The organism is Geomicrobium sp. JCM 19055 (assembly GCF_000698185.1).
Taxonomy (GTDB): domain Bacteria; phylum Bacillota; class Bacilli; order Bacillales; family Marinococcaceae; genus Geomicrobium_A; species Geomicrobium_A sediminis.
In genome coordinates this window covers 1-53339 of the sequence record NZ_BAXL01000021.1, presented here as the reverse complement: position 1 = coordinate 53339, position 53339 = coordinate 1, and the positions used below count along the sequence as shown (strand labels likewise).

The 53339-nt window shown below is 37.8% G+C and carries 86 protein-coding genes, 3 tRNA genes and 2 pseudogenes (1 of these 91 running past the window's edge); 83 read left to right on the top strand and 8 right to left on the bottom strand.

All coding sequences use genetic code 11. The features are described from left to right. Window positions 1-308 carry the 5' portion of a hypothetical protein gene (locus tag JCM19055_RS17675; RefSeq protein WP_042360686.1) on the bottom strand. It extends 121 nt beyond the left edge of the window, so the window shows 308 of its 429 coding nt (coding positions 1-308); its start codon is at window positions 306-308; its stop codon lies beyond the left edge, outside the window. 800 nt (window positions 309-1108) lie between these two features. On the opposite strand from JCM19055_RS17675, the gene JCM19055_RS17670 reads away from it, so the two are divergent. The 7 genes from JCM19055_RS17670 (at window position 1109) to JCM19055_RS17645 (ending at window position 4731) form a co-directional block, all read left to right on the top strand. Continuing rightward, complete coding sequence (locus JCM19055_RS17670; RefSeq protein WP_042360685.1) at window positions 1109-1747, top strand: hypothetical protein; 639 nt, start codon at window positions 1109-1111, stop codon at window positions 1745-1747. A gap of 269 nt (window positions 1748-2016) precedes the next feature. Continuing rightward, window positions 2017-2388: a phBC6A51 family helix-turn-helix protein gene (locus JCM19055_RS17665; protein ID WP_042360684.1), complete on the top strand. Its 372-nt coding sequence runs from the start codon at window positions 2017-2019 to the stop codon at window positions 2386-2388. Between the two features lie 985 nt (window positions 2389-3373). Further along, the gene (locus tag JCM19055_RS27610) at window positions 3374-3541 is read left to right on the top strand and encodes a hypothetical protein (protein WP_193745494.1); all 168 of its coding nucleotides are present in this window, start codon (window positions 3374-3376) and stop codon (window positions 3539-3541) included. After that, a complete protein-coding gene (locus JCM19055_RS17655) occupies window positions 3538-3951 on the top strand; it encodes a hypothetical protein (RefSeq protein WP_042360682.1) in 414 nt (137 codons plus the stop codon). The genes JCM19055_RS27610 and JCM19055_RS17655 overlap by 4 nt, the downstream gene beginning before the upstream one ends. Window position 3952: 1 nt before the next feature. After that, a complete protein-coding gene (locus tag JCM19055_RS27605; RefSeq protein WP_193745493.1) occupies window positions 3953-4114 on the top strand; it encodes a hypothetical protein in 162 nt (53 codons plus the stop codon). Window positions 4115-4289: 175 nt separating this feature from the next. Then, window positions 4290-4508 carry a hypothetical protein gene (locus JCM19055_RS17650; RefSeq protein ID WP_042360681.1) on the top strand — a complete coding sequence of 73 codons (219 nt, stop codon included), beginning with the start codon at window positions 4290-4292 and terminating at the stop codon, window positions 4506-4508. Beyond that, window positions 4501-4731, top strand: a complete 231-nt coding sequence (locus tag JCM19055_RS17645) for a hypothetical protein (protein WP_042360680.1) — start codon at window positions 4501-4503, stop codon at window positions 4729-4731. The genes JCM19055_RS17650 and JCM19055_RS17645 overlap by 8 nt, the downstream gene beginning before the upstream one ends. A 1-nt stretch (window position 4732) precedes the next feature. Here JCM19055_RS17645 and JCM19055_RS17640 read toward each other — a convergent pair whose 3' ends face one another. Next, window positions 4733-5050: a hypothetical protein gene (locus tag JCM19055_RS17640; protein WP_265182322.1), complete on the bottom strand. Its 318-nt coding sequence runs from the start codon at window positions 5048-5050 to the stop codon at window positions 4733-4735. Window positions 5051-5400: 350 nt separating this feature from the next. On the opposite strand from JCM19055_RS17640, the gene JCM19055_RS17635 reads away from it, so the two are divergent. The 64 genes and pseudogenes from JCM19055_RS17635 (at window position 5401) to JCM19055_RS17370 (ending at window position 44123) form a co-directional block, all read left to right on the top strand. Next, on the top strand, window positions 5401-5994 hold the full coding sequence (locus JCM19055_RS17635; protein WP_042360678.1) for a recombinase family protein: 594 nt from the start codon (window positions 5401-5403) through the stop codon (window positions 5992-5994). A 52-nt stretch (window positions 5995-6046) separates the two neighbouring features. Next, window positions 6047-6598, top strand: a complete 552-nt coding sequence (locus tag JCM19055_RS17630) for a hypothetical protein (protein ID WP_042360677.1) — start codon at window positions 6047-6049, stop codon at window positions 6596-6598. 94 nt (window positions 6599-6692) lie between these two features. Next, window positions 6693-7190, top strand: coding sequence for a hypothetical protein (locus JCM19055_RS17625; RefSeq protein WP_042360676.1), 498 nt, complete (start codon window positions 6693-6695; stop codon window positions 7188-7190). Window positions 7191-7369: 179 nt separating this feature from the next. Then, entirely contained in the window at window positions 7370-7552 is a 183-nt protein-coding gene (locus JCM19055_RS26670) for a hypothetical protein (protein ID WP_152549960.1), read from the top strand. A gap of 93 nt (window positions 7553-7645) precedes the next feature. Then, a complete protein-coding gene (gene terL, locus JCM19055_RS17620; RefSeq protein ID WP_052366494.1) occupies window positions 7646-9361 on the top strand; it encodes a phage terminase large subunit in 1716 nt (571 codons plus the stop codon). 111 nt (window positions 9362-9472) lie between these two features. Continuing rightward, window positions 9473-9790, top strand: coding sequence for a phage portal protein (locus JCM19055_RS32175; protein WP_370543210.1), 318 nt, complete (start codon window positions 9473-9475; stop codon window positions 9788-9790). Continuing rightward, complete coding sequence (locus JCM19055_RS17615; RefSeq protein WP_265182321.1) at window positions 9691-10701, top strand: phage portal protein; 1011 nt, start codon at window positions 9691-9693, stop codon at window positions 10699-10701. The genes JCM19055_RS32175 and JCM19055_RS17615 overlap by 100 nt, the downstream gene beginning before the upstream one ends. After that, window positions 10701-10841, top strand: coding sequence for a hypothetical protein (locus tag JCM19055_RS30235; RefSeq protein ID WP_265182320.1), 141 nt, complete (start codon window positions 10701-10703; stop codon window positions 10839-10841). Before JCM19055_RS17615 ends, JCM19055_RS30235 begins: the two co-directional genes overlap by 1 nt. A gap of 11 nt (window positions 10842-10852) precedes the next feature. Continuing rightward, complete coding sequence (locus tag JCM19055_RS17610; RefSeq protein WP_042360674.1) at window positions 10853-11782, top strand: phage minor capsid protein; 930 nt, start codon at window positions 10853-10855, stop codon at window positions 11780-11782. A 370-nt stretch (window positions 11783-12152) separates the two neighbouring features. Then, window positions 12153-12228 (top strand) — tRNA-Ile (locus tag JCM19055_RS17605). Between the two features lie 2 nt (window positions 12229-12230). Then, window positions 12231-12306 (top strand) — tRNA-Pro (locus JCM19055_RS26665). Between the two features lie 3 nt (window positions 12307-12309). Next, a tRNA-OTHER gene (locus JCM19055_RS26660) sits at window positions 12310-12421 on the top strand. A gap of 62 nt (window positions 12422-12483) precedes the next feature. Next, window positions 12484-13089 (top strand): hypothetical protein, encoded by a 606-nt coding sequence (locus tag JCM19055_RS17600; protein ID WP_042360673.1) that lies wholly within the window; start codon window positions 12484-12486, stop codon window positions 13087-13089. Window positions 13090-13140: 51 nt separating this feature from the next. Then, entirely contained in the window at window positions 13141-14031 is an 891-nt protein-coding gene (locus JCM19055_RS17595; RefSeq protein ID WP_042360672.1) for a major capsid protein, read from the top strand. A gap of 168 nt (window positions 14032-14199) precedes the next feature. Further along, complete coding sequence (locus tag JCM19055_RS17590) at window positions 14200-14385, top strand: hypothetical protein (protein ID WP_042360671.1); 186 nt, start codon at window positions 14200-14202, stop codon at window positions 14383-14385. Window positions 14386-14818: 433 nt separating this feature from the next. Next, window positions 14819-15148: a hypothetical protein gene (locus tag JCM19055_RS17580; RefSeq protein ID WP_052366493.1), complete on the top strand. Its 330-nt coding sequence runs from the start codon at window positions 14819-14821 to the stop codon at window positions 15146-15148. After that, the gene (locus tag JCM19055_RS17575; RefSeq protein ID WP_042360669.1) at window positions 15148-15603 is read left to right on the top strand and encodes a hypothetical protein; all 456 of its coding nucleotides are present in this window, start codon (window positions 15148-15150) and stop codon (window positions 15601-15603) included. Before JCM19055_RS17580 ends, JCM19055_RS17575 begins: the two co-directional genes overlap by 1 nt. A gap of 11 nt (window positions 15604-15614) precedes the next feature. Then, window positions 15615-16001 (top strand): minor capsid protein, encoded by a 387-nt coding sequence (locus tag JCM19055_RS17570; RefSeq protein ID WP_042360668.1) that lies wholly within the window; start codon window positions 15615-15617, stop codon window positions 15999-16001. Continuing rightward, on the top strand, window positions 15991-16401 hold the full coding sequence (locus tag JCM19055_RS17565; RefSeq protein WP_042360667.1) for a phage tail tube protein: 411 nt from the start codon (window positions 15991-15993) through the stop codon (window positions 16399-16401). Before JCM19055_RS17570 ends, JCM19055_RS17565 begins: the two co-directional genes overlap by 11 nt. A 10-nt stretch (window positions 16402-16411) precedes the next feature. Continuing rightward, window positions 16412-16684 carry a hypothetical protein gene (locus tag JCM19055_RS17560; RefSeq protein ID WP_042360666.1) on the top strand — a complete coding sequence of 91 codons (273 nt, stop codon included), beginning with the start codon at window positions 16412-16414 and terminating at the stop codon, window positions 16682-16684. Further along, a complete protein-coding gene (locus tag JCM19055_RS17555) occupies window positions 16684-17304 on the top strand; it encodes a poly-gamma-glutamate hydrolase family protein (RefSeq protein WP_052366492.1) in 621 nt (206 codons plus the stop codon). Before JCM19055_RS17560 ends, JCM19055_RS17555 begins: the two co-directional genes overlap by 1 nt. 49 nt (window positions 17305-17353) lie before the next feature. Continuing rightward, window positions 17354-18007, top strand: a complete 654-nt coding sequence (locus JCM19055_RS17550; protein ID WP_042360664.1) for a hypothetical protein — start codon at window positions 17354-17356, stop codon at window positions 18005-18007. Window positions 18008-18068: 61 nt separating this feature from the next. Beyond that, window positions 18069-18461 carry a phage tail tape measure protein gene (locus JCM19055_RS17545; protein ID WP_042360663.1) on the top strand — a complete coding sequence of 131 codons (393 nt, stop codon included), beginning with the start codon at window positions 18069-18071 and terminating at the stop codon, window positions 18459-18461. A 14-nt stretch (window positions 18462-18475) separates the two neighbouring features. Next, window positions 18476-20455, top strand: coding sequence for a phage tail tape measure protein (locus JCM19055_RS17540; protein ID WP_265182319.1), 1980 nt, complete (start codon window positions 18476-18478; stop codon window positions 20453-20455). Window positions 20456-20493: 38 nt separating this feature from the next. Continuing rightward, a complete protein-coding gene (locus tag JCM19055_RS17535; protein WP_042360661.1) occupies window positions 20494-21984 on the top strand; it encodes a distal tail protein Dit in 1491 nt (496 codons plus the stop codon). A gap of 2 nt (window positions 21985-21986) precedes the next feature. Then, entirely contained in the window at window positions 21987-22316 is a 330-nt protein-coding gene (locus JCM19055_RS17530) for a hypothetical protein (RefSeq protein ID WP_042360660.1), read from the top strand. A gap of 11 nt (window positions 22317-22327) precedes the next feature. Next, on the top strand, window positions 22328-23680 hold the full coding sequence (locus JCM19055_RS17525; RefSeq protein ID WP_081833812.1) for a phage tail spike protein: 1353 nt from the start codon (window positions 22328-22330) through the stop codon (window positions 23678-23680). Window positions 23681-23844: 164 nt separating this feature from the next. Beyond that, entirely contained in the window at window positions 23845-24327 is a 483-nt protein-coding gene (locus JCM19055_RS17520; RefSeq protein ID WP_042360658.1) for a tail fiber domain-containing protein, read from the top strand. Next, window positions 24320-24463 (top strand): hypothetical protein, encoded by a 144-nt coding sequence (locus JCM19055_RS27600; protein ID WP_193745492.1) that lies wholly within the window; start codon window positions 24320-24322, stop codon window positions 24461-24463. Before JCM19055_RS17520 ends, JCM19055_RS27600 begins: the two co-directional genes overlap by 8 nt. Before the next feature lie 32 nt (window positions 24464-24495). Continuing rightward, window positions 24496-25521, top strand: coding sequence for an N-acetylmuramoyl-L-alanine amidase (locus JCM19055_RS17515; RefSeq protein ID WP_042360657.1), 1026 nt, complete (start codon window positions 24496-24498; stop codon window positions 25519-25521). 210 nt (window positions 25522-25731) lie between these two features. Beyond that, entirely contained in the window at window positions 25732-25887 is a 156-nt protein-coding gene (locus JCM19055_RS30230) for a hypothetical protein (RefSeq protein WP_265182318.1), read from the top strand. Continuing rightward, complete coding sequence (locus JCM19055_RS17510; RefSeq protein ID WP_052366491.1) at window positions 25884-26108, top strand: holin; 225 nt, start codon at window positions 25884-25886, stop codon at window positions 26106-26108. The genes JCM19055_RS30230 and JCM19055_RS17510 overlap by 4 nt, the downstream gene beginning before the upstream one ends. A gap of 416 nt (window positions 26109-26524) precedes the next feature. After that, on the top strand, window positions 26525-26974 hold the full coding sequence (locus JCM19055_RS17505) for a transcriptional regulator (protein ID WP_052366490.1): 450 nt from the start codon (window positions 26525-26527) through the stop codon (window positions 26972-26974). A 122-nt stretch (window positions 26975-27096) separates the two neighbouring features. Continuing rightward, on the top strand, window positions 27097-27375 hold the full coding sequence (locus tag JCM19055_RS17500; RefSeq protein ID WP_042360656.1) for a hypothetical protein: 279 nt from the start codon (window positions 27097-27099) through the stop codon (window positions 27373-27375). Window positions 27376-27628: 253 nt separating this feature from the next. Next, window positions 27629-27925: a hypothetical protein gene (locus tag JCM19055_RS17495; protein ID WP_042360655.1), complete on the top strand. Its 297-nt coding sequence runs from the start codon at window positions 27629-27631 to the stop codon at window positions 27923-27925. Between the two features lie 144 nt (window positions 27926-28069). Continuing rightward, the gene (locus JCM19055_RS17490) at window positions 28070-28408 is read left to right on the top strand and encodes a hypothetical protein (RefSeq protein ID WP_042360654.1); all 339 of its coding nucleotides are present in this window, start codon (window positions 28070-28072) and stop codon (window positions 28406-28408) included. A gap of 172 nt (window positions 28409-28580) precedes the next feature. Next, entirely contained in the window at window positions 28581-28943 is a 363-nt protein-coding gene (locus JCM19055_RS17485) for a hypothetical protein (RefSeq protein WP_042360653.1), read from the top strand. After that, on the top strand, window positions 28909-29688 hold the full coding sequence (locus tag JCM19055_RS17480; protein WP_042360652.1) for an ATP-binding protein: 780 nt from the start codon (window positions 28909-28911) through the stop codon (window positions 29686-29688). The genes JCM19055_RS17485 and JCM19055_RS17480 overlap by 35 nt, the downstream gene beginning before the upstream one ends. After that, window positions 29685-30734: a DnaB-like helicase C-terminal domain-containing protein gene (locus tag JCM19055_RS17475; RefSeq protein ID WP_265182317.1), complete on the top strand. Its 1050-nt coding sequence runs from the start codon at window positions 29685-29687 to the stop codon at window positions 30732-30734. Before JCM19055_RS17480 ends, JCM19055_RS17475 begins: the two co-directional genes overlap by 4 nt. After that, window positions 30722-30937, top strand: a complete 216-nt coding sequence (locus JCM19055_RS30225) for a hypothetical protein (protein ID WP_265182316.1) — start codon at window positions 30722-30724, stop codon at window positions 30935-30937. Before JCM19055_RS17475 ends, JCM19055_RS30225 begins: the two co-directional genes overlap by 13 nt. 9 nt (window positions 30938-30946) lie before the next feature. Next, on the top strand, window positions 30947-31909 hold the full coding sequence (locus JCM19055_RS17470; RefSeq protein ID WP_042360651.1) for a toprim domain-containing protein: 963 nt from the start codon (window positions 30947-30949) through the stop codon (window positions 31907-31909). 39 nt (window positions 31910-31948) lie between these two features. Further along, a complete protein-coding gene (locus JCM19055_RS30220) occupies window positions 31949-32071 on the top strand; it encodes a hypothetical protein (RefSeq protein WP_265182315.1) in 123 nt (40 codons plus the stop codon). Window positions 32072-32576: 505 nt separating this feature from the next. Further along, window positions 32577-33296, top strand: a complete 720-nt coding sequence (locus JCM19055_RS17465; RefSeq protein WP_042360650.1) for a hypothetical protein — start codon at window positions 32577-32579, stop codon at window positions 33294-33296. Between the two features lie 257 nt (window positions 33297-33553). After that, a complete protein-coding gene (locus JCM19055_RS17460) occupies window positions 33554-34264 on the top strand; it encodes a hypothetical protein (RefSeq protein WP_042360649.1) in 711 nt (236 codons plus the stop codon). 3 nt (window positions 34265-34267) lie between these two features. After that, window positions 34268-35049: pseudogene (locus JCM19055_RS17455) on the top strand (site-specific DNA-methyltransferase). A 66-nt stretch (window positions 35050-35115) separates the two neighbouring features. Next, a complete protein-coding gene (locus JCM19055_RS17450) occupies window positions 35116-35370 on the top strand; it encodes a hypothetical protein (RefSeq protein ID WP_152549958.1) in 255 nt (84 codons plus the stop codon). Window positions 35371-35374: 4 nt separating this feature from the next. Further along, on the top strand, window positions 35375-35602 hold the full coding sequence (locus JCM19055_RS17445) for a hypothetical protein (RefSeq protein WP_042360647.1): 228 nt from the start codon (window positions 35375-35377) through the stop codon (window positions 35600-35602). Window positions 35603-35631: 29 nt separating this feature from the next. Beyond that, the gene (locus JCM19055_RS24530; RefSeq protein ID WP_052366489.1) at window positions 35632-37269 is read left to right on the top strand and encodes a DNA polymerase; all 1638 of its coding nucleotides are present in this window, start codon (window positions 35632-35634) and stop codon (window positions 37267-37269) included. Window positions 37270-37333: 64 nt separating this feature from the next. Next, a complete protein-coding gene (locus tag JCM19055_RS24525; RefSeq protein ID WP_052366488.1) occupies window positions 37334-37810 on the top strand; it encodes a hypothetical protein in 477 nt (158 codons plus the stop codon). A gap of 34 nt (window positions 37811-37844) precedes the next feature. After that, on the top strand, window positions 37845-38240 hold the full coding sequence (locus JCM19055_RS24520; protein WP_052366487.1) for a PD-(D/E)XK nuclease family protein: 396 nt from the start codon (window positions 37845-37847) through the stop codon (window positions 38238-38240). 53 nt (window positions 38241-38293) lie between these two features. Beyond that, a complete protein-coding gene (locus JCM19055_RS24515) occupies window positions 38294-38731 on the top strand; it encodes a crossover junction endodeoxyribonuclease RuvC (RefSeq protein WP_265182313.1) in 438 nt (145 codons plus the stop codon). Window positions 38732-38816: 85 nt separating this feature from the next. After that, complete coding sequence (locus tag JCM19055_RS17425; RefSeq protein WP_042360646.1) at window positions 38817-39005, top strand: hypothetical protein; 189 nt, start codon at window positions 38817-38819, stop codon at window positions 39003-39005. 11 nt (window positions 39006-39016) lie between these two features. After that, window positions 39017-39139, top strand: coding sequence for a hypothetical protein (locus JCM19055_RS30215; RefSeq protein WP_265182312.1), 123 nt, complete (start codon window positions 39017-39019; stop codon window positions 39137-39139). Window positions 39140-39169: 30 nt separating this feature from the next. Further along, window positions 39170-39700, top strand: a complete 531-nt coding sequence (locus tag JCM19055_RS17420; protein ID WP_042360645.1) for a thymidine kinase — start codon at window positions 39170-39172, stop codon at window positions 39698-39700. A gap of 14 nt (window positions 39701-39714) precedes the next feature. Next, window positions 39715-40083: a hypothetical protein gene (locus JCM19055_RS17415; RefSeq protein ID WP_042360644.1), complete on the top strand. Its 369-nt coding sequence runs from the start codon at window positions 39715-39717 to the stop codon at window positions 40081-40083. Then, complete coding sequence (locus JCM19055_RS17410) at window positions 40070-40342, top strand: hypothetical protein (RefSeq protein ID WP_042360643.1); 273 nt, start codon at window positions 40070-40072, stop codon at window positions 40340-40342. The genes JCM19055_RS17415 and JCM19055_RS17410 overlap by 14 nt, the downstream gene beginning before the upstream one ends. Next, window positions 40320-40589: a hypothetical protein gene (locus JCM19055_RS17405; RefSeq protein WP_042360642.1), complete on the top strand. Its 270-nt coding sequence runs from the start codon at window positions 40320-40322 to the stop codon at window positions 40587-40589. The genes JCM19055_RS17410 and JCM19055_RS17405 overlap by 23 nt, the downstream gene beginning before the upstream one ends. 6 nt (window positions 40590-40595) lie before the next feature. Beyond that, window positions 40596-41261, top strand: coding sequence for a deoxynucleoside kinase (locus tag JCM19055_RS17400; protein ID WP_042360641.1), 666 nt, complete (start codon window positions 40596-40598; stop codon window positions 41259-41261). Window positions 41262-41295: 34 nt separating this feature from the next. After that, window positions 41296-41910 carry a Na+ dependent nucleoside transporter N-terminal domain-containing protein gene (locus JCM19055_RS32170; protein ID WP_370543209.1) on the top strand — a complete coding sequence of 205 codons (615 nt, stop codon included), beginning with the start codon at window positions 41296-41298 and terminating at the stop codon, window positions 41908-41910. Next, a complete protein-coding gene (locus tag JCM19055_RS32165; RefSeq protein WP_370543208.1) occupies window positions 41907-42479 on the top strand; it encodes a nucleoside transporter C-terminal domain-containing protein in 573 nt (190 codons plus the stop codon). The genes JCM19055_RS32170 and JCM19055_RS32165 overlap by 4 nt, the downstream gene beginning before the upstream one ends. A gap of 103 nt (window positions 42480-42582) precedes the next feature. Then, entirely contained in the window at window positions 42583-42930 is a 348-nt protein-coding gene (locus JCM19055_RS17390; protein WP_042360640.1) for a hypothetical protein, read from the top strand. Between the two features lie 93 nt (window positions 42931-43023). Further along, window positions 43024-43239, top strand: a complete 216-nt coding sequence (locus tag JCM19055_RS17385) for a hypothetical protein (protein ID WP_042360639.1) — start codon at window positions 43024-43026, stop codon at window positions 43237-43239. After that, window positions 43240-43536: a hypothetical protein gene (locus JCM19055_RS17380; RefSeq protein ID WP_042360638.1), complete on the top strand. Its 297-nt coding sequence runs from the start codon at window positions 43240-43242 to the stop codon at window positions 43534-43536. 263 nt (window positions 43537-43799) lie between these two features. Next, the gene (locus JCM19055_RS17370) at window positions 43800-44123 is read left to right on the top strand and encodes a hypothetical protein (RefSeq protein WP_042360636.1); all 324 of its coding nucleotides are present in this window, start codon (window positions 43800-43802) and stop codon (window positions 44121-44123) included. An 11-nt stretch (window positions 44124-44134) separates the two neighbouring features. On the opposite strand, the gene JCM19055_RS17365 is transcribed toward JCM19055_RS17370, so the two are convergent. Together JCM19055_RS17365 and JCM19055_RS27595 are read right to left on the bottom strand one after the other, a co-directional pair. Then, on the bottom strand, window positions 44135-44320 hold the full coding sequence (locus JCM19055_RS17365; RefSeq protein WP_042360635.1) for a hypothetical protein: 186 nt from the start codon (window positions 44318-44320) through the stop codon (window positions 44135-44137). A 95-nt stretch (window positions 44321-44415) separates the two neighbouring features. Next, on the bottom strand, window positions 44416-44562 hold the full coding sequence (locus tag JCM19055_RS27595; RefSeq protein ID WP_193745491.1) for a hypothetical protein: 147 nt from the start codon (window positions 44560-44562) through the stop codon (window positions 44416-44418). Window positions 44563-44703: 141 nt separating this feature from the next. Here JCM19055_RS27595 and JCM19055_RS17360 point away from each other — a divergent pair, with 141 nt between their 5' ends. From JCM19055_RS17360 to JCM19055_RS32150, 11 genes and pseudogenes are all read left to right on the top strand, one after another. Continuing rightward, a complete protein-coding gene (locus JCM19055_RS17360; protein WP_042360634.1) occupies window positions 44704-45249 on the top strand; it encodes an AAA family ATPase in 546 nt (181 codons plus the stop codon). Then, window positions 45242-45580, top strand: coding sequence for a sigma-70 family RNA polymerase sigma factor (locus tag JCM19055_RS17355; protein WP_042360632.1), 339 nt, complete (start codon window positions 45242-45244; stop codon window positions 45578-45580). The genes JCM19055_RS17360 and JCM19055_RS17355 overlap by 8 nt, the downstream gene beginning before the upstream one ends. After that, complete coding sequence (locus tag JCM19055_RS17350; protein ID WP_042360630.1) at window positions 45573-45803, top strand: hypothetical protein; 231 nt, start codon at window positions 45573-45575, stop codon at window positions 45801-45803. The genes JCM19055_RS17355 and JCM19055_RS17350 overlap by 8 nt, the downstream gene beginning before the upstream one ends. 161 nt (window positions 45804-45964) lie before the next feature. After that, window positions 45965-46621 (top strand): cell wall hydrolase, encoded by a 657-nt coding sequence (locus JCM19055_RS17345; protein ID WP_052366485.1) that lies wholly within the window; start codon window positions 45965-45967, stop codon window positions 46619-46621. 68 nt (window positions 46622-46689) lie between these two features. After that, the gene (locus tag JCM19055_RS17340) at window positions 46690-47118 is read left to right on the top strand and encodes a nucleoside 2-deoxyribosyltransferase (RefSeq protein WP_042360629.1); all 429 of its coding nucleotides are present in this window, start codon (window positions 46690-46692) and stop codon (window positions 47116-47118) included. Window positions 47119-47610: 492 nt separating this feature from the next. After that, entirely contained in the window at window positions 47611-47844 is a 234-nt protein-coding gene (locus JCM19055_RS17330) for a hypothetical protein (protein WP_042360627.1), read from the top strand. 285 nt (window positions 47845-48129) lie between these two features. Further along, window positions 48130-48519: pseudogene (locus tag JCM19055_RS32160) on the top strand (hypothetical protein); the annotation flags it as partial. Between the two features lie 51 nt (window positions 48520-48570). Further along, window positions 48571-49092 (top strand): hypothetical protein, encoded by a 522-nt coding sequence (locus tag JCM19055_RS32155; RefSeq protein ID WP_370543211.1) that lies wholly within the window; start codon window positions 48571-48573, stop codon window positions 49090-49092. A 12-nt stretch (window positions 49093-49104) separates the two neighbouring features. Further along, window positions 49105-49356: a hypothetical protein gene (locus tag JCM19055_RS17320; protein ID WP_042360625.1), complete on the top strand. Its 252-nt coding sequence runs from the start codon at window positions 49105-49107 to the stop codon at window positions 49354-49356. Window positions 49357-49473: 117 nt separating this feature from the next. Next, window positions 49474-49875, top strand: a complete 402-nt coding sequence (locus tag JCM19055_RS17315; RefSeq protein ID WP_042360624.1) for a hypothetical protein — start codon at window positions 49474-49476, stop codon at window positions 49873-49875. Between the two features lie 254 nt (window positions 49876-50129). Then, window positions 50130-50306 (top strand): type II toxin-antitoxin system HicA family toxin, encoded by a 177-nt coding sequence (locus JCM19055_RS32150; protein WP_081833810.1) that lies wholly within the window; start codon window positions 50130-50132, stop codon window positions 50304-50306. A gap of 81 nt (window positions 50307-50387) precedes the next feature. On the opposite strand, the gene JCM19055_RS17310 is transcribed toward JCM19055_RS32150, so the two are convergent. The 4 genes from JCM19055_RS17310 to JCM19055_RS17290 all read right to left on the bottom strand — a co-directional run bounded on the left by JCM19055_RS17310 (window position 50388) and on the right by JCM19055_RS17290 (window position 52505). Further along, window positions 50388-50909 carry a hypothetical protein gene (locus JCM19055_RS17310; protein ID WP_042360623.1) on the bottom strand — a complete coding sequence of 174 codons (522 nt, stop codon included), beginning with the start codon at window positions 50907-50909 and terminating at the stop codon, window positions 50388-50390. Window positions 50910-51119: 210 nt separating this feature from the next. Next, window positions 51120-51302 (bottom strand): hypothetical protein, encoded by a 183-nt coding sequence (locus JCM19055_RS17300; protein WP_042360621.1) that lies wholly within the window; start codon window positions 51300-51302, stop codon window positions 51120-51122. A 314-nt stretch (window positions 51303-51616) separates the two neighbouring features. Next, complete coding sequence (locus JCM19055_RS17295; RefSeq protein WP_042360620.1) at window positions 51617-51949, bottom strand: hypothetical protein; 333 nt, start codon at window positions 51947-51949, stop codon at window positions 51617-51619. 73 nt (window positions 51950-52022) lie between these two features. Continuing rightward, window positions 52023-52505 carry an antirestriction protein ArdA gene (locus JCM19055_RS17290; RefSeq protein ID WP_193745490.1) on the bottom strand — a complete coding sequence of 161 codons (483 nt, stop codon included), beginning with the start codon at window positions 52503-52505 and terminating at the stop codon, window positions 52023-52025. Window positions 52506-52817: 312 nt separating this feature from the next. On the opposite strand from JCM19055_RS17290, the gene JCM19055_RS17285 reads away from it, so the two are divergent. Continuing rightward, the gene (locus JCM19055_RS17285; RefSeq protein WP_042360618.1) at window positions 52818-53162 is read left to right on the top strand and encodes a TM2 domain-containing protein; all 345 of its coding nucleotides are present in this window, start codon (window positions 52818-52820) and stop codon (window positions 53160-53162) included. Window positions 53163-53339: the final 177 nt, after the last annotated feature.

Below are 53339 nucleotides of genomic sequence, written 5' to 3'. Positions count from 1 at the left end.
TCATTCTTAATCGTTGGAAGTTCGTCTACATAATACTGAGTAAGATTTTCCTTAGATATGATTATAGTGGTGCGTTCACTTTTTATATCAGGTGGCTTCTCGTTCCTCTTCAACCACTTCAAAGGTTTGCCTGTACACCATTTCCAAACTCGTTTAATTCCACGACCAACACTACTAAAGAAAGCACCGATTCGTTTAAATCCATTCTCAAAACGATTAGGGTAGAGGTGCGGTAAAGCCAATAAAGGTAAGCTTAAAAGGGCTACTAGAAGTCCTGAAAATACTGTTACTGCAATCTGTTCTAACATATATCCTCTTTTCCGAGGATATAGGCAATACCCTTAACTCTACGTATCTCAATTATACCATAATTTAACAACTTACTATAAAACGAGGACACTTACTGTACTATCGTTATACTCCATTGAAAATTAGTTTATTCATCAGGAAAAGTCTTACCTTTTTACAGAATGATAAACCTTTACAATTCATATTGGGGTATCTCTATTCTTAGTGTGACTTATACTTTCACCGATTGAAAGGGAATACTACTACTAATTTACTTCCTACCTCTATTTTAGCGTTAACAGCCCCTAAAATTCAGCCACAGTGTTTAAATTATCTAACACCCTATTCTAGCCCAACGACCCTCTAAAAGAAAGGCGACCCTGTTAAACAAATTTCTATCCCCTTCTATCCATAATATAACAATTACCCTATACCATTGTAAGAGGAGAAATTATGAAAATATCCGTGATTGGTTACTGTTAAGTAAGGAAGGATATTCCATTCATAGATTAACAGGCTTTACCCCTCTAAATCTATAGCCTTTTAATGGTAAATGTGCCGACAACTTTATCTACTTCCTAAAGAACTAATCACAATTCTTAGGGTGTACACATTTCTTGTGTAACCCTCAACGTCATATATGACAAGGGTATAAAAGGTTACACAAATTTAGTGATAACTAATAACCTTCAAAATGCCTATTCCTGCACCTAATGAGTAGGGGGAAATGAACACTAGGTATAATTAAACATACATAAAATAACTTCCCATGCTATAATATAAGTTAGATAAAATACAGCTAAAGCAGGTGAAGTTACCGATGGCTAATAAAGAATGGAATAGCGTAAGTGTTAGGTTAGACAATGAAAGTTTCGGTAAGTTAAAGGGTATTCAAGAGTATTACGATGGTATGGCCATAACAGATATAATAAGAAAGTTAATTGTAGAAGTACATGACAGACCTTCCATTCTTGCACTAATAGAAGAAGATGAGTACAAGAGGAAGATGAAGAAGTTTCAACAGATTCAAAGTAACCTAAGTGAAGAAACGAATACAGAGGTAGAAACAGTAGATGAACTAAGAAAAGCATTAGGACAAACAGATGAAGATATAGAAGAGGTTAACCCTTTACCAGTAGTTGAGAAGGATAAAGAGAAAGATAATAGTAAGGAAAGTAAGTCTTCTAGTAATAATGAAAATGTTAAGTCTAGACCTCTTCAACCTAAGAATAGTCCTGAATGGTTTTGGAATGGTACTTACTATACAGATGCTTCTTTAGAACAAAGAAGGAAGATTGATGATAGGGTAAAAGAAGTTAGTGACATGAGAGATGATGGAGGTACTAATAAGTACTTTAGCAATATGACTAAGAAAGAGAAGTTAACTTTCTTACAGGTGTTGTTTGGTGAAGATGCTTACCCTAATGATATTCTAGATTATAAGCTGAAGAACAGATAGTAAATAAAGAGAAATAGAATACACGTTATAAATGAGTCCTTGCTAATTAAAGCAGGGGCTTCTTTTTATTTGTAACCTGTAATAGCTATACAAATATGTCTTAAGGAGTAGGGGAAATCACAAGGGAAATAATATGCAACTATATTATAGAAGAAACTAGCATAAGGAGAAAAGGGAAGTTGTGAGAAGTGGGGATTTCCCCTTAGCCCCTTTCTATAGAGACTAGTTCCCACAACTCCTATTCATTATTTAGAAAGGAAGGATAGAACATGGCATTAACAGATCAACAGAAGTATGCAGTCAATCTATTAGTTAGTGATCCTACTAAGACACAGAAGCAAGTAGCAGAAGAGATTGGCGTACACTATAATACTGTTACCAATTGGAATAAGAACAAAGAGTATGTAGCTTATAAGAATGAAGTAAGCAGAACCTTTCATGATTCCTTTAAGGATGAAGCCTTACGTATTCTTAGAGACAAGGCATTAGATCCTAAGAGTCGTTCACACTTTAGGTATCTTGAAATGATGTTGAAGTCTTACGGTGAACTAACAGACAAGCAGGAAGTCAATGCTACTGTTAAAGAAGAGAAGTCAGACGATGAACTCTTAGAAGAATTAAAGGCACTCCGTTCTCAATAGGACGGGGTTCTTTTTTTATTAGGGTGGCTTCTTTTAAAGTAGGGCGTTCTTTTTAAAGGAGGGTGCTTTTTAAAGGGGGACACTATTTTTTTAGGAGGGCGTTGTTTTTAGACGGGCTTTTTAAAGACGGTGTGTTTCTTTGTAGTACCTTTTATTTTATAGTCATTAACTTACATAGCTTTATAGTATAGAGAAGCACACACAAGCACACAGCTTTAATGTGTAGCACCTTACATACAGAGTCTATAAACTAATTACATTAACTACAGTACAGGTATCAATACTAGTCTCATATATCTTGGGTTCTGATACTCCTTAACGCCCTTGATGTATCAGTACCTACAGAGTCTCACATGTTAGTCTCAGAATGTAATTGATTCTTTAATTGATTTTCTTAATCATTTTAGAAATTCTTTTCTTTTGTAAATTGAATTGTATATATTATAGACACAATTAAAGAGAATTCCATGTTTGAATTGTCTGATAACTACCCCACCATAGGGGGTCTGGTGGTGCTATTACTACGGCAGGTATCTGCTACATATACACACCACTTTTCACAACTCGGGGAAGCTTCCCTTTACTTCCCCCTCAACTAATTATTTCGTTTGTAGACTCCATTCATGAATCTGTAAATCTAGCCATTGCGTTGCCCTTACTAGGTCGTCCTGCTTTATCTCAATGTCTAACTTACTACTCGTCAGAATCAGGTTGAAGTAATGAGAGTAAGCCCTATGCATATTATCAGGATACATAAAACCTCCATCCTCAATAGCCTTTGCTTCCCGTCTTACAGAATCATAGATACGATCTTCATTAGGATTCCTCAAAATACTTCCCCCTTTTTAAAGTGAATACCCCTTTATTTTACCACTATTCGAAAACGTCTATACAAATTTTTCGGCACAATTTCCATAACTCGGATGTCCTTTTTACTTAGCCAGTTTCCATTACTTCTATGAAACTAATTTTAGGAGTTGAGAAAATGGAAACTAGAACAATCATTAAACAAATTAAATCAGAACCTTTCGTCAGTATTCCTGACCTCGAGTTATCTGCAAGAGAGTTAGGTCTTGATTATGTAAAGGAATATAAAGATGGAAAGTACAACCTTACGATCTATGCCGACCCAGTGGAGGAAGTAACCCTATGAAATATACCTACACATACTTTGTTGTTTACAACACAATACGTGTTAATAGTAGAGGACACTTTGAAGCAAATATGCAGTCAAGCACTGTTATTGAAAGAGATAAGCCTATCGACAGGGTAGGAGAGATTATAGACGTAGAGGAATTTATTTCTAATGAACTCGGTGATAGGTTTACACATATTTGCTTAATAAACTTTAAGCTACTGGATCAGGAAAGGGTAGAACCACCTGACATTGATACAATCCTATCTAATATCCGTGAAGAGTATGTTAACAACAAAGACGCTTATATATTAAGTGCTATGGGCAGTGAAGAAGAAGTAGAAGCTTGGTCAAGGTTTAAGACAATTGAATTTGTTATAAAAGAGTTCGGCTATACCTTAGATGATTTGAGAAAGGCAGGGCGTTAATATGACTAAGGAACAGTTAGAAGACTTTATTAAAGGATACTTACAGGAGAATTTAAATGCAGAAGTTACTCGAGGTCAATACGGGCATCAAATAAAGTATGCAATTATTGAACTTACTTTAGAAGGTGAATCATTACTAGACATCGAGATTGACAATATCTAAGCATTGACCTTAATAGTAATCGTCTACTTCATTGTAAACGTTGTTGGGATCATCACAGGCTTTAGGGATCAAGACACTTACCTATTATCGGCATCGCTGTTCTTTACAGTTGTGCCGATAATTATTTTTATCTTATGGGCTTTATTGGAAAGAGAGTAAGCAAGGAGAGGTTTATATGAAAGCTGAAGACATTCCAGTAGGCAAGGCACTAAAATTCCTCACAGAGAATGAAGACAGTATTTCAAAGGTTCATCATCAAACAGAGATTGTACCGATTGATAGTGAAGATGCACAATGGCTTAGGTTTAGAGACGGAGATATAAGAATTACATTTACTGTTGATCGTCAGGTGTTAGAAGATTTAAAACAGAAGGAGAGTGTAGATAATGACTAGAGAAGAACTTTTAATTTTCGGCTTTATGGTTGATGCTGAGATTGTAGATAGCTACACGAAAGAGGATGTCAAAATCGTTCAAGATGCTTTGATGAAAGAGTATGAGGTTAAAGAATCTCATTCGGTAGAACACCAAGAAGAGAAGCAAGTTATATTAGATAAAGATTTAGATAACCTTTACCGATCCTATCGTGACAAGGTTAAGCAATTTCTTAGTAAATAAACTACTCAGCAGGGGTAAAGTCAGTGAACAAATACTTCTTTACTTCTGCTTCAACTCTTCGCTGTAACTGCATCCTCACAATCTTTATCTTATCTACTTTATTATTACACCACATTTCATAGTTAATGGTCTGTCCTTCCCTTTCCCCTGACGTTCCCATGAAGCTAACACGAATTCCATAACGCCTCATTTCGCTTTTCACTTCATACATACGCCGATTCATTTTAGCCTTAACACTCATACAGAATTCTGCCCACGATCTACCTGTCTTGTGTGGAGTTTTTTCATGTTCAAAAAGCTGAAAGTCTCTTTCAATCACTTTAATAGCGTTAAGAAGATCAATATATTCGTGTGTAATATCTAATTGCTGATCGAACTAATGTTCTCCATAATGCACCTCGAATAGAATGTATGTTCTTATTGTATATGTAATAATCTCTGATTACAAACGAGTTTTTTACCAAGAGTATAGTATGTGAAATTTAGTTCTAATTTATTTTTAAGAACATAGAATAGAGAAGAATCCGTTAAAGTAGCCGTAGCTTTTTACAGTTGCGGTTACTTTTTTTATCTTAAGGGTTGCACATGTTAGTAACATTTGATACTATGTAAATACAGTTAATTTAATCTAACACAAACTAACACACACAAAGTTAAGGATGATTAAACATGGCAACTACTTACGGATATATACGAGTTTCTACAGTACATCAAGATTACTCACTACAAAAAGAAAACGTAATGCAAGCAGGTGTAGAAGAAGAGAATATCTTTTCAGATAAGAAGACAGGAAAGAATCTAGACCGTGAAGGCTTCCAATCTCTTTATGAAAAACTAGAATCAGGTGACACTATTGTAGTTACTAAGTTAGATCGTCTCGGACGTTCGATGGGTCAAATTATGACACTTATAGATAAGCTAACAGATAACGGCATTTACTTAGTAGCTGTTAAGGATGGTATTGATACACGCAAGACTGACAGCCCTTATGGAAAAGCGATGGTTGGAATGCTTGCCCTATTTGCAGACGTTGAACGTACCTTGATTGTTGAACGTACAACAGAGGGTAGAGAACATGCTATGAAGAATGGTGTTGAGTTCGGACGAAAGAAGAGTAACACCAAGACTTATAATAAAGCCATTCAGGAATATTTAGAAACAGGGAAGAACGTTAATAAGCTGTTAGCTGAATACGATGGCATGACAAGGGCTACATTCTTTAGAAGATTAAAAGAGTATAAAGAAAAACACGGGATAGCTTAACGGCTGTCCTTTTTCTTTTGCCATTTTCCATTACTGTATTGAGGTGATGGAAATGAACACAGAGACATTTAGAAATAATTTATTCAACATGAACACTCGTAGGTTTGGTGCAGTCGCTGAACTACTTGTACAGAAATTAGTTAAGCATAATACACCAACGAATTTACACCATGACTTAGCAGGTCTTCACAGTGATCTTAGAATTGAAGTGAAGTTCTCACGGGCAGAACGAAAGCACAAAGAACCTATCAACGAACACAATGTTATTTCAGCAATTGAAAACGATGGTCTAGACGTTAGGTTATTTGCTTCTAACGATTATCTTAAAAACGATTGGGATTGTAACATACAGCAAGTGAAGCCTGACGAATTCGACATTCTCATATATGGTATCTGCTTTGCCGATACAGTGCATTTGTTTTTGATTACTCCGTATGATCTATTAACCGATAGCCGTTTAGGTTATTGCGACAAACAGCATAAAGGGAATGTAGGGGAAGGGCAGTTTCATTTAAACAAACGGAACTTTACAACGCACCTTGCAAACTATCATTTCCGATCAATCGGTTATTCATCTATGAAGATGTTATTAGAACACACGTAACCCTCTGAATTCTTCAGGGGTTTTTCTTTGTTCATGTCCTAATCCTTAAAGATATTTCCATTACTAAAGTAATTAAAGTTTTGGAGGTCAGGATATGACTACTAGAAGACAAGTAACCGTAGTGGAACGTAACGGAGAAGAGTACACAGAAAATATTCACTTACCTAATATCAGAAACATTATAGGATTCCTTAAAGGTACATGGGACTTAACCCCGTATCATTCTTGCTTCCCTGATCGTAACCAACTAGGGGATATTGACGGAAGCATTGAACTTCATGGCCATACTTTACATATCGAATTTAAAGAAGATAAGAACGTTTTAAATTCAGGTCAGTTAGTTAAAGCCATACGTCAGGCTAAGTACTCTAACATCACTACACTGTTTGTGTTTGGTAAAACGAACATGCCTACTGAGTACATCCAGTTCAGCCCTAGCCGTCCTAAAGGTACAGGGTTCAAACCGATAACATTAGCAAGTCTTAGATTGCTTTTGAAACGGTGGGCAGACCATGCAGAGAAAGAAAGTCTTGTACAGAACGATCAGAGTGAATGGAACATTGCTAGAAAGGTTTTAAAGGAACTAGATTAGCCACGATGCCTTAACGGTGTCGTGGTTTTCTTTTGTCATTAGCTAATGGTATACCCACTTTAACTTAACTAAATGCAAATTTAAAGATATGTCTTGATTATATATGATACTTATGTTAAATTAAATACAGTTAAGTTAAAGTAATTTAACTACACTAACACACACAAAGGATTGATAACATGAGTAAGGCTATCGCATTAACAAAGGAATACACTTTACCAACGATTAAAACGGTTTACAATTCTGTTTGTAGTTACTTCGATATTGAGGATTGCAGGACTTCCCAGTTATGGCTGTTCGGTACAGCAGGGGTAGCTTCAGTATTCGTACTGTTTACAGTTTTAATAAACATGATGATCTAAGGGGATGCCAAAAGGCATTCCTCTTTTATTTACCCTGCAAAAAGACCACTTTCACAACCCTTTATATTAGGAACAATTATAAGGGGAGATATTATGGAAGGTACTGTAAAGGGACTTACATATAAAGATTACGTAGAAAGACTAGAGTTCTTAGATTCATTTCTAAATGAGATTGACAATGCATTAAAAGAAGGTACTGAATTACCAACGGAGATGTTAGAAAAGTCAGTCGAACGACAGAAGGAAAGAAATAAGGTTGAACGGATTGTACGGTGTTGGGGATCAACCTTAGATTTTATGTATGAGTATTTTAGCGAGGATAGAAACCCTGATAATGCAGGTAACTTAATTCCACAAGGAATCAACGTTTTAAACGCACCTCATTTTCATAAGGAATTATCATCTTACCTAGATGACACCGTTAAGGAAATTACTAAACGTCTTGCTTGGTCTGTTCCCCGTGGACACGCTAAGTCAACGTACCTTAGTAATATGTTTCCTTTATACAATATTGTCTTCAATCTTAGAAACTACATTATCATTGTTTCAGAAACTGAAGCAGGTGCAATTATGTTTACGGAATGGATTAACTTACAGCTGAAACATAATGAAAAGCTACGTGAAGACTTTGGAGAACTAATGAGTACTAACACGAAAGAGAATATCAGAGACAATAACCAAGTATTCGTAACCTTGAACAATATTAAAGTACAAAGTGCTTCCATCGGTAAGCAGTTACGTGGTTCACGTCACTTATCACATAGACCTGATTTAGTCATTGCCGATGACTTAGAGAGTAGCAGAAATACAAATACACCTGATTTACGAGAGAAGAACTTTCACTGGTTTAACTCAGTAGTAATGCCTTTGGGTGATCCTGAGAGAACAGCATTCATTTACATGGGAACGTTAGTACATCCATTAGGATTACTTCCTTCAGTAATGGAAAGACCTGACTTTGAAGATACCCGTTATTCAGCAATTATTAGTGAACCTGATAATGCTGAACTATGGAATAAGTATGAGTCTATTTATTCCAACCAAGAAGATGACGACAGAAAGCAGAACGCAGAGAACTTCTATTATGAAAATCAAATCGAAATGGATAAAGGAACTGCCACACTTTGGGCTGACCGTTTCCCTTATTACAAGTTAATGCAAGAAAAGGTAAACGTAGGATCAAGGGCATTTAATTCAGAGTTCTTGAACATTCCGTTTGATATTGATAACGCTATATTCAAACCTGAAATGTTCGTTCACTTTGACGATAAAGATTTATTTGATAACACAGGTCGTTACTTACCTTTAGATCTTTATGGGTTTTGGGATGTTGCGATTACTGGAACGGGAGATTATAACGCTATCGTGACTATCGGACGAGATAGACGAACAGGAATCTTTTACGTTATTGATGCATGGGCGAAGAAGTGCAACATGCACGAAGCGTTGGCGGTAGCCGAACAAAAGATATTAGAGTATCGTCATCACACGTTTGGTGTCGAGACTATTCAAGCCCAGTGGTCAATGTACCAACAGTTGAAAGCCAACCTTTCTAAACAAGGTTACTTTGCAACTCGTATGAAAAGCGTACAGCCACGAACTAAAAAAGAAATGAGAATCGAAGCACTCGAACCTATTGTGGAACAGGGTGCTATTCGTGTTAAGAAATCACAGCGATTATTGCTAGAACAATTAGAACAATTCCCTCAGCACGATCATGACGACTTGCCCGATGCTTTAGCAAGTTGTGTGGACATGGCAGGGAACAGACGAAAACGGCTATTTATGAATAAGCCTGAAGGGTGGTAAACATGGAGGAACTAAGAGATTTATTTATTAAGGGTGAGTATTTCCCTTTACCCGATCATGCAGAACGTATTGATCGATACAAGAGAAACGAAAAACTAGTAAGAGGTAAGCATGACGAAGTGTTTCGTAGTACTAGAAAAAAATGACTTATATATCTCAGTGAACTTCGCAGGTCTGTTGGTTAGAAAATCAGCAGATTTCTTATTTGGAGAACAGCCACAATTTTCAAGTGGTCGTTCTGATAACTCAACAGAACAGGTTGCCATTGATCGAATGGTAAACACTAACGATCTTCATAAAGTTGATTACCAGTTAGCGTTGCAGTCGCAATGTACGGTGATGCTTTTTATAAGATTAGATACGGACAAAGGTACAACGGTATGTACCCTGAATCCTTTGACCGTCCTAACACAATTATTGAACCTGTAGATGCTAAGAAAGTATACCCACAGGTTTCACCATATGACCGAACAAAGATTGTAGCTTTCCATATTACAAACACAGTTCGTAAAGCAGGTTCTATTGATGACTACCTTTTATATGTCGAAAGCCATTATGCAGGTGAGATTGTTTATAGAAAGTTTGACTTATCTTCATTCCATACAGACCGTCACGGAAACATCTTAACATTCCGTATCGGAAGAGAAGATAAAGGATACAGAGAGTCTGAAGAAACAGGCGTTCCAGTTCCTTTAGTTGTTCATGTACCTAACTATACAGACGGTACAACATGGCAGGGAATTGATGACATTAGCGAACACGTTACTTTGTTTGATGAGATCAATAACCGTATGTCTCAGATTGCACATATCTTAGATAGTCACGCTGACCCTGCCCTTGCCGTTCCTACTGGTTTACTGCAAGACGATGGAGAAGGTAATTCTTATTTTCAGGTAGCTGTAAATAAGGTGTTTGAAGTAATGGGTAAAGATGATATTTTGCCTGAGTACATTACGTGGAACGGACAATTAGACTCAGCCTTTAAGTCGGTTGATAACCTTATCGAATTTCTACTATCGACTAGTGAGATTCCGAACGTTGCTATTGGAATGCAGGACTCAGGAACTTCAGGAAACTCAGGCCTTGCAATTAAATGGAGAATGAATAGCTTGCTTGCAAAGATCAACCGTAAACGACAGTTCTTTGATTCAGGCTTAAAGCAAGTGTTCCAAGTGGCACAGATGTTAGAACTAGATGCCAACCCATCGGCTGTTGATTATGAGTTAACGATTCCAGTAATTAAGTTCAAGGACGGATTACCTGAAGATGAAAACGAACAAGCGAACATCATGTCTATTCGTACTGGTGGCGTTCAAACATTATCACGTAAGACTGCTTGATGACATTGGACGGTCTGACAGAAGAACAAGCAGAAGCAGAGTTAGAGAGAATCAACCAAGAAAGACAATCTCAATTCTATGCTGAACCAAGTATCTTCAATAACTTAGATGTAAATAGACACGATACTGCTGAAGAATAGGAGGTTTTAGTGTGGCGTTCCGTGAATATCATTCACCTTCGTATGATGAAGATCGTAGAAGGATAGCAACTATTTATGCAAGGTCTTATAAACAAGTTCAAGACGAGGTAAACAAGTTAAGTGAGTTGAGAAATAGAACGCCTACTCAAAACCAATTACTTCAACAGGAACAGGCAAAGCTTAGACAGATTAGTTTTATCTTCTCGGATTTATCAAGACAGTCGGCAGGTGAAGTAGACGACATTATTTATAAAGCATTCGGAGACGGGCAGAGAAATACAATTCTGTCTGTTTCTGAATACAGTAATTTAGTGGATGCTACAGAAGAGGTTTCAAATTCAGTGCTTGCTAGAGAACGTATTGAAAAACTTATGACAGATACCCAACGAGATTTACTAAAGGGTACAAATAATACTGAAGATAGTATTAAAGCTTTTGTTAGTCAAACTGTTTCTACTGTTATGCAGGATAATGCTTTACAGAGTACGGGACGTAGAACCCTTTCAAAAGAAATTAGAGATCAATTAACCCAACAACAGTTGCAGTCAGGGATGCGGAACATGGAAACTGCCATTGTTGATAGGGCAAACCGTACTTGGAAGTTAGATACCTATGTAGATATGGTTGTACGTACTAAGATGAACACCGCATATATGGACGGGTTAAGAACGGAAATGCAGGAAAGAGATATTGATTTAGCAATCGTCTCCGACCACGGGGCTATAGATGAATGTTCTTACTTCGAAGGAATGATTATTTCCATGCGAGGTGAAACCCGTGGGTATCCAACTTACGATGAGTTACGTCAGAGTAATTTAATTTGGCATCCTAACTGTAGACATAGTGTAACCCCCGTTACTTCTGAAGATGTTCTACCCGATTCCTTACGTAGAACTAGTGACAGTCGCCTAAATAATTACTACGCAAATGTAAGTTTATAAATCTTTAATTATTTCCCTGCAATAGTATACCTTTTTGTGTATTAAGTATTAGGGAAAAGTCAGGGCTTTCGCAATTGTGTTATATGTACGCATTTAGCACACTGGCTTTCCATTGAAAAAATCGGTTCGCCCGTTTTGTACTGGCAGTGAACTAGCCAATCATTGCTTTAGTTTATTTAATGAATAGTACCTACCACGCATATGTAAGGCATTCATTTAGATATGTTGTAAGACTGATATGCGAACCACGGTAGGTCGTTTAATTGTGCCTGACTAACTTAGGGGCTTGCGTTTTATATGTGAGTACCTTAATTGGTTAGGAGAATTTTAATGCCCGTCTTACGGGTATGTTGCCCTTTAGGGCATACATTGAACTGTAACTCAATTGGTAGAGTACCCTGCTGATAACGGGAAGGTTGTAGGTTCAAATCCTACCAGTTCAACCAATCAGGATAAAGTGTTATTTGGTTGCATACCGCATTTGGGGTGCGGTGGTCTAGGTTCAAATCCTAGTGTCCTGACCATATGGAACATTGGTGTAACTGGTAACATACCTGCCACCTACAAAGGTTCGATTCCTTTAATAGTGTTGGACACTAGATAGGGTAGGGGTTGAAGGTTCGATACCTTCATGTTCCTCATACATTATCATTCCGTGTCGTTGCACGTTAAAAACGAAGAATGAAAGGAGAAATATTTTTATGCCACAACCACATTTACCAATGCGTTTACAGTTCTTCTCGGAACAGCCTGAGGGGGATACTACAGCTACTGATAATCCTTCACCTGAACAGAAGACAGAATCTTCAGAACAGAAGATGATTCCTAAGAATCGCTTTGATGAAGTGAATACACAAATGCAGGAAATGAAAACTCAGCTTGCAGAACTACAAGAAGAAAAACGACAAGCAGAGGAAGCGAAAGCAGAAGAAGTACGCAGACAAAAAGAAGAACAAGGTGAATATAAAGATCTTCTTGAAACTGCACAGACTGAACTTCAAACATACAAGTCAGACTTCGCTTCAAAGAAAGAACGTGCAGAAGCTTTAGAAGCTACTATCAATGAACTTGTTAAGACAGAACTAACAAGTATTGATGAGGAAATGCATGAACTCATTCCATCTAATTTATCACCTGAACAGAAATTAGAATGGATCAATAAAGCTAAAGCTAAGGGCTTCTTTACATCGCCTTCACAAGAACCTAGATCAGTTGGTTCAAAGAAACAACAAGAAGACGATACACCGCCTAAGAAAGACCCTGAAAATATGAATCCACTACAAAAAAATTCTAGCAGGAATGGGTAGCTAATCGCCCCATTCTTTTTTTAATGCAGACAATTAAGGAGAGAGATATACATGGCAGTAACATTGCAACAAGCAAGTAAACTAACTACTGATACACTCCAAGCAGGTATCATTGACACAATCGCACAAGAATCACAGGTACTAGCGAACCTTCCTTTTATGGAAATCGAGGGTAATGCTTATGTTTACAACCAAGAAGCTGAACTACCTGAAGTAGCTTTCCGTGAAGTAAACGAAGCTTATACAGCTAGTGAAGCAATCGTAGAACAACGTTCTGAGAAACTAGTTATTCTCGGTGGAGACGTTGAACTTGACCAATTCATTCAACAAACAATGAGTGACTACAACGATCAACACGCAGTACAAGTTCAAGCAAAAGCGAAAGCAATTGCAAACACTTATACTAAGCACTTCTTCAAAGGTTCAACAGCTTCAGACAGCAAAGCCTTTGACGGTATTGATGTTCGTGTAGCAGGTAAAGATGAAGTAGAACTTGACCATGCAGATTCAGTAGGTGCAGACGAGAACCATAAGAAACTAGATTCTCTTAACCGTCTTCTTGATGCAGTACGTGGCGGTGCAGATGCGTTGTTCATGTCTAAGGCAACACGAAGAGAAATTCTAGCAACACTTCAAGCGTCAAGTCACTACGTTGAATCAGGTGAAGATAGCTTTGGTCGTCCAGTACAGATGTATGGTGGTGTTCCAATCCTAGCTGTTGAAACTAACATTCTTGACAACCAAAACCGTGACATCTACGGCATTAAGTTTGGTTCTTATACAGATGTATCAGGACTTCAAAACGGTGGCGTACAAGTTCGTCAACTCGGAGAGACTTCTGCTAAGGCAGTTAGCGTAACTCGTATCGAGTGGTTCACTGGACTCGCAGTATTCAACCCTTATTCTGCTGTTCGTTTGAAAGACTTTGGCGTTACGCCCTAATGACCCCCCTACAGATGGGGGAGGGGACGAACCGAAGACGGGAACGATAGCGAAGATAACGGAGAAGAGAACAGCGAAGATTAAAGGGAAGGCTTAACTGCCTTCCTCTTTTTTTGTATAGGGGTGAGACGATGACAGCTAAAGTTTTTACAACCAACAAGACCTACAATGGAACAATTGCAGACGTTAAATTTTTCACAAGGCGTAGGAGTCTTTGAAAATGAAAAACTAGCTAAAGCAATTGCAGATGATTTTGGTTTTACGCTAGAAGTTGATAAGCCGAAACCAAAAACAAAGCCTAAGCCTAAGGCAAAAACTAAGGCAAAGAAAGAAGATACTAAGGCAGGTGAATAGCATGGGGAAAGTTGAAGAGGTTGATTTGTTCGTTACAGATAATATCTTTCACAGCGAACATTATGACAAGGTTAGCGATAACAAAAAAAACCTGCTTTGATTAACAATGCTGAAAATATATTACTAGATGAACTGCCCCAACACTTCAATGATCTTAACCCTGTACCTGTTTCTGTTTTAGCAGAACAAGCCGTTTACTTGGCTGAAATGGATGATAGTTTACGAAGGGCTGAAAAAGGTACTAACACTATTCAAGTCTCAGGAATGATGATGACTCAAAGAGATCGTGCCACCTTCAGAATCCCTAGATCTATTCTTCAGAAATACCCTAAACGTAGGTCAGGAAGTTATCACTTAGAAAGGCAACATACTTACAGACGTAAAGACACCTTACCTAGACGTGACAAGTATACGATAGATAGGGGGTTTTAGTATGTTGGGCATTCTTCCAACTAATCAAACAGTAACCCTTATTCAAATGTCTACAGAATTAGATGCATGGGGCAACTCAATTGAATTAGGAAGAGAAGACATTGAAGTTTATATAACCTATAACTCGTCCTTAGAAACAATCCCTAATGCACAAGGAAATGAAATACTGTATAACGCAACCTTGTTCTTTCCTTCAGACACGAAGATCAAATATAACGACATCATTAAGTACACCGACCCTTTAAGCAACAATATTGAATCAACGCCTGAAGCTATTCGATTTACTACCGACTTCGCAGGACAGTTATTTAATATCAGGGTGGTGGTTTAATGGATAACAACCAGTTTGATTTTCAAGTATTAAGTAATAGAACAAAGTTAGTTAGCAATGCAGTTCATAAAGCATTGGGCAAATCAATGGACATAGTTTTAGATGACGTTGTTAGGGCTTCTAGTAACGCAACTCCGTTTGAATATGGAACACTTTCACAGTCTTGGGCAAAGGGTAAAAGCACTGGTCTTAGAGGTGGGATCAGTGGAACAGTAGCCTATAACGTTACTGAAAAAGGTAGTGGAGGAAGATACAACTACGCTATTAGGATGCATGAAGATACGTCCTATAGTTTAGGTGAAGCTTCCCGTGCCCGTGGTGGCGGTACAGGTATGAGTGGTAGAACCTACGAGGTCGGCCCGAAGTTTCTGACAAGGGTTCTTGATGGTGAATCACAAACATATAGAAACCGTTTTGAAAGAGATATATTCGGATCAATTCGTTCTAGTTTGTAAGGAGGGAATGAATGTTTTCATTAGCTTCACTTGTTGAATACATGAGGACTGACAGCCCAGTTCCTGTTTTTGCATATCAATTCCCTTCTACATTTAGAGAGAACGGGGTGTATGTAACAAGCACTGGTTCATCACCTAGCGTTGCAGGATTAGCAACCGTTAATATTCAGTTCATGGTTCGAGACAGTGAAATCAATAAAGCAGAAACAAACAGCTTAGATATTAAGAAGCTGTTTCATAAGAAGACTAACTTTTATGTTGGGGGCTTACAGGTGGTTCTTTCTGAATCGCAAAATGTAGCCCCTATTTATATTGGAACAGACGGAAACGACAATCATTTATTCTCTAATAATTTTGTATTTTCCGTTAACGAAGGGAATGTAAAGTATGACAAATAGAAAAGAAAAAGTTGCAGGTATTGATGTACTTGTTAAGATTTCTGACGGTCTAGTTATTGGCGGTCAATCAGGTGCATCACTTAACCGAACGATGAACGTTATTGAAACTAACGACAAGACTAGTGGTGGTTGGTCTACAAAGATCAAGGGCATTAAAGAATGGTCTATTGATGCTGAAGCCTTTATGGTGATTGACGATGAAGCTTATCGAGAATTGTCAAAAGCCTTTAACGATGGTACTGATGTAGAAGTAAGTTTTGAAGTAGGTAACATTCAGTATACAGGATACGCATTAGTTACAGACTTCCCGTTGGACTTAGCACAAGATTCAGCCGTAACATTTACAGTTACGTTTGATGGTAATGGGGCATTAGAAGAAGAGTTCAGTACTCCCTCCTAGTCCCCCTTCTTTGGGGGTCTTTAACTCCACATATGATAGTGAAACAGGTAAATATATTTCACCGTCATTAGAAGTCAGTCCTTACGATGAACTTCATTTAAACTTCTCAATCGGTACTCCTTCTGATGTTATTATTAGTAATTCAGCAGATGGTATTGAATGGGAAGAACAAGATGAGTTAAGGCATGTAACCCTTAATGATTATGTTGTTGTAAGTAATCGTGACTATCTTAAAGCCGTTACTTCTCATCCATTTAGATTGACGGTCAGGGAGGTAGAATAGTGGCTGACTTATACGCAAACTTCAAAGAACTAAAGAAGGAGAACACTTACAATGACGACTATCATATCATGGTAGGCGTTAATGATTCGGATGTATTGTTTACAGCAATTCATGGCGGTGGTATTGAAGGTGGTACATCTGAATTAGCGATGTTCTCAGGTGCTTTAGGATATGATTTCTATTGCTTTGAGGGTTGGCGTTCCAGTGGAAACACCGATCTTCATGTAACTTCCACAAACTTTGATGAACCAAACGCAGTTAGAATTCACAAGCGTTTTGATTATGTTGTTTCTTACCACGGTTACTATGCCCGTGAGGATTACAACACAAAGATTGGTGGACTTGATGAAGAACTGAAAGAAGTTGTTTTAGACAAGTTATTAGAAGCAGGATTTAATGCAGAAATTGAACCACCTGAAAGCAGTATATCAGGTGTTAACCCTTCCAACATTACCAACATGAATAAAAGAGGTATGGGATTACAGTTAGAGATTAGCACACCACAACGGAGTGCTTTCTTTGAAACTAACAGTAGACCACAGCGAAGACACACAACGACAGAAGAGTTTCATAAATATATTGAAACAATTATAGAAGCAGTAGAACTAGTTAAAGCCTAGTCTCTATTGCTTTTTCTTATACTTACAAAATTATGGAGAGTGAATATAAATGGCAAATGTAATTGAATTAGATGGAAAAGAATTTGAATTAGACTTGAACCTAAACGCCCTTGCAGATGTAGAGGAAGAGACAGGCGTATCCGTAACTGACCTACAAGGAAATATGTCTATGAAAGTACTTCGTAGCCTTTTGTATAACGGTATTAAACAGACTTCCCCTGAAGTAACTGAAACTTATATCGGTAAGCATATTACAATTCAAAAATTAAATGAAATTACTCCTATTCTTAATGAGTCATTAGGTGGTTCAAAAAAACTAATTAGAAGTCGTTCGATGACATGGGAAGATATTAAACGGATCGGATACGGTCTTCTTAATTTAAAGCCAAAAGAATTGTTCTATGAAATCTCTGTTAAAGATTTCAATGAAATGTATGAAGCACATCTTTTTCAAAGGGCATGGGACGATGACAGTACAAACCATCGAACGGCTTGGCAGACTTCTCATATTCTCAATGGTATTAAGTCTTCAGCAGGAAGCAAGTCTAAGAACATTGAGGTAAAAGATATTTATGAATCTCGCTTTGATGTTGGCGGAAGAATTCAAGACGTGAGTAAGCGTGAAACCTTTACCAAGATTGATGAGAAATATAAACAGAAACAGTTGAAATCCTTAATAAGCAAGTTCGATAAGGGCAGGTAACGTAACTATATACGGTTATGTTACCTGTCTTTTTTTATTTATAGAAAAGGCAGGTGAGGACATGGCAACCTTATCAGAGATTATGGTTAGGATCGGTACAGATACAGCCAACTTCAGGGCAGGTATGTCCGAAGTAGAAAATAGTTTAAATAGAACATCAAAGCAATTTACATCCATTGGTAAAAGCTTAATGACAAAGGTTTCACTTCCTTTAACAGCAATCGGTGTAGGTGCTATTAAAGTCGGTGCAGACTTTGAGAAATCTATGTCAAATGTACAAGCAGTAACAGGTGCGACAGCAAGTGAAATGGATAACATGGGAGACACTGCCCGTAGCTTGGCAAGAGACTCAATGTTTACAGCTGGCGAGGTCGGTGATGCGATGGGATACCTCGGAATGGCGGGCTTTGAGACCAATGAAATCCTTGATGCCACAGGGATATGCTTAACTTAGCTACCCTTGCAAGTATGGATTTAGGTAGAACAGCCGACATTACATCAAACGTATTATCAGCAATGGGAATGGAAGCAGATGAGACAGGTAGACTTGTAGACGTAATGGCACAAGCAATTTCAAGTTCCAACGTTACAGGTGAAACACTTGGACAGACATTCTCATATGTAGCACCAACTGCCAATAACTTAGGTATCGAAATTGAAGAACTTACAGCAACCATTGGTCTTCTAGGTAGTCAAGGTTTACAAAGTGGTCGTGCAGGTCGTGGACTAAGGGCGGCTTTGGACAACCTAGCAAACGCAAGTGGTGACGCAAAGGATCAGTTAGATGCATTAAACGTGCAAGTCTTCGATTCAGAAGGTGAATTTAGGAACTTTAATGATATTATCAGAGATTTAGATAATGCCTTAGAAGGCATGTCTGCCGATGAACGGGGAAGCGTATTAAGTGACATCTTTGATACTACTGGTGCAGATGCTATGAACATGATACTAGCTGAGGGTTCAGAAAAGTTAGACGAGTTCACCGCAGAAATGGAAAACGCAGAGGGGCAGGGTGCAAACCTAGCTGAAGTTATGGCAGACAACCTCTATGGTTCACTTAACTCTCTAACATCCTCACTACACGAAATCGGTATTCAAATCTTCGAGATTTTAGAACCTTCTTTATCCGCAGTTATTCAAGTAGCTGAAGATCTTGTGAACTGGTTCGGTGATTTAGATGAATCTACAATGCAGTTCCTTGTAGTACTCGGTGGTCTAGCTATTGTTATTCCAGTAATCATTACAGGGTTCGGGCTTATTATCGGTGCAGTAGCAGGTTTTATTGCTATCTTGAAGCTTACTCTAAGTCCACTCGGCTTACTTCTTGCAGGTGTGATTGGAATTGGTTCTGCCTTAACCATCGCATGGACTCAAAGTGAGACTTTCCGTGATGTAGTAACCACAGCATTCACTAGTGTGATGGAAACAGGACGAGAAATTTTTAATAGCTTGCGAGAAATCTTTGAGGATTTCATGACCCGTTTCATGGAACTATGGGACGTTTACGGCGACCCTATTATGGATGCTATGAATGAAGCCTTTGACCGAATCCGTGAAGTAGGTTCACAAGCCTTTGAAGGAATCGGTGAATTCTTCCGCAACTGTGTTGAGATTATCCAAGAATGGTGGGATCAATACGGTGATGCCGTTATGGATCGAATGGAAGAAGCCTTTCAATCTGTTCAAGATGTAGCTGAGGTTGTTTTCCCAATCATCGCTGAACTATTCGAGATTGCTTGGCGTGAAATGGAAAAGGTACTCGGTTGGTTAGAACGAGGTTTCGGAGACATGATGGATGTTGTAGGAAAAATCATCGAAGGTGATTGGGCAGGGGCGATGAACATTCTACTCGATTTAGCTATTGATGCTTTTAAGGCTGTATGGAATGGTACAGGTGAATGGTTAGATGAGAAAGTGCTTGGCTTCTTCAGAGAAATGGGAGGTAACGCAAGTGATGCCCTTTCAGATTTAGTCGATTCAATTACCGAACCTTTCCGTAAAGGTTATGAAAATGCAGTTTCCTTTGTTGATGATATTAAAGATGCAATTTCTAATATGTTCAACACGCACATCACCATGCCACGCTTCAGCTATACAGGTTCATTAAACCCCGTCAACTGGCCTTCGCAGGGCTTACCTAGTCTCAGCGTTGACTGGTACGAGACAGGCGGTATCTTTACTGGTGCTTCCGTAATCGGTGTAGGTGAGAACGGTGATGAAGCTGTTCTACCATTATCCAATAAGTCTCGTATGAAACCATTCGCAGAAGCCGTTTCATCTATGATGGGTGACGGTAACAGCAATGATGGTGATGGTAAAACGATTAACGTTAACTTTAATGAAGCTATTCACATCCGTGAGGAAGCAGACATTAAGAAGCTAACTGAAGAAATGAAGAAACGTGAACGAATTGAAGAACGTGCTAAAGGAGTCTTTGCCTACAACTAGGCGAAGGCTTCTTTGCGTTACTAAGAAAGGTGATAAATATGGCAGTCTTAAATTTCGCAGGGAAAGACATTCCTGACTTTGTTATTGTAGGCAACCTGCATTTTGGCATTCTTCCTACACTAAGTACTACACCGATAGAAGTAAATGGACGGGCAGGTAATTACGATCAAGGTACTCGTATTGGTACTAGAACAATTGAAGTAGATATTACTATCGTTACACCAAATGATAATGAGGTTATGGCTTACGCAAGAGAGTTGGCAGATTGGTTATTCCATGAGGAAGTACAGCCTTTAATTATTAGTGACGATCCTGATAAATATTACAACGCTAGAGTTGATGGAGATACACAGATTTCCGAATTACTTAATCATGGTACAGCAACGATTACTTTTCTCTGCCCTGATCCTTTTGCATACAGCAAAGACCGTAAGTTTGAAACGGACTATGTTCAGTCTCCTAATAATGACGAACCATTAGTTATTGATAATCAAGGAACGGCTGAAACGTATCCAGTTATTCAAACATTCTTAGAGAATGACTCTTCCCTTGTTGCAATTACAAACGGATCAGAGTTCTTAGAACTTGGACTTGAAGACATTGAACTTCCTGAAAAAGAGATTGACCCTAGAGTCTTCTATGATCGTATGGAATCCGTCAACACAGGGTGGACAACAGCAGACAGTGTAGATAATGGATTGATTAGAGGAAGCTTTGAAAGTAATGGTTACTCTTTCCGACAGGCTGACGGTGATTATGGTTTACCTGATGTTGGTGAGGATGAAGAAGTTAGCAGAGAGTGGCGAGGTGCTTCTCTTATTAAATCATTAGATAGAAGTGTTCAGGATTTCACAGCATCCTTTAGGTTTGGTTTTGATGCTAGAAGTTCTACAGAGATCGGACGAATTGAATTCTATTTACTTGATGAGAACAACAGTCAAATTGGAAAGATCCGTATTGGAGACTTCACACCTGGAACATTCGCACCTAAAATGCAGGCACGAATTGGTAACTACAGTGGTGGGTTAAACATCGCAGACACTTACGGTTCTTCAAAGGGCAGTCTTTCCGACACCCCTAGTGGAACTCTTGAACTCAATCGAAGAGGTAACGAGTGGGAAGCCCGTATTGCTAAACGTGATGATAACGGAAATGAGTACGATGAATTAACTTACCGTTACGTTGACACTCAGGAAAGGTATACCAGTTCACGACTAGCTAAGATTCAAATTCATATTGCTACGTTAGGTTCTCTAAACACTGTTCATCATATGAACATTCAACACATTGAAGTACGTGAACCTTCCCACCCTAGTGATTTTGAAAATTCAGTACCTTTGTTTTTCAAGGCAGGGGAAATGGTTGAGTTCGACTGTCAACGTGGCATTGTATCCGTGAACGGAAAGACAGCTTTCCAGTTATTGAATGTAGGAAGTGAGTTCTTCTCATTGAAGCGTGGAGAAAATCACCTTATGACATATCCACGGAATGCAGAAACACAAGTATTTTACCGTGAAAGGTGGTTATAAGTTTGATCTTTATTTTAAATTCAAGAAAGATTGTAATTGGCGTTGCGACTAACAACAGTCCTGAATCAATGCCTTATTACAATGACGATCATCACGAAACATTAAACGGCAGGAACACTTATACCTTTACTGTTCCTGCTACTCATAAAGACGCAAGTAAACTAACTGTAAATGGACATGTTCTTATTCAAGACTTAGACGGTTTTTCCCACTTGTTTGTAATCAAAGAGTCGATTGAAACCAATGAAAGCAACCTTTATGAAAAGACCATCTTCGCTGAGAGTGTTGCTACAAGTGAATTACTTGGCGTACCTGTTAGACATTCAATTTAAACAGTGCTTCCATTGGTACTGCAATTGAAACGGTCTTAGGAAATACATCTAAATTTAAACTTGGAACTGTTGAAAGTAATGAGAGTAGGGACATTGAGATTGGTGAATACACTACAGCCCTCGATGCTTTACAGCAGATTGCAGGTGAGTTTGAAACAGAGTTGTACTATACCGTTAAGCTAGTTGGAACACAAGTTATTGACCAGTTTGTAAATGAAGTAGAAAGCCGTGGTAATCCTACTGGTGTTCGACTAGAGTACGGACATAACTTAACCTCAGTTACACGTACTGAAGACAGTACCCGTGTTGTTACAGCATTGATTGGTGTAGGTCAAGGTGGTTCAGACGGGGAACGAATGACACTTAACGGTTTCTCTGACTTTGACAATGGAACTTACTACCGTGAGGAAACTACAGATTGGATTGGATCAAGAGAAGCATTAGAACGTTGGTCTACAGATGGAAACCATATCTTTGATATTCACTTTGACGATCAGGCAGAAACGCAGACTCAATTATTCACTAATACCTATGCCGAACTAAGGAAGCGTGTTACCCCTAAGTTAACTTACGAAGTAGGGTTAGTTGATCTAGAAAAGATTACAGGATACAGCCAAAAGAAAGTACGTCTTGGTGATGAAATTGTAGTCGTTGATAAAACCTTTAACCCTTACATTCTTTTAAGTGCAAGGGTATTAGAAGTACATCGTTCCTACAACGATTCTAACAATGACAATATAGTTCTTGGTGAATTCGATGAACTAACTTTCTATGCTTCTTCACAAGTCCGTAGATTGCAGTTAATGATTTCCCGTTACGCAGGTAAGTGGGAAACAGGGGGCGGTATTTCTAAAGAAGAAGTAGAAGAAATGGTTGAACACCTTGAAGAAATGTCGCAGGAAGCTTTAGAAGAAGCATTACGTAGTGGAGAAATTTCACTTGAAGCTTTGCAGGAAGCTATTGAGTCAGGCGAAATGTCCCGTGATGCTATGGAAGATGCACTAGAAGCTATCCACGCTTCCAATGTTGCACAAGAAATGGCAGAAGATGCAAGGAAGGAAGCAGAAGATGCAGGACGCTTGGCAGTTGATTTAGATACTAAGGTGACTTATTTGGACGGGGAAAAGGTTAGCTTTAATGACTTGGCAGTCTCAGGTCGTACAGAAATCAATGGCGGTAATATTGTCACTGGTTCATTATCTGCTAACCGTATTCAAGGTGGTGTTATTTCAGGTGTTGATATTGATGTATCTAACAACGTAAGATTGGTAACGAATTATTTATTGGTACTCAGAACACCTTCACTAATAAGTATATTAACTTTGCTAACGGTGCTTCTATTCGAGGTACAAGGAACCTTTTAGAGATTGAAGCAACTACCTTTAGACTTCATGCAGAGTCGTTAGATATTCGAGGGAATGAAGTTACGTTACCACAGGTTAAAAGCGATCAGGGAACAGGCTACGGCTACTATAAGTTTAACGACTATAACTATATTCGTATGAGTCCTAACGACATTCGAGTTTACTTGGATGTAGATAACCCCAGTGCAGGAACTTCTTCTATTCAAATGTACAAGACACCGATGTTTAATATGATTCAACTAGAAGGTGCAGGGGGAAGGCAGGGACACGGTTCAGGTATTAAAGGACGTGACGGATTTATTGAGTTCCGTGATGCTTTGGATTCTTCACACATTGAATTAAGGGCTAATAACTTCCGTGAGGTTTCCAGTGTTGAAACGAAGTATGATATTCATGAGTTTGAACCTGCTGTATTAGACGTAATCTTAGACACACCTACGTATAGATTTAAGAGAAATAACCAAGTAGAGTCCGATCAAAATTATTACTTTACTGGGTTCATTGCAGAGGAAATGCCCCCTGAAATTTTCCATAGTGGAACGATTAACTTATCTGCTATTTGTGCTTTCCTTTGGAAAGGTATGCAAGAACAACAGGAAACTATAGAAGAACTAAAATCTGAACTGGAGGTTATTAAAAATGGCTAATCAGGAACTAGATATTAACGCAGTGCTTCAGCATTATCAGAACAAGTTAGCTTCAGCAAATCACGAAAACATTTTAATGCAAGCACGAATTGAACAGCTTGAAATTGAGATTGAACAAAATTCTAAGGATGCCTAACTAGGTGTCCTTTTTTAATTGGAGGTTTTACGATGGTAACTATTCTTGATGCAAACCTAAAATGGAACGGAAATCTTAGACCACTTTCAGCAAGTGATGTGGAGTTCATTATCATTCACCACCCTGTAGGATTTAACTACTCAGTTTGGCAAGCACACAATCAACACGTAGGGCAAGGTTGGGTAGGTATTGGCTACAACTACTACACACATAAAGGCGGTAAGCATTATGAAGGTCGTGGTTCTCATCACGGGGCACACGCAGGCGGTGACTATAACGGTCGGTCAATCGGTGCTTGCTTAGAAGGAAACTACGATCAGGAAAATGTAGATGAAAATGACCTCGTTGCTTTCGCAGGTCTAATCCGTCACCTTATGGATCGTTACAATGTTCCAGTTGAAAAAGTAATTCGTCATAGTGATTGTACAGGTTCAACAGGAAACACAAATTGCCCCGGCACTAACTTCCCGTGGAGTCGATTCAAAAACTTGTTAAGACACAGCAACGCTACTGATAATCCGTTATGGAATCAGACGGGCAAACACATTGAAGAGATCCAAGAAAACCTGATTAAATTAGGGTTTGACTTACCTCTTCATGGAGTTGACGGACACTTCGGCCAAGAGACTTTAGATGCTGTCAAAGCCCTTCAGTTAGAGTATGACCTGTCTAGTCCTGACGGTAATTACTTTGGCTTCTATGGCGATGCAACACAGGCAAAGGTTGAAAAATTATTAAGAGAGATGGAGGAAGGTATTGTGAATTTAAACGATGCACGTTACGCAAGCAACATCAAAGCTATTGAGGATTTAGTCAGACGTTATGGAGTAAGCACAATGCAAGAGGAACTAGAAGAAGGTCGTCTACGTTCAGCTGACCTTTACGGAACAATGATTAAAGCTATCCTTGATCCACGGGACGGAAACGTTTCACCAACTCATGAAGAAGCATGGGAAACTGTAGAAGTAGCAGGGTTAATGAACGGTGAACGCCCTCGTCAATACGTTACCCGTGAACAACTCGCTACCATCTTAGTTAGGTCAGACGTGGTTGATTAAACTACGTCTCCTTCTCAGGAGGTAAGTTAAGGTAATGGAACTAACACAACTATTAAATTATTTCGGAACAGAAGTGATTGCTATTGTTACGATTATCATTGTGTACGCTTTGTTTGTTAAACCAAAAGACAAGCAGATCAATGACCTTGTAGATAATAATAAGCAGATGGTGAATGACAACAGTAGCAGATGGGTAAAATATCTGCCACGATGGAGAAGATTACAGGACAGTTAGATATTCTTAACAGAAATCAGAATAATCTATCTAATGGTCAAGAAAGATTGTGGCGAGAAGTTCACCGTCTCAAAGGTGAAGAAGATAAAGAACCCCCTACCTACTATGACAAGGCAGGTGATAACGAATGATGTTTGAAATTGGTGTACTCGTAGCAGTTCTTGTTGCGTTTGGTCAGGCGTTGAAGAAAGTAAATGTTCCTTCAACTTATCTACCGTTCATTAACATTGCATTAGGTGCAGTAATCGGAGTTGTATATATTGATGCTTCCCTAGCTGAATCAATAATGACTGGTATTATAATTGGACTAACAGCAAGTGGTTTATATGACGTTGCAAAGGTAACTAAATAGACAGACAGAAGTAACACCCTCACTAAATGTAGTGGGGGTGTCTTTTTTTGTGTACAATATATGTTGTTATGTAGTCTACTACGTTAATACACGCTAGACTATTTTATCATATATAATAAATAGTGTTGCCAAGAATGGTAGAATATACTATAATAATCCATGTCGAGATAAAATTGTATAAAAAAAATCACTAGCAAGTTGTCGAAGACTTACTAGTGACTGGGCAGACGCAACAGAAACTTTGGCGAGTTCATGCGTCCCGAATTTCATTCATTTATGGTTTAAGTATACAAAAAAACTTATTCCTATTGCAAGAGAATCATAGATTTAATTTGCAATAGGTAAACCATAAAAGCATATTGATGCGTCTGCCCCTATTTTTCTTGAACACCAATTCAGAAATAGGGGTTTTTGTAATGACTAAATTAGATTTAACACAAGGAAAAACACCAAGAGAACAGCTAGAGTTACCGCCACTTTACTTTGTAGCAATGGATGACTGGGTAGATAAGATCGGTGATAAGGCGTTAGTACTTTACCTTCGTCTTTGGACATTGGCAGACCGCACAAACAAAGAACGGGACAACGATGTTATCCCTCAAAGCATTGGTAAGTTATCGCAACGTGTGGGTATGACTAAAGCTACTTTCTATAAGCATGTGAAAACACTTTATGAATATGCGTTGATAGACTTCATTACATATGAGGACAGTAAGCAAAAGGGGAACGCACCTGAAAATATTGTTGTCTTTAAGTACCCTCAAAATGATTTCACAAAGTCCGTTCAGCCTTTAGAAAAAGTACGTGAATGGGAAGACCGCACCAATGAAAAGTTTTCTTATACTAAAAAAAGGCGGTCGCCCTAAAAAAAGAGATTGAACAGGAAGCACCTAAGCCTGAACCAAAAGAAGATAAGAAGACAGTTGAAGAAGACTATCTTTCTACGAATGATAAAGTCAGAGAATCCTATAATGAGTTTGCAACTAAGATGGAAAAGAACGGTGTGGATTTAAAGAAGGTTCGTGAGTGGGTTAATCAGTCTAAAGATAAATATGATGTACGTGATTATTGGTTAGTCTTTCGACAGCTTGCAACCTATGAAAAGTCGATCAACGATACAAAAGCTTTTATCTATTCAACTGTAAAAATGTTAAACAAGTTATGGGAAAAATATTTAGATGAGACTAGAGATAGTATGATGAAACAACGTTCTGAAAATGTTTCACCTATGATTGAAAAGCCTGACTACAACTGGTTAGAATCTTGATTTAATGGGGTTTTGGATAGGGTAGTTTAAAAAACTAAACTACCCCCTTTACCTAGTTTAAAAAAATTAAACTACCCTAGTTTAAAAAAACTAAACTACCCTAGTTTAAAAAAATTAAACACAATAATTATCTTTAAATATCTTTACTAAATATCTTAAATAACTATAAATAATTATCTTTAAATTAAATTCAATTCTCCTGAGATTTGATAAACAAAATAAAACACATTTTATAAAATTGGAGTTGTTCATTTTGACTATTAAAGCACTATTAGAATCTGACTATAAGAATCAATATGCATTTGTGATGAAAGACGTTATACAAGACGTAGGACATTTACAAGCAATGGCTTACGAAACTCTTGTAAAAGAATGTCATAAACGTGAAGCGTGGGGAGGTTGGTTTCAACTTACCTATAAAGAAATGGAGGAAGACAACCACCTTAAAGAAAGAACCTTACGTAGATATATTTCCATGCTTAAAGAGAAGGGTTATATAGATTCAAGAATTGAAGGCTTACCTGCTATGAAATATTACAAGATTATGTAGCTAATATTTTCCCATCTAAGAAACTTTTTCCTACTCAGGACTATTAGGATTCATAAACTTATAGAATCGCTTAGGTGGAAACTGAGTGGGGTAGGTGAAAGCTGCATTTCATTTTACCTTTACGAAAAACTAGGAGGTCTACCGATGGACATTACTAACTTTGATGAATACAAGATTTATGATGGGGCACACCCTATTGCTGAAGAGGGCAGAAAAGCACAGGAAGAAGCTGAGAAAGAAGGTAAAGACGTAAGTCTCTTAACTTTTAAAGACGCTGTACAAAAGAAGTATGCCTTTCCTAATGGCATTGAAGTAAGTGTCATTAAGGACGACATGATTTCATTTGGTCAGTGGGAAGTGTATATAATTCCTGCATCATTTGAAGGTGATGAAAGCAAGCTACCTTTTGAACTTGGTAGCATTGATCGTTTTGAAACGTTAGAAGAAGTAGCTAAAGTATTATTTAAAATAAAGAACGTGTAACAAACAAACCTCATAACATCCCTTTCCTATAAAGCCTTACCTCAATTTGGGGTAGGGCTATTTCTCTTTCTCCATACACAAATATCTGTTTCCTAAAATCTCTATGTCCTAATACCTTTTCTGAACTCCATTACAAAAATGTAAAAGAAAAGGGAGGACAAAAGAAAACACAATGTACCTAACATTACATTCCTCATTATTTACAGAAAGAATAGTAGACAAAATAGGAAGTTCAGGATTAACAACTTTACTTTGTTTAGCTACTTACATGAATGAAGACGGTGTTTGTAGGACTACACAAAAAGAACTTTCAGAAAGAATGGGTGTTCATATTAACAGTATGAATAAATACCTTAACGATCTACTAGAAGTAACGGTAGATGGTGAACCTTTAGTTACTAAACAAAAGATCAATCAAAATAATTACATTTATATTATTCATCCTATTAGTAAAGTATCTGCAATCTTTATTAGTGATGATAGTAAGGAGGTTTCCAGTAGTGGAGACAATGGAACACAGATGTCAATTGGCTGACGTATGTAAGGTTGCAGGAGAGGAAGGGAAATGTAATGTTCTCTGTAGCCCCTTCATGATGCTTCATGGTGTTAACGGTGACGGGGGAATATGGAAAGCAAGAAACGTTCCTAAGAAGTATGAAGGTGTACGGTTTGATAACTTACCAATACAAGAGGATAACCCAACGGCTTATGAATGGGTTGCCCGTTATGTAAATAACATTACAGCTAATGTCGAGAAGGGCATAGGGCTGTTTTTTTATTCCGTTTCAACACAAGAAAACAGGTTAGGTACGGGAACAGGTAAAACCACTTCAGCAATTACAATCCTCAATGAGTATGTGAAAGCGAGAACCATTGAACATACGAAAGGTATTAGAAAGATGGAGAACAACCCTGCTTTATTTTATAAGGCTTCTGATTATCAAGCTTTATACAATAGCCAGTTCAATGGTACGGACAAAATGAAAGAGGAAGCAACGCTAAAGTATTACCGTATCAAGGAACAGTTTAAAACAGTTGACCTTCTTGTTCTTGATGACGTTGGTATTCGTGATCGTATTACAGATAACTTCGAGAACGAATTAACAGAAGTCATTGATGCTAGAGACGGAGAAGAGTTGGCTACCATCTTCACTAGTAACTTAGATGTTTCAAGTCTAGAGAAGACGTTAGGGCATCGTATAACTTCCCGAATTGATGGTATGACAGAACAGATTGCATTGTACGGAACGGATAAACGAAAAGGGGGTATCTTGAAATGATTGAAGCACAGCTATTAAGTAAGGTGATTGATGACGATTCGTTTTACCAGTTGAATAAATACAACGTAACGAAAGATGACTTTCATGATTACCCTGACGTTTACGAATTCGTTCAAGGCTACGTAGATGAGTACCAACAAACACCTGATTACCGTACAGTCGTTTCAAACTTTCAGGACTTTGATTACATCGCAGATGTTAACGACAACTTTTCTTATCTTGCTAAGACAGTTAAAAGTAAATCTGCTAAACGTCTAGCCTTTGAAATGCTTAACGGACAGCTTAACGAACAGTATAAAAAGAATGACGGGGCTACCTTTGCCAAGTGGTTATTACAAGAAGCAAAGACGATCCACGCAATGGCTGAACAATCTAACGGCATCGGAACTAACTACGCTACCAACGGTGCGGAACGTAAAGAGTGGTATGAAGAGAACAAGGAAACCCGTACCTTCTCTTACATCCCTACACCTTACGAGTCATTAACGAAGTGGCTTGGTGGTGGCTTTGAGTTAGGAGATTACATTTTACTTCAGGCTTATACTAACAGAGGTAAGTCATGGATTAGTACACACATCGGAGAGACTGCCCATAAAAATGATTTTGGTGTCCTTCATTACTCACCTGAACTTTCAACCAAGCAACAGGTTTACAGACTAGATACCTTGCGAGGACATTTTGATAATACGGCTGTTCGAAGAGGGCAATTAGAGGATGAAGAAGAGTACTTTAATTTCTTGGATCAGTTCAATGAAAAGGTAGAGACTCCTTACATCATCAAGACTATGGAGGATTTACCAAACGGTTTAAGTGTAGAAGTAATTGAAGCTGACCTACAGGCTAACCCTAATATTCAGATGGTTATTATTGATGGCTTTAACTTGATGCGTCATAAAGGCAATGGACGTGATGCCATGACAGCAACAAGCCGTAGGCTACGACAAATATTCTCACGCTATAAAGTAGCAGGATTGGTTGTTCATCAAACGCCAACGAGTGCTGAGAAAGAAAACCGAGGTGAAAGCGAGAAGGTTTGCAGACAGTAAACCCACCACGTATTGACCAGTACAGTGAAACGATTGCTGTTATTCAAGATGCTTCAACCGTTCTTAACTTTGACCAAAACGATGGGATCGGTGCAATCCTTTTAGCGAAAGCAAGAGAACCAAACGTAGGGAATCAGTTAGAACTTAGGTGTAACTTTAACTATGGTTACATTACCGAACCGCAGGTTGTCGATATATTTTAGGAGGTTCAAATGATTAGAGTAAGAGGGCAAGAACTACATGTTGATGTTATGGAAGAACTTTCATTCTATATAGAGTCCTTTGATAGAGGAAGTGAGAAGGTAGATGAGTTCGTTTCTTGTAGCCCTTTCCGTTCTGAAAGAACACCTAGCTTTTCTATTAGTCTTGATACAGGGCAATGGATTGATTTTGGGGCAGATGAATATGATTTATTCAAGAAAGGGGGTCTAGTTAAACTCCTTTCTTTTTTACGTAACGAGACTTACGAGGAAGCCGAACATTATTTATTAGACAGGTACGGTATTGATATTAGTGACCCCGATGTTCTGGCCTTCACAATTGATCTTCAGGAAGATTCTAGCAACGATAGGATCATTAGCCTTGATGAATATAGAAAGTACGCATACAGGCATAATTATTTAGCAACACGGGGTATCAGTGAGAAGGTACAACGTTCATTCAAGGTTGGCTACGATAAAAGAAGTAAAGCTATCACGTTCCCGTGGATGAATAGAAATGATGAGATCGTTAATATCAAGTACCGATCCGTTAAGTCTAAGCAGTTCTATTATTACGGGGAAGGTCAACCTATTCGCAATCATCTTTATGGAATGAACTTTATTCATAAACTAAATATTACAGAAGCGTATATTGTTGAGTCGGAAATTGATGCCCTTTACCTTTGGACACATGGCTTTCCTGCTGTGGCTTTAGGAGGATCAAACTTAAGTAGTGCCCAGTCAAAGCTTTTTACTCGTTCCCCTATTGAGAATTTAATAATTGCTGTCGATAATGATTCTGTAGGAGAATGGATAAGTACCGCAATTTCTAAGCGATTAAACGGGTTGATGACTTTAGAGAAGATTAAGTACCCAAACCATGTAAAGGACGTCAACGACCTTAGTAGTGACGAGTTGGTGACAGTTCTTAATCCGAATAGTAGGGAATCAACTAAGCCTTTTCTACTGAATTAAAATTGTTTTCGTGGGAAAATAGAATGAGAACAGTTGTTCTTGGCTGATGTACCAGTATTTCTCACGAATTGGGAACAAATTCTTCGGCTATTACAGATGTTTCAAGGTGTTTACAACATTACCCAAACCGTTTATAGTGGTGAAGAAGGTCAAGTATTATAACAGAACAGTTTATAGTTCTTGAACAAGTTAAACAAATTAAACTACGTTTGTATAAGTTAAACTAAGTTACAACTAGTTCTGATAACAAAAAAAGCGTCAAGGTCTAACCAACCTCAACGCCTGCAACCTAACCAGTTGCTTTTTATTTTTTTGTTTAGAACCTATGTACGGTAATGACCAAGCATGAAAGCAGACCGAATTCCGACCAAAGAATTTTGATAAGCAATTTAAAAAGTATCTACACAAGACCCACCACAGGTACGCCCTTTTTTTTAGTTGCCACCACAGCTAACCAATTTTTGGCGAAGTGTATCTAATTTTAAACATCCGTAAGTTACGGGCTTATTTAGTCATGCTTTTTTTACTTGGACAGGGTTAGAAAAATTTCTTTAAAACTTTTTCAGTTTCAATGTCCTTTTTTTCTTTCCCTAATTCCATTACCTATATGAGAACAATTTTAACTCTTACTAACTTAAAACACAACACTAAGGAGACAAGTAAAAAAATGTTAACGAACAATCAAAGCACAATCAATGAGATTACTGAAGGTAAAACATTCAAGCAACAAACTCAGGTACAAAAAGATCAAGTACGTGAACGCCAAGATTTCCTAGCTTGTACATATCAAGATACGGATAATCAATCAGATCGTGATGATGCTTTCCTAGAACTATTCGACAGTATGCAAGCCTTGATTGAGTCTAAGGTTAGAAGACATTCCTTAGATCAGGGCATTGATCCTGAAGAGTTACGAGGTGATCTATACGAAGAGTTGGTTATGTGCCTTGAACGATTCGATAGAAACGGTGGCGTACCGTTTGTTGCATTATACAGACAGTATTCTCATTGGGTAGTTACTACATACTTTAAAGGCAACGTTAAGAATGTAGATACAAACCACGACTTCATGAATGTTGAACTTGATAAGCCAACAGATAGTGACAGTAATGATAGTACAGGTGAAGTGATTCCTGATCCTGCTACATCTTATGACGACACATTAAATGAAGTACTTATTGACCAACTTGCGAAAGATTGTTTCGACAATGACTTAAAGAAAGAAACTGTCATTCACATGAATAGTCAAGGCTTCAAACGAAGTGAAATTGTACGTGCTATTAAGAACGATAATACCAATGAAGATAGTCTCGCTAAGTATGTAAACCGAACAGTAAATAACTTTCGTTCTTACTGCGTTAACTTAAATAAACTTAACTTAATTTAATTTAAATACCGTTAAGTAAATTTAATTTTACTAAGTGGTGTGTAACTAACGTCATTCTAAATGAAATATATGGAAAAGTAAATCAAGATTTTAAATTTAATGTGATAAATATCCTATGTTTGTAATCTGTTTGTTACCTACATAGGTTATTTAATCCTATTTTAACAGTAGTTCTCGACCAAACTAAGGCACAAGTCATTAAACTGTAGCCCTTCTTTTTTTATGAACAAAAACAAAGAAGAAGAGGGGAAATTAAAATGTCATTACTAACAAAAACAGGACAAGAAGCAAGAGAATCAGCAAACCAAGTACCTAAGAAGAAGGTAGATTTTGATAAAGATTATATTAAGTTAAAGACTGACCAGTCTGTACGTGTAAAACTTATGGGAACAGAAGATTATGTAGAGTTCATGCAACATAACCTGTTTCGTGATGGTGGAAACGGTATCTTACCACAGCCTTGTATTGAACCACTTGGTAAAGAGTGTGCGTTCTGCATCGCTAGTCAGTCAGGCGTAGAAGGGTTCGATGAACTACGTGCAAAGAAACGTTACCTATTCGCATTCTACGATATTGATAATCAACAAGTACGCTACTTCAACGCTTCTAAGAATCAAGGACAGAAAATTATGTCAACTATTGAAGAGTACTCAGAAGAAGTTGACGAGTACGCATTCAAGTTTGTTCGTACTGGTGAAGGTACAGCAACTTCATATGACCTTAACCTAATCCCTAAGTTGAAGGATGAAGCAGGAAAAGAAGGCTTTGAATTGGCGAAAGAAGAAAGCGTAGAGATTAAAGACTTTGAAGAAATGCTTATTCCAAGAACGTATGAACAACAAATCGATCAGCTACGTAAAGCAGGCTTCCCAGTTGCAGACTACTTTGATGTGATGGAGATTGAAGATGAGGAAGGCAATGTATCTGTAGATGTTGATAGTGAGGAAACACCTGTAAAGGAATTTTAAGATATGAATACAGTTCATAATCTTGATTGCTTAGAAGGAATGAAAGGGCTTGGTGATGGTTCAGTTGATCTAACTGTCACTAGCCCACCTTATGATGATATTAGAGGTTATCACGGGTTTGAATTTGATGTAGAAAAGATTGTTCCTGAACTGTATAGAGTTACGAAAGACGGGGGCGTAGTTGTTTGGGTAGTTGGTGACCGTACTGTAAAAGGTAGTGAGTCAGGAACTAGCTTTAAGCAAGCCCTTCTTTTTATGGAACAAGGGTTTAGGTTACACGACACTATGATCTATAGAAAGAAGAATCCTATGCCACAGAACCACGGACGATATGAACAGTCGTTTGAATATATGTTTGTGTTCTCTAAAGGTAAGCCCAATACTTTTAATGGTTTGCGTGAACAGTGTGTTACGGCAGGAAGCAGATATAACTATGCTACAAGACAAAGTTCTTCTTCAGTCTTAGAAGGCGGTGTAGGAAGAAACAGGGACGAGGTAGTAACCACTAAAGACACCAAACTAAAGGGGAATGTTTGGGAATACAGTATAGGTATCCACCAATCAACAAAAGATAAGGTTGCCTTTCAGCATCCTGCTATCTTTCCTGAGAAGTTAGCAGAAGATCATATATTGTCTTGGTCAAATAGTGGCGATGTTGTATTAGATCCGTTCGCAGGTTCAGCACTACCTTAAAGATGGCTAAGAAGAATGATCGTAAGTTTATTGGCTTCGAGATTTCAAACGAGTATGTAAATATCATAGAACAGCGATTATCTATATCATAAATTCGGACACGGACACTAACCGTGTCCTTTTTTTATGCCTTCTTCCATTACAGGGATGAGGTGATAATGATGTTTGATATTGATTTACATGACGTACAAGAAGATAAACAAAAGTTAGATAAAGTCCGTGTTGCTGAACGAATGAGAGAGTTGAAAGAGTATCAACCAACTCATGATGAGATATGGAGAACTGGTTACGACACCCATACAGGTAAACGGAAGGTTGGGATTTATCAAACCAAGATTAGTAATGCAGATATGAAAAAAACTGCAAGCTGTAGAAGAAGCAATCAAAGATGGTTCGCTAGGTGTTGGTGTTGAGGACATGAAGAAGTTCAACAAGTCCCATGCCCTACGGTTGTACGCTGTTTTAATGGCTACGAAACGTGAAGAGATTCTAGAAAACATGGTTGCTGAAACGCCTGATAATTATGTACTGGTTATGGATGCTACTGCATTAAAACAAATGCACGACACATTAAAAGAAGAACCCATCATAGCCGTGGATACTGAGACAACAGGCTTAATAAGTACGGGGATGACAAGATTGTAGGTGCTTCATTTACTGCACCGAATGCTGACATGCATTACTATGTTCCGATCAGACATGATGAGGACAATGCACCGTTAGATAAAGCCCGTTACTATATGAAACGTATCCTAGAAATGAATAACTCAAAGGTATTTCATAACGCCACTTTCGACCTTCACCAATTCAGAACTGAGGGACTAGAAGTAAATGGAGACATTCATGATACGCAGGTTCTAATGGCTGTCTTAAATGAAAATGAAATCTCCTTTAGGTTGAAGCATCTTGTTCCTAAGTACTTAAAGATTCAAGGAGATACTTTTGATGAACTGTTTGGGAAGACACCGTTTAACGAAGTTGAATTAAAGTACGCCCGTTACTATGCGTGTAAGGATACTGAAATCACTTGGTTACTGTTCGACTTTCTTCAAGGGTATTTGAAGAAGCAAAATGGTTTGTATAGCTACTACTGGGAAGTTGAACAGCCGTTGATTAAAGTTGTTTTTGAAATGGAACGTGAAGGTTTTTACATTGATATGAATGAGGTTAAGAAGCAAAAAGAAATCCTTGAACCTTCCCTTCAAAAGACTAGACAAGACCTGGCCGAGATGTTGGGGGACATTAACTTAAATTCTCCTAAGCAACTTTTACCTGCTTTGCAAAAGGCTGTAAGTCCTGAACTAAAAGGGACGGGTAAGGATGAACTGAAGCCTTATAAAGCACACCCAGTCATTGAGAAGTTGCAAAAGTATAAGGATGATACTAAGCAACTAACTGGATTCGTTGAGAAGATTCATACCTTCATTCAACGTGATGGTAAACTTCATGGATCGTTTAAACAAAACGGTGCTAGGACAGGGCGTTTCAGTTCGGCTGAACCTAACTTACAGCAACAACCACCTGAAGCAAGAAACATGTTCTTAGTTGATGATGACAGCCTTATCTTAGGGCTAGACTTTTCAGCACAAGAACCTAGAATGCTTGCACATTATACGCAAGAACCTGTTCTATTAGAGAACTATGCTAATGGACGTGATTTGTACGCTACGTTGGCAAGTGAGTTTTACAACAAGCCTTATGAAGATTGCTACAAAAATCCTGACGGTTCTGATACTAAGGAACGTAAGGAATTTAAGGTAATCGTATTAGCTATCATGTATCAAATGGGTTCAGGATCATTGGCAGGTTCTTTAAATATCTCAAATAAAGAAGCGAAGAAACTGATTGATAATTTCTATAAGCAATTCCCACAGGTTGCGAAGTTTGTAAAGAACAACACAGCTGAAGCATGTCGTCAGGGATATGTAGAAATGAAGATCAATAATTACACCCGTAAGCGTAGGCTTCCTTTCTTCAGAGGAAAGAACCCTAACTTCACTTACGATACATTTAGCACCAACGCTAAGATTCAAGGCACGTCAGCTATTCAAACCAAGATGTGTATGATTGAAGGGCATCATCTTTGTAAGGAATTAACTACAGAAGGTAGGGTCTTTGCATTGCTTGCATGTGTCCACGATGAGTTGTTATTTAAAGTCCCTAAAGATGTTACGAGGGCAGAAGTAGCGAAGTTTGAAAGCATTATGACTGAGACTGTTCAACTGCACAATGTAGATAGTGCAACAGATGGTGAGTTAGGTCAGTACTGGGGCGACTTAGTACCTGTAGATACATTCTTTAATCAAAACTAAATCTAACAAATATCAAGACCTCTTATTCAAGGGGTCTTTTTTGTGTTCTATAGGAGGAATTACAATGAGTTTGGTATCAAAACCAACAGAACTAACAGCAGAAATTAAAGAGAAGAGTAAATATAAAAAGCGTGGCAGTAAGCTTGAACGAGAGATTCTAAATCAAATGGACGAGATTAACAGCCTTGATTACTTCCCTATCAAGTCCGTTGAAAAATTAGTACTGGAACAAAAGCATTTTGAGTATGACAAGGTAGGGATAGAACCCGAGTTTCCTGAAGGACTTGTACGCTTTTCCCCTTCCAGTGCAGATAAATGTGATCGTGAACTTTTCTTTAAAGCTAATAAAGCACCTAAAGATAAGAAGACACAGTACCCTTTTCAAAGACGATGGACTAGAAACAGTACCGCAGTACATGACGCTGTTCAAAAGCAGCTTTTAGAATCAGAAGTTCTTTTAGAGAATCCGCAGTTCACAGTAAACAGAAAAAAATGGTCTGCCTGCATGGGAACAAATCATTGCAGAGACAAAGATCATTGAACATGACGGGGAAACTTTCTGTATCTATGGAATGATGGACGGTCTTCTAACCTATAAAGAAGATGGTTCAACCATTGGTTTTGAATTTAAGACTAAGAGTAACACGCCAAGTCAGGTGAAGAACATTAAAGAACCACAACCTTCACACATTCAGCAGTGTGTAGCTTATTCATTACTGTTTGATGTTGATGAGTTTCTATTAGTCTATGAAGGCGTGGCAAAATCTAAGTGGAGTTCTAACGATGAAGCTTACCCTGATACGAAAGCATTCTATGTACGACCAACTGAACGGGAGAAGACTTGGTTACTAGATAAGTTTGCTGAGGTTACACGTAATGTTGAGGATGGAGAATTAAGCCGACCTGACTACAGCAAGTGCTTGTTCTGTCCTTACAAAACAATTTGTGAAGAGTATGGTTCAGGCGTATGAGAAAACGAGTACTAGCATGTGACCTGTCCCTTTCTTCCCCTGCCTTTGCAGTTATGGAATTTGATACAGTGAGTGCCGAGGAAACACAGATGTATATTAAGCATCTATCTCACGTTAAGACGAACAACAAGAAGGTTCACGGGCATAGGTTCACACAAATATCCGACCACTTACAGGAAATTGTAGACGAGTACCCACCTAATTATGTTGTATTTGAAAAGGGCTTCTCTAAGTTTCATAACGTCACCCACACTTTACAAAGAGTAGTAGGGGTGGCGATTCACAAACTCTATGAAAATGAAGTCGATACGATTGTAGAGATTACACCTACGACAGTTAAGAAAGCTATTACTGGTAATGGTAAAGCCAAGAAAGATCAGGTAGCGAGAGACTTAAAGAATTTTGTAGGTGACATTGAATATAAAACTGATGATGAGTCAGATGCAGTAGCCGTTGCGTTGACCTTCGCATTACAGAAAGGGTGGATTTAATTCCACTCTTTTTATTTTTATGTCCTTTTCTTCTCCTACGATTCCATTACTAAGGTGTAAAGAAAACAACTTAGGGGGTTACAAAATGGACTTTGTTTCTGACGTAATGGAAAAGCATTTCAACAGTCTTGACGGAGAGAAGATGAAGGAAGGTGTTTCCTACATTTACGTACTGCATGACGCTATTGTGAGTATTGAATTAGAAGACAGCGAACTAAATGTTGAGGTAACTGTAGGAGAACTAACACATTTAGATATTTCAACAGGGTTATAGGAGGGTTCGGAATGATTGCAAAATCTGAGGTGATTTATCTGATCGATGATCTACGAGATGAGGTTCAAGCCATGAGAGAGAACGGTGAACAAGACTTACGTTCCGTACTACATCATATTGATTTTTTTAAGTAGCGACATCCGTAAGTTAGAGGAAAGGTAATCATGCTACACACAGTTGTAGGTGGAATGTTCGCAGGTAAAACAAGCGAGTTATTGAGACAAGGTAAACGACATGAACTAGCAGGACGATTGGTTCTTTATATTAAACCTGAATTCGACAGCCGTTACGGAATGGATGTTATAGGCACTCATGATGGTGAAACGGTTGTTGCTAAAACAATTGATAAACCTAATGCATTACTAGCTTATAACCATTTGAAATATGAAGTGTTTGTTATTGACGAGATTCAGTTTTTCGATGAACGGATCATTGATTATATTGATTTCTTATTGCAGATGGATAAGACCGTTATTGTTGGTGGTCTTGATATGGATTATGAGGGTAAGCCCTTTGAAAACTCAGCACAATTATTAGCTATGGCAGATCAGGTAACGAAACTAAAAGCTGTCTGTCAGTTATGCGGTGATGATGCCACGTTCTCTAATCGAACAATGGAAAGTACAGAACGCCACGCTTTAGGTGGACAGGGTGACTACTACCCTACATGTAGAAAATGTAGAAATACAAATTGAAGGAGTTTTTAATAATGGAATTTGAAAAATGGCTAGAACATGCAAAGAAGATGGAACAGCACGAAATTCACGGGGCACAAGAAGCACCTGAAGTTGGTGGAACTAACTTGGTAGATATGTTGGGACTCGTTAACGCACTATCAGGAAGTGTTGAAGGAGAAGGAGAAGAGGAAGAAAACCCATTCGGTTTCATCATTGAACCTATTCAAGAACTCGTTGAATATGCAGTTGATGAGTTTACAGAAGTTCAAGCAATGGAACATACACGGATGGATGTAGACCTAAAAGGTATGTCAATCAGTGGACAGCCTGAAGACGTGAAAGAAATTCTTTCTTTCTTGATTGATAAAAACAAGGTAGCTGATTCACATGGCGATGAGTAAAGAAGAGAAACGGATCAAGGAGTTAGAAGAACTTCTTGACCGTTATAAAAACCTTTCAGATAAAAAAGAAAACGAGATTCATGAACTAAGTAAGACTTTAAATAATGTGGAAACAGAATCTCGTCAGTACCAACGAGAGTTAGTCGCTATTCATGATCTTCATAACGCATTTGTGCAACAGATCATTGATTCATTTTCATTACTAAACTTACGAGTCGTACAGGGGGCAGATTTAAATGGCAAAGAAGAAGAAGGTTGATTTAGTAGAAGGATATTTAAAATCGTTAGATATTTTAACGGCAAGTTCTAACAGCGATGTTGCAATCTTTGATGAGGTGATTGACAGCCTTAAAGTACGTAACACACAGCTTAAAGAATTAAACACCGATGCCCGTTCTAAACGTGAACAGCTTCAGGTGGTAGAACGTCAGGCACAGGAACAAATTCAGGCGAATGAAAAGATTATCGCCAATATTGAATCAGTGATTAAACCAAGCGAAGGATAGGAGAATATGACAGTGATAGTAACCGCAGGAATGATTGCAAGTGGAAAAACAACAGTAGCAGAACTAATTAGCAAAGAATTGGACTCAGAAATGTTTTATGAGTCAGTGGATGACAACCCTATCCTTCCCCTATTCTATCAAGCATCGGACGAAGAAATTGAGTCGAACCGTTATCCGTTTTTACTTCAACTTTACTTCTTGAATAGTCGATTCGATCAGATCAAAGATGCGTATCACGACCGTAACAATACTTTAGATCGTTCCATTTATGAAGATTGGTACTTCGCTAAAGTTAACCATGATTTGGGACGTATCAATGACCTAGAGTTTTCTATCTACGAGTCACTTCTCAATAACATGATGCAGGAATTAGAAACGCTACCTCAGAAAGCACCTGACATTATGGTTTATCTACGTGCTTCCTTTGAAACCATCTTGTTCAGAATTGGGTTGCGTGGACGTGACTTTGAGATTGACGAGGAACTTAAAGACTACTACTACGCACTATGGAAAGGCTACGATGATTGGGTAATGAATCACTACGATAAATCAGATGTAGTCATTATTGATATGGATAAAGTAGATGTTGAAACAAGTGAAATTGATGCACAAATGGTGATTGATAAAGTAAAAGCAAAACTTGCAGAAAGAGACGAGAAGGCAGGGGCATAAGCCCTGTCTTTTTATTATGAAAGGGGAAAAATAAATGAACTATCTATTAGGAATTTTAATGGTGGGGGTACTAATTGGACTGGCTTTCTTGCTGTCTTCAGATAAGAAGCGAGTGAATTACAAAGCCATAGGAATTATGTTGGGGCTTCAGGTACTCACTACCTTATTTATGTTTCAGACTTCCATTGGTCAACAAATTGTACTGTTCCTGACGGAGATTCTAAACCGTCTTATTGAGTTTGGTGAAGCAGGAATTGATTTTGTTATGGGTGGCTTTCAACTAGATGAGGGTGGCGTATTCTTTATCAACGTTCTCCTATTGATCGTCTTCTTCTCAATGCTTCTTTCAGTACTAACTTACCTTAAGATTCTTCCACGGGCGATTAACCTTTTCGGTGGAATTCTTTCTAAGGTTACAGGACTTCCAAGAGTCGAAAGCTTCAACGCTGTTAACTCTATTTTCTTCGGTCAGTCTGAAGCGATCCTTGCTATTAAGTCTCAGGTGTCTAGCTTAGACCGTAACCGTCTATTCATCGTATGTGTATCGGCAATGGCTTCTGTATCGGCTTCTGTAGTAGGTGTATACATTACAATGCTACCTGCTGAATACGTCCTCGTTGCCTTCCACTTAATATGTTCAGTGGTTTGATTATAGCTTCAATCGTTGCACCAGTTTCCGATGCTGTTAAGGATGAAAAGATTGATCCGAACGATCTTTCTACAGACAAGTCATTCTTTGAAGCAATGTCTAATGGTGCATTGGAGGGCGGAAAGATGGCATTGATTGTAGGTGCTATGCTTATTGCATTCATCGGATTTATGGAAGGTATCAACTGGGTAGCCTTTGCCTTAACAGGTATCACGGTACAGGATATGCTAGGTTATCTATTCGTTCCGTTGACGTTCTTACTTGGAATTCCTGCAAGTGAAATGGTAGACGCAGGGGCAATCATGGGCTTGAAGATTGTTACTAATGAGTTCGTTGCTATCCTAGGCCTTAATGAAATTGCAGGAACACTTTCAGAACGTACACTAGGAATTGTATCTGCATTCCTTATTAGCTTCGCTAACTTCTCTAGTATTGGAATCATTTCAGGATCAATGAAAGCAATCAACGGGGAACAAGCTTCGCATGTAGCTAAGTTTGGTTTGAAGTTACTTCTTGTAGCTACTATGGCAAGTCTTTTGACGGCAACTATGGTAGGTCTATTCATCTAATTAGAAAGGTTGGGGTTGATTCCCTGACCTTTCTTTTTTTTATGTCCTATTTTACCTACGTCTGTCCATTACATAGATGAGATAAATAAAAGGAGTTGTCACGATGGTTGAATCTACCCTTTCCTTTGTCGGATTTTCTACAGACGAAGAAGATAAAAAAGGACTTTTATTTAATGATGGAACATTTATAAGCACAACTAATTTTTCAATGTACCCACCTTTAAAAAGTGGGTGTAAAGATGTTGAAGATGTTTACATCGATAGGTTTAATCAACAATTCAATATTCGGTTAGCCAGTGGAACAGAAATTTTTGGTGAATATGAATCCATTAAAAGTACAGATAAAGGAGTGAAGGAAATGACTGATCGAGGATATATTGAAGAAGCGTTACGAAATGAAAAGGTTAAAGAGGTAAAAATCTATGCTAAAAAAATTTCATATTGTTCTTGAAAGTGGTAAAAGATTGATTGCACATATAGATAAAATTGGTGAACTTAGTTATGAACTCTCTAAAGAAGAAACCACCTGTAAGGTTATGGCTACGTGGTAGTTCATACACGGACGCCTGAAAATAACGGGGGCATTGATCCTGACACTGAAAAGATAGTCAGTATATGTGATGGCTGTTTGGATGTACTAAGAAAATGTGATGAGTTTATTGAATGGGAAGATGAACATTATTGTAACGAAGAATGCTTATTAGATAGGCTTTCATATAAAAAAGTTACAGGCTTTGAAATTAAGGAGGGGGCTATTTAAATGGGTAAGCTAACATTAGAGAACTTAGAAGATATTTATTTTGAAAATGAAGTTCAGGTTAATGGTGTTATATATGCACTAGTAGAATCAGGTACTTGGGAAGATCAAGGGAAGTTTCAGACCTTAGATATAATCTTCACCGATGGTGCGGAGTATTACCGTGGATTTGTAGGACGATCAGGTGACCATTGGCAAGGGTATACGTATGAAAGTGAGATTCTAGGTGATGAAGAAGTAGATCTTCATACTGTAGAAAAACGTGAAGTTACACGTACAGAGTGGGTGGAGGTTGGATGAAAAGCCGATTAGATCAGCAGAGAGAAAAAGGGGCGTGGTCTGTATTCCTCTTTGTTATCTCGTATGTCTTAGGTGTTTCCCTTATTGCCTTACTTATAGCGTTTGTAGCTGTAGGAATACCTACTATCACCCATTTACTATTAACTTTAATTCCCTTCTATAGCTTAAAGTTATCGGACATTTATATTGTATGGGGAATTATATTACTAATACTATTCGTCCTAGCATTACTAGGTAAGAGAAAATAAAGGAGAAGATATATTATGCGTATCGTATTTCAAGGAAGCTTACACCCTGAAGAATTGGGTCAAGCAGTAGAAGAAATCATTGCAGAAACATTAGCCGAGGTTGAGGGCACAGAACTTCACCCTCAAATGCTACACAATCCAACTGTAGAGACTAACCTAAATGTTGTAGGGTTTGAGAAGCCTGTTCTTGTAACACAGGATGATGAAAACCTTATGTTTACAGTTCATACAGGATTTAAAGACGGAGAGTTTACCGAGTATGTTGCACCTGATAAAGAGGAACTATTAAAAGACTTTCACGAAGCTGTAGAACAAGAAGAGAATGCAAATAAAGAATAAACAAAACGCCCTTACTGGTCTTCAGTAGGGGCATTTTTATTTTCTTCCTGATCTTCTTCTTCTCGCTGTGCTTCCTTCTCTTCTATCAGTTCATGAATGTGGTTAGGTTCGTATCCATGTGACAAGTGATGGTTAAACGCTTCATTGAATAGTTCTTCTGTTTCTTCTTCCATTTCAAATGAAATGATTTTATTCATGTCAGTTATATTTAAAGCCTTAGCAATTACTAGTACATTGATTAGGCTGTACGATGATCTTTTCATATGCAACATGCTATGAAGTGTTGCCCTACTTACCCTGTTAACCTCGCTAGTTCTGTAGCAGTAATACCTACTTCATCTAATACTTCCTGAAGGTTACAAACGATTGTTACGTCAGGGAATAAAGAATTCTCTTCAATTAGTCTTTCTTGTTTCTTGTGGTGCTTTAAGTTAGCCATACTTACCATTCCTTAACTAAATTTAATTTGTGTTAGTAAGCTTAGTGTATATCATATATGATAAAAGGTCAATACATTTCATGTCCTTTTTTTCCTTCTCATCTTCCATTACATAGGTAGATAACAAAGGAGGAATTCAATATGAGAATTGCAGTTACTGGAAAAATGCGATCAGGAAAAGATACATTTGCTAATTACTTTATAGAGAGAGAATTTTACAACTTAGCATTTGCAGACGGGATTACAGATGTTATTGCACAGTACTTCCCCGAAGCTTGGCAAGAAGGGAAACCCCGTGAACATTATCAGGTTATCGGACAAGCATTCCGACAGCTGAACCCTACAATTTGGGTCGAACACTTAGATGATTTATTGGGTCAGTGGTTTATGTTAGACGGTGTTAATGTTCCCGTTATTGTAACCGACTTACGACAGCCTAATGAGTATGAATACTTGAAAGCTAATGGCTTTACCGTGGTTAAGGTTGAGACTTCAGAAGAGTTACGTATTGAAAGAATTAAGAAGTCAGGCGATGCCCACAAATTAGAGTACCTTCACCATGAAACTGAAAAACATATTGATGATATGGATTACGACTATTTGGTTACTAACGACACATCATTAGTTGACCTACTGGAACAAGCTGAGTTCCTTTATGCAGAGTTAGTAGGTGAACAGCATGACTAATGAAAACAAATACGAACGTCAGTATAAATTACATACCGTTGAAGGGGTGAAAAGATTTTATGATGATCTGCTAACGCTTAAAGAAGCAAGGTTTTTCGGCGGTGATTTTGAGTTAAGTGATATGCTTTTAGACTTTGATTCGGCTGTTGAAAGATGCTTAACGAAAAGGCAAAAACAAATTACTGAGTTGTACTATTTACAAGGCCTTAACTCGTTAAAGATCAGTCGTGAATTGTCTATCACTCACCAAACAATCCTTGAACACCTACACACTGCCTATAAAAACCTAGCTTCGTACCACTTGTTAGAAAGGAATAAGTACAATGACTAAGGCACAATACAAAGATAGCTTTATTGCTAAAATTGATGAACTGTTCACAGTAGAGGAATTACCTTCTCCTGAAGAAAGGGTAAGACAAACCAATGAGTTCATTGAAAAGTACTTTGATGTTGTTGGAGAGAAACCCCCTGCCCTTCAGTTAGAACGGCTTGGTAATTATCTTTTATTAGACTACCTTCGTGATAAGGACAAGAACAAAAGTAAAAAAAGTTGACTATAACTTTCATTCAAAATCTCAAAGTAAGTCAAGACACAGAACAGAAATAAGTATCAAAGATGAAAGCCTAGACTACTTTCAACAAAAGGCTTTGAACCAACCGAACGCTTATAAGAAGCGTACTCAAAACGCAGACGAATAAGGAGAGTATTATTTTTATGTTTACTAAACTAAAAAGCATTGCACTTGGGGCAACCGTAGCTACGGGGGCTTTTTTAGTGCCTTCATTTGCAGATGCACAGGAACAACACACAGTAGAGTCAGGCGATACGTTGTATCTTATCGGTCAGGATTACGGAGTTACAGTAGATGAAATGGTTGAAGCAAACACACAGCTTCCTAACCCTGACCTCATCTACCCTAACGACACTGTAATCGTCCCTGTAACGTCTGTAACTACTAATGAATCTACGGTTACAGAAGATGTTGAAAAGACCACACAAACCAACACAGACGTTACAGCGTCCGAGTTAGTATTATTAGAACGTCTTGTTCATGCAGAAGCATGGGGACAGCCAGTAGAAGGTAAGAAAGCTGTTGTAGATGTGGTGTTGAATCGTGTAGAAAGCGATGAATTCCCTAACAGTATTGAAGGTGTAGTTCACCAGTCAGGGCAGTTCACACCAGTAGCAACAGGTGCGATCCATGAGTATACACCGTCAGATAAAACAAGGGATGCGGTACAGTCTGCACTTAATACAGATAGCCGTGTAGGAAATTCCCTTTACTTCTATAACCCTGCTACTGCAACAAACCGTTGGCTAGATTCATTAGAGACTGTAACAGTTATTGGGGATCATACTTTTAAAAAGTAATGTCCCTTTCTTAGTTAAAAATTCCATTACTACTATGTAGGAAATTATAATAAAAGGCGGTATGTAAAATGACAAATGTATATTTAGCAAGTGGGTTTTTCAATGAGAGTCAGGTTCGTAAAGTAGAGTTAGCTGAAGCGAGTCTACTTAGTAAGGGATTGAATGTATTTAGTCCGAGGGAAAATCAAAACCAACACATTGAGTTTGGTTCTGCCCATTGGCGACAAGCTACGTTTGAAACAGATGTAGAAGCCATTGAATGGGCAGATGTATTGGTAGCTATCTACGATGAAGAAGATGCCGGCACGATGTGGGAGATTGGATATGCTTACGCTATTGGTGTTCCTATTATCGTAGTTCATAAAGGTGAAGAAGTTGTTAACCTAATGATTACGGACAGTCTTACAGCTTACCTTGAATCGTTTGAAGAACTTCTTGACTATGACTTTGAAGCTGAATTCCTGTTACGTAAACCCTATACGGGGTCAGTTATCTAAATGAAATTTAAAGTTGGTGATCGTGTCTACGCTTCTTCCTTTATGGCTGAGGGCGTGGGCACGATTATTTTTATAGGTAAGGATATATACGCAGATGAGTTTAAACCAGTACAGGTTAAGTTAGATGAACCCTACGACAATACGGGACATGACATGTTTCGGTTCACACTTAAGCAAATAAAGCACACGTAAAAGCCCCCTACTGAAAACAGTAAGGGGCTTTCTCGTTAGTTAAGGTAACTAACTTCACTAACACACAACAATATTTTAACATGACTGCTTTCAAATATCCAGTCTGTAATAAATCCAATTGTTACTACCCTTCTGAATATATTATAGGTCTTAAACAGCTTAATATGTGCTATATAGTCAGGTGTTTATTCCTGTTGAATGAACAGTTTTTATGGAGTATTATATGTTAAGAGTCACAGCCTTACAGTCAAATGTTATAGCTGTTGTCTGCCCAGTAACAATTGTAAGGAGGATGTAGGTATGGTTAACCGTGGTAAAGTTGACAGGGGTAAGCAAAGCAACATGAGTATATCAATGAACGAGACAGAGATAAATCAAATAGATAATCTTGTACAGTTCTTTCAAGAAGACTCTATAAACACTGTAACTAGAGTAGACGTTGTAAAGTATTTATTGAAGACTGCACATCATCATATTCAAAATGAAGACGTTAACAACACTAAAGATTTCATGACTACTTATCCTAAAATGTGATAAATAAAAATGACAGACCTCCTGAAATCAAGGGGGTCTTTATTTTTATGTCTTTTTATTAACTAGACATATTTTTATGTGCTTCTATCCTCTTTAGTTATTAAAATCAATAAAAATCAAGATAGAACTGTATGTACTTCTATCTTCTTTTACCAATATTTATTGATAAATATACCAATAAGGATTATAATATTCATAAATTGGTAAAACTAACTAAAACACACGAAGGATTGATAAAAATGGGTAAAAAAATATGTTGGTTTTGAAAGTGCTAACAGTTTCGTTAAGGTATACCATGATGGTAAGCAAGTAGTTTATGCAAACACTACAGGGAAGCCCCCACGGGAAAGCTACGGAGTAAAGGGCGACACCCTGACTACGTACAAGTTAAACGGTTCATCTTACACTGTAGGAACTACGTTGAACTATACATCTAGTGGCGGTGTCGGTATTCAGAGATACGCTACTGAGTTCTACAAGAAGGAAAGCATTGCAGGTATCTCACAGGTGATTGAAGACGGTGATATTGTTACAGCAATCACAGCTATACCTTCTACTCATTACAACGACAAAGAGAAATGCAAGTCTCTAATAAATGAAAACTTGGTAGGTACTCACGTCTTAGAAATTGATGGAGAAAGTAAGACCTTTACTATTGATGAAGTTAAAGTAACTCTTCAGCCGTTGGCTTCTTACTTCTACACTATCGTAGATGAGTGGGGAAACATGAATCAGGATATGTTAGCAAGGTATGAGGGTACAGAAACATTAGTAATTGATATTGGTTGGGGAACGACAGATGTAGCCTTAGTTGGTAATGGTGGACTGTCTGACTTTTGGACGATCCAAGCAAGCATGAGTTCTGCATACCGTGAAATAGAATTAACTCTAAAAGAGGATAAGACATTTTCTACAAACACGATGCAACCATTAGAGATTGAACGACAGTTAAGAGATAATGACGTGCTGACATTTAGTAACCGTACTGTTGATGCTTCTAATGCTAAGAAACAGGTATTTAAAGAGACGGCACAACAGATTATGACCGAGGTAAACAACCACCAAAACATTGAGGAAATGACTACTGTTATCTTCACTGGTGGTGGCTTCCAAGCATTGAAAGAACATCTTGAACCAATGATTTCTAACGATCAGGGACAGGTATTAGATAACATATTCTTTATCGAAGATTGCCAACTCGCTAATGCTAAAGGTTGCTACGTATTCGGTAAGTACATTTCAAATTAAGGGGGCGGTATTATGCCATCTAAGAATATAAACATTAAGCTAGATTTAGAAAAGGATGCTGACATTATAGAATTCCTTGAAGATAAACCTGCTACCTTCTTCTTCAAAGAATCCATGAGACGTTACATGCCTGAGTTTAATACGTTTAGAGAAGAGAAAGGCATCCATGCAGTGAAGACCCCTTCTAAGCCAACGAGTACTGAAGATGAGATAAAGAGTAACCCACAATTTCAAAGCGTGGTAGGAAAGTTTTCTAATGACTAGCTTAATTGCTAGTCTTTTTTTATTGTCTTATTTGTTGTCTTTGTAATTAAGTTATGTTAAATTAAATACACGGTATTTAAATAAAGTTACATATAATAATAAATGAGGTGCAAAAAAATGACTTTAACTAACACACACAACTTAAAAGAATATTTGCAAAGGGAAGTTAAACTTATATTAGCTGAGTATAAAGACGATTTACTTAAAGATGAATTAAGCAATTTAAAGTACTTTATAACCAATGAACTTAATTTATTGACTGAAGAAGAATATGATATAATGTTTGAAAATCTGTTTGAAGATGAGGAAGAGGGTGTTGATCCAGTGGAAGCAGAAATCACTTTTACAATGATTGACGGTACAGAGATTGGGCATTCTACATCAAATTACGACAGCATAGACGGGGCTAAGGACGCTATTCAGCATACAATGAATCTTTTCTTGCAAGAAGGTAAGACGTTCCTAGATTTAGAAGAGGATTTAGTTATAAACCTGAACCATGTGAAGATGTTACTGTAAAAGAATTTGAAGGCGTTGAGATATATCAGGATTAAATATAGTAATGTAATTACAAGACCGTACACCCGTTGCGGTCTTTTTAATTTGCTTGTACGACTTATTGTTTTATCATATATAATAAATTAGTTCTTGTAATTTCTGTGTGTTACATGATATACTGTGTATAGAGGTTAAGGCAAGGTAACTTCAGCTAACACACAAGGGAGATTGAATGACAAAAAAAGACAAACTAAAAAAATCCGACAGTAAAATCTATGAAATCGAAAGAGGTCGAAAAGATAGCGAAAGCACACGGTTGGGTTTGGGAAAGATCGAAAGGTGATGAAAGAATCTATTACCACCCTGAACATGAATCACCAATCGTTATAGTACACGGAAAGACGTACTCACGATCTCTTATAAGATCGGTACTAAAACAAATAAAAAGGTAAATCACGGCTAATGATTTACCTTGCCTTACCTCTTCAATCTCCTAAACTATTATACAGGGCTAACGCCTTGTATTTTTTTTGTTAGAAATCCTCTTCTTTTTCCACCTCTTCTACAACTTTTAGTTCTTTATATAAACGCTTAGTAGTTTGCTTTAAATGGTCTTTCTGCATCTCGTTAAAAGGTTCTCCGTTAGCAAACCTTCCTTCTTTAATAGAATGTAAGTTGTTTAAAATGGTGGAACTAAGACCTTTCTTTAACCTGAGACGGGGGCAAGCATCAGAAGAGTTTTTACTCTGTGAAAGATATTTTTGAAAGTCGTTTTGAAATGCGTGGGAATCCTGTTTAAATAGTTCGTCATCCCCTAAAGCCTCATCTATCAATTCTGCATGTTCTAGTTCTGCCTGAAGGGTACGTAGTCCGTAATGTAAACTTTCTTTAAAATTAGTATCATAGTCACCTAATGAAACTGTTCCTTTTTGAAGAAGCTGTTCAATCATTGTACAGAGGTTTTTATAATGCTGTCGGGCATCATCGGCATCGTAAATAATGAGGTCTGCCGTAAGGTTATTTGTCATTACATTACTTTTAGTTTTTAAATTCATGAATTATCGCCACCTAACGTTTTAAAATAATTAACGAGAACAAGCGTTCTTATTTTTGTATCATAACATTCGTGAAAAAGTATGTCACGGAATGATGCCACGTTAAAAAGTAACATACTAAAAGAACCATAGCCATGCGTATTTAGGCTTTTATAAGTGCAAATTTTTCCAACAACTTTTATGGCCATAAAAAAAGCCCCGAAGCTTCTCTTAGTATCTTCGTTCCAACTCTGTAGCTAGTCGGTACGCTTGATCCTTTGTGTCGCACTCTGTTAAGAAAAGTTCTTCCCAGTGTCCGTCCACTAAATTCAGTTTGTCTGCTGTAACCTCGAAGCGATCACCGCAGTCGATAACTTCTACTACTACTTCACCGTGTTTTGTTGTCTTTGCCATTTTCTATCATCCTTTGTGTGTGTTAGTAAGTTAGGCTGTTGTTGCCTTGCCTTAACTTCTATATTTATAATAACATGGTGTATCATATATGACAATAGGTTAAAGTAAATTAAATTAGATTAAATTAAAACGTGGAATGTTCTGATAATTTAAAGGGGGCGGTCTTTTTCTGTGAAGTACGTTGTCTTTGTCAGGTATTCGTAATACGTCATAGGTGCTTCGTGAGTGCCTTGTGAGGGCTTCGTTGTTCGTTCGCTGTCATTACTTCGTAACATAAGAAAAAGCCCTACAGTGGTGATTGTAAGGCTTCCTGTTTAAAACTGTTCAACGTGTAGAAATACACCCTCTTCATTGTCTATCATCTTATCAATTTCCTTATGTGCTTCTGAATTAAATTCAATATCAGTAGCAATTGAAATAGTGTCTTTGTACTTTACTAACCAAATTCCACCTTCAAGATCAATGAAATTTTCTAATTCAACCATAGAAACTACAGTTACTTTGTTTGTTCCTTCAATTGTCTTTACTTCTAAAATTGTATCTTTACGTGAAGACTTAATGTTAACGAGTTGTAGAATTCCTTTAGCGAACGTTTCCAGTACATCGCTACCTTCTAGTAAATATTCATATCCTTTAGTAATCATCATTTTAATAGCCCCTTTAGTTGTTGTTTTATAGTACGTTATTTTAAGAATGAAAGGGGGATTATTCCCCCTCTTATTAAATTACTTCAATGTAATGTTCTGATCCTTTGTAGAAAAGACCGTTGCACTGTTCTTGAAAGCCGTAATCATCATAGTCGAAGCAGTAAGTCACTTCTTCAGGAAGGTGGTCTAAGTACCCCCTAGCTTCCATTAAACTATGTCCTAGTTCTTCGTCTGTACTCGCTTCATGGATTAGGTAGTTACCTTCCTCAAAAAGCTTTACAGCGTCTTCTAGTTCGTCACAGCAATCAACTAAGATGTTGAAGTCTCCAAGTTCTTGATTTGATTGTAGCATTTTGTTGAATTTTGCTACTAGTGGTAAATCCAAGTACTTAGTAAATAATTTGTACTCGCTTTCGACATCGACAATCTCGCAGTCGTTCATGCCGTTGTAAGTAAGATCGTTTACCTCAGTGTCGAATTGCTGTTCTGTCATTGGAAGATTAAGAGTTTTCATTTCCATAGTACCGATGTTGCTGAGTGTTAATGTTGTGTGCATTTGAATCATCCTTCGTGTGTGTTAGTGTGTAGTTCCTTACTACACTTCTAATACTATCATGTGTATCATATATGGTAAAGCATAAATTTAATACGCGAAATAGTAAGATAATTTAAACGCTGTATTAGGGCTTCAGTTGTGTTAAAATAGGCAAGGATTTCCTTTATATAGGAAGAAGTAAAGATAATACAATAAAATATCTAGTATTTATAGATTAGTGTTGACAATTAAAGTAAATACATGGTAATTTAATTATAGAAAGTTAAATACAACTACTTTAATCTAACACACACACATATCGGAGGTATTTTCATGAACAATTTACTTATGAAGAAAGATCTAACATCAGAACAACTTGCAATGGTACATGTGGAGACTGAGAAGAATACAAAAAGCCTAAAGGTATTCGCCTTGCTTTGGTTTTTCCTAGCAGGCTTTGGTGGACATAGATACTATTTAGGTACAATCGGTATTGCGGTATGTATGACATTGTTTAACTGGATGACTCTTGGACTGTGGGGCATCATTGACGGTATCTACTTACTTGTTACTAAGCGTATTCAAAAGCACAATGAGAAGGTAGAAATGGATGCGATCAACCAAGTGAAGATGTACACGAAGAAAGAAGAACCAAAACAAGTAGAAGCTACAGCATAAAAAAACGGGGGGAGTAGTTACATTTTACCCAAATCATCAACCCAAACCCTATGTATTGAAACCCCCAAAAAGGCAATTAGGTAAATCACCTGGTTGCCCTTCTTAATATCCAGGATCTATAATTTCACATACCATACATTCTAAAGAATTAAGAATAAGGGTAAAAAGGGAAAGGGC

Coding starts and splice junctions, on each gene's coding strand:
- JCM19055_RS17300 (WP_042360621.1), bottom strand. CDS start 51,302: ATGGCAAAGACAACAAAACACGGTGAAGTAGTAGTAGAAGTTATCGAC.
- JCM19055_RS30215 (WP_265182312.1), top strand. CDS start 39,017: ATGATTGCAAAATCTGAGGTGATTTATCTGATCGATGATCTACGAGAT.
- JCM19055_RS30230 (WP_265182318.1), top strand. CDS start 25,732: ATGGAGAAGATTACAGGACAGTTAGATATTCTTAACAGAAATCAGAAT.
- JCM19055_RS27600 (WP_193745492.1), top strand. CDS start 24,320: ATGGCTAATCAGGAACTAGATATTAACGCAGTGCTTCAGCATTATCAG.
- JCM19055_RS17670 (WP_042360685.1), top strand. CDS start 1,109: ATGGCTAATAAAGAATGGAATAGCGTAAGTGTTAGGTTAGACAATGAA.
- JCM19055_RS32150 (WP_081833810.1), top strand. CDS start 50,130: ATGAAATCGAAAGAGGTCGAAAAGATAGCGAAAGCACACGGTTGGGTT.
- JCM19055_RS17355 (WP_042360632.1), top strand. CDS start 45,242: ATGACTAATGAAAACAAATACGAACGTCAGTATAAATTACATACCGTT.
- JCM19055_RS17490 (WP_042360654.1), top strand. CDS start 28,070: ATGGACATTACTAACTTTGATGAATACAAGATTTATGATGGGGCACAC.
- JCM19055_RS17380 (WP_042360638.1), top strand. CDS start 43,240: ATGGGTAAGCTAACATTAGAGAACTTAGAAGATATTTATTTTGAAAAT.
- JCM19055_RS27610 (WP_193745494.1), top strand. CDS start 3,374: ATGGAAACTAGAACAATCATTAAACAAATTAAATCAGAACCTTTCGTC.
- JCM19055_RS17645 (WP_042360680.1), top strand. CDS start 4,501: ATGACTAGAGAAGAACTTTTAATTTTCGGCTTTATGGTTGATGCTGAG.
- JCM19055_RS17285 (WP_042360618.1), top strand. CDS start 52,818: ATGAACAATTTACTTATGAAGAAAGATCTAACATCAGAACAACTTGCA.
- JCM19055_RS24520 (WP_052366487.1), top strand. CDS start 37,845: ATGGACGGTCTTCTAACCTATAAAGAAGATGGTTCAACCATTGGTTTT.
- JCM19055_RS17485 (WP_042360653.1), top strand. CDS start 28,581: ATGTACCTAACATTACATTCCTCATTATTTACAGAAAGAATAGTAGAC.
- JCM19055_RS17345 (WP_052366485.1), top strand. CDS start 45,965: ATGTTTACTAAACTAAAAAGCATTGCACTTGGGGCAACCGTAGCTACG.
- JCM19055_RS17465 (WP_042360650.1), top strand. CDS start 32,577: ATGTTAACGAACAATCAAAGCACAATCAATGAGATTACTGAAGGTAAA.
- JCM19055_RS17535 (WP_042360661.1), top strand. CDS start 20,494: ATGGCAGTCTTAAATTTCGCAGGGAAAGACATTCCTGACTTTGTTATT.
- JCM19055_RS17665 (WP_042360684.1), top strand. CDS start 2,017: ATGGCATTAACAGATCAACAGAAGTATGCAGTCAATCTATTAGTTAGT.
- JCM19055_RS17595 (WP_042360672.1), top strand. CDS start 13,141: ATGGCAGTAACATTGCAACAAGCAAGTAAACTAACTACTGATACACTC.
- JCM19055_RS17460 (WP_042360649.1), top strand. CDS start 33,554: ATGTCATTACTAACAAAAACAGGACAAGAAGCAAGAGAATCAGCAAAC.
- JCM19055_RS17500 (WP_042360656.1), top strand. CDS start 27,097: ATGGAAAAGAACGGTGTGGATTTAAAGAAGGTTCGTGAGTGGGTTAAT.
- JCM19055_RS17405 (WP_042360642.1), top strand. CDS start 40,320: ATGGCAAAGAAGAAGAAGGTTGATTTAGTAGAAGGATATTTAAAATCG.
- JCM19055_RS17655 (WP_042360682.1), top strand. CDS start 3,538: ATGAAATATACCTACACATACTTTGTTGTTTACAACACAATACGTGTT.
- JCM19055_RS17425 (WP_042360646.1), top strand. CDS start 38,817: ATGGACTTTGTTTCTGACGTAATGGAAAAGCATTTCAACAGTCTTGAC.
- JCM19055_RS24530 (WP_052366489.1), top strand. CDS start 35,632: ATGCATTACTATGTTCCGATCAGACATGATGAGGACAATGCACCGTTA.
- terL (WP_052366494.1), top strand. CDS start 7,646: ATGGAAGGTACTGTAAAGGGACTTACATATAAAGATTACGTAGAAAGA.
- JCM19055_RS17550 (WP_042360664.1), top strand. CDS start 17,354: ATGGCAAATGTAATTGAATTAGATGGAAAAGAATTTGAATTAGACTTG.
- JCM19055_RS17420 (WP_042360645.1), top strand. CDS start 39,170: ATGCTACACACAGTTGTAGGTGGAATGTTCGCAGGTAAAACAAGCGAG.
- JCM19055_RS17360 (WP_042360634.1), top strand. CDS start 44,704: ATGAGAATTGCAGTTACTGGAAAAATGCGATCAGGAAAAGATACATTT.
- JCM19055_RS17475 (WP_265182317.1), top strand. CDS start 29,685: ATGATTGAAGCACAGCTATTAAGTAAGGTGATTGATGACGATTCGTTT.
- JCM19055_RS17310 (WP_042360623.1), bottom strand. CDS start 50,909: ATGAATTTAAAAACTAAAAGTAATGTAATGACAAATAACCTTACGGCA.
- JCM19055_RS17320 (WP_042360625.1), top strand. CDS start 49,105: ATGCCATCTAAGAATATAAACATTAAGCTAGATTTAGAAAAGGATGCT.
- JCM19055_RS17410 (WP_042360643.1), top strand. CDS start 40,070: ATGGCGATGAGTAAAGAAGAGAAACGGATCAAGGAGTTAGAAGAACTT.
- JCM19055_RS32170 (WP_370543209.1), top strand. CDS start 41,296: ATGAACTATCTATTAGGAATTTTAATGGTGGGGGTACTAATTGGACTG.
- JCM19055_RS17390 (WP_042360640.1), top strand. CDS start 42,583: ATGGTTGAATCTACCCTTTCCTTTGTCGGATTTTCTACAGACGAAGAA.
- JCM19055_RS17575 (WP_042360669.1), top strand. CDS start 15,148: ATGGATAACAACCAGTTTGATTTTCAAGTATTAAGTAATAGAACAAAG.
- JCM19055_RS32155 (WP_370543211.1), top strand. CDS start 48,571: ATGAATCAGGATATGTTAGCAAGGTATGAGGGTACAGAAACATTAGTA.
- JCM19055_RS17365 (WP_042360635.1), bottom strand. CDS start 44,320: ATGAATAAAATCATTTCATTTGAAATGGAAGAAGAAACAGAAGAACTA.
- JCM19055_RS17565 (WP_042360667.1), top strand. CDS start 15,991: ATGACAAATAGAAAAGAAAAAGTTGCAGGTATTGATGTACTTGTTAAG.
- JCM19055_RS26670 (WP_152549960.1), top strand. CDS start 7,370: ATGAGTAAGGCTATCGCATTAACAAAGGAATACACTTTACCAACGATT.
- JCM19055_RS17290 (WP_193745490.1), bottom strand. CDS start 52,505: ATGCACACAACATTAACACTCAGCAACATCGGTACTATGGAAATGAAA.
- JCM19055_RS27605 (WP_193745493.1), top strand. CDS start 3,953: ATGACTAAGGAACAGTTAGAAGACTTTATTAAAGGATACTTACAGGAG.
- JCM19055_RS17340 (WP_042360629.1), top strand. CDS start 46,690: ATGACAAATGTATATTTAGCAAGTGGGTTTTTCAATGAGAGTCAGGTT.
- JCM19055_RS17580 (WP_052366493.1), top strand. CDS start 14,819: ATGTTGGGCATTCTTCCAACTAATCAAACAGTAACCCTTATTCAAATG.
- JCM19055_RS17545 (WP_042360663.1), top strand. CDS start 18,069: ATGGCAACCTTATCAGAGATTATGGTTAGGATCGGTACAGATACAGCC.
- JCM19055_RS17330 (WP_042360627.1), top strand. CDS start 47,611: ATGGTTAACCGTGGTAAAGTTGACAGGGGTAAGCAAAGCAACATGAGT.
- JCM19055_RS17470 (WP_042360651.1), top strand. CDS start 30,947: ATGATTAGAGTAAGAGGGCAAGAACTACATGTTGATGTTATGGAAGAA.
- JCM19055_RS17295 (WP_042360620.1), bottom strand. CDS start 51,949: ATGATGATTACTAAAGGATATGAATATTTACTAGAAGGTAGCGATGTA.
- JCM19055_RS17570 (WP_042360668.1), top strand. CDS start 15,615: ATGTTTTCATTAGCTTCACTTGTTGAATACATGAGGACTGACAGCCCA.
- JCM19055_RS24515 (WP_265182313.1), top strand. CDS start 38,294: ATGGAATTTGATACAGTGAGTGCCGAGGAAACACAGATGTATATTAAG.
- JCM19055_RS30235 (WP_265182320.1), top strand. CDS start 10,701: ATGACATTGGACGGTCTGACAGAAGAACAAGCAGAAGCAGAGTTAGAG.
- JCM19055_RS17445 (WP_042360647.1), top strand. CDS start 35,375: ATGAAGAAGTTCAACAAGTCCCATGCCCTACGGTTGTACGCTGTTTTA.
- JCM19055_RS17400 (WP_042360641.1), top strand. CDS start 40,596: ATGACAGTGATAGTAACCGCAGGAATGATTGCAAGTGGAAAAACAACA.
- JCM19055_RS17540 (WP_265182319.1), top strand. CDS start 18,476: ATGGATTTAGGTAGAACAGCCGACATTACATCAAACGTATTATCAGCA.
- JCM19055_RS17370 (WP_042360636.1), top strand. CDS start 43,800: ATGCGTATCGTATTTCAAGGAAGCTTACACCCTGAAGAATTGGGTCAA.
- JCM19055_RS17625 (WP_042360676.1), top strand. CDS start 6,693: ATGACTACTAGAAGACAAGTAACCGTAGTGGAACGTAACGGAGAAGAG.
- JCM19055_RS17600 (WP_042360673.1), top strand. CDS start 12,484: ATGCCACAACCACATTTACCAATGCGTTTACAGTTCTTCTCGGAACAG.
- JCM19055_RS17350 (WP_042360630.1), top strand. CDS start 45,573: ATGACTAAGGCACAATACAAAGATAGCTTTATTGCTAAAATTGATGAA.
- JCM19055_RS17650 (WP_042360681.1), top strand. CDS start 4,290: ATGAAAGCTGAAGACATTCCAGTAGGCAAGGCACTAAAATTCCTCACA.
- JCM19055_RS17315 (WP_042360624.1), top strand. CDS start 49,474: ATGACTTTAACTAACACACACAACTTAAAAGAATATTTGCAAAGGGAA.
- JCM19055_RS17450 (WP_152549958.1), top strand. CDS start 35,116: ATGATGTTTGATATTGATTTACATGACGTACAAGAAGATAAACAAAAG.
- JCM19055_RS17590 (WP_042360671.1), top strand. CDS start 14,200: ATGGAACAATTGCAGACGTTAAATTTTTCACAAGGCGTAGGAGTCTTT.
- JCM19055_RS17630 (WP_042360677.1), top strand. CDS start 6,047: ATGAACACAGAGACATTTAGAAATAATTTATTCAACATGAACACTCGT.
- JCM19055_RS17415 (WP_042360644.1), top strand. CDS start 39,715: ATGGAATTTGAAAAATGGCTAGAACATGCAAAGAAGATGGAACAGCAC.
- JCM19055_RS27595 (WP_193745491.1), bottom strand. CDS start 44,562: ATGGCTAACTTAAAGCACCACAAGAAACAAGAAAGACTAATTGAAGAG.
- JCM19055_RS17510 (WP_052366491.1), top strand. CDS start 25,884: ATGATGTTTGAAATTGGTGTACTCGTAGCAGTTCTTGTTGCGTTTGGT.
- JCM19055_RS32175 (WP_370543210.1), top strand. CDS start 9,473: ATGACGAAGTGTTTCGTAGTACTAGAAAAAAATGACTTATATATCTCA.
- JCM19055_RS17635 (WP_042360678.1), top strand. CDS start 5,401: ATGGCAACTACTTACGGATATATACGAGTTTCTACAGTACATCAAGAT.
- JCM19055_RS17505 (WP_052366490.1), top strand. CDS start 26,525: ATGACTAAATTAGATTTAACACAAGGAAAAACACCAAGAGAACAGCTA.
- JCM19055_RS24525 (WP_052366488.1), top strand. CDS start 37,334: ATGAGTTTGGTATCAAAACCAACAGAACTAACAGCAGAAATTAAAGAG.
- JCM19055_RS17615 (WP_265182321.1), top strand. CDS start 9,691: ATGTACGGTGATGCTTTTTATAAGATTAGATACGGACAAAGGTACAAC.
- JCM19055_RS17515 (WP_042360657.1), top strand. CDS start 24,496: ATGGTAACTATTCTTGATGCAAACCTAAAATGGAACGGAAATCTTAGA.